The following is a 57,671-nucleotide window of genomic DNA, read 5'->3' as shown; positions in this document are numbered from 1 at the left end:
ATGTCTCGGGGGTAGGAACAGACAGTACAGAGAAGGGTAAGTACATGTGGGCAAGAGTAAAAGGCAAAACTGAAAACTACCTTTTAAATCTTGGCTTTAAGGATGCCTATGCATTTCGGCCTGGATTAATTCTACCCGAAAAAGGGATAAAATCAAAAACCGGATGGTACAATACAATGTATTCCCTCCTTAGGCCTGTTTTTCCTATGATTAAAAAAATGAAAGGTACCATCGGAAGTAGTGATTTAGGCAAAGCAATGCTATCTCTACTTAAAAGACCAATAGCGATAAAAATCATTGAACCTATACAAATTAAATATTTGGCAGAATCCGGGTTTTACTTTAATAATTAATTTTAAAAAAATGACAACAATAGATAAATCTAAACCAGTATTGGTAACAGGTGCCAATGGATACGTCGCCAGTTGGCTGGTAAAAAAACTATTAGATGAAGGAATAACAGTGCATGCAGCGGTTCGAGACCCTAATAATGACAAGAAAATTAGTCATTTAAAAGCGCTAGCTTCCAAGTCAAAGGGAGAAATAAAGTTCTTTTCCGGTGACTTAATGAAACCGGATTCTTACAAAGCAGCCATGGAAGGTTGTGCTTTGGTATACCATACGGCTTCCCCATTTACAATGGATATAAAGGATCCACAAACGGAATTGATAGCACCAGCCGTAAGTGGAACAGCCAACGTTTTAAATACTGCGAAAGAAGTAAGTAGCGTAAAACGCATTATTGTTACCAGCAGTTGTGCGGCCATATACACGGATGCCATCGACACGATCAAGGCCCCTGAAGGCAAAATTACTGAAGAAGTATGGAATACTACAGCCTCCTTAGACTACCAGCCTTATTCTTATTCAAAAACTTTGGCTGAAAAGAAGGCCTGGGAATTAGAAAAATCACAAAATCAGTGGGACTTGGTGACCATTAACATGTCCCTTGTACTGGGGCCGGCATTGAACCTTGGCAATACAACTTCAGAAAGCATAAATATACTGAAAATGCTTGGAAGCGGAGAACTCAAAATGGGGGCGCCTAAAATGGGGCTTGGTGTAGTTGACGTTCGGGATGTAGCTGAAGCTCATTATAAAGCAGGATTTACCCCTGAAGCAAAAGGGCGCTATATTACATCTGCTTATGATACAAACCTATTGGAAATGAGTGAAATTCTGCTACCTAAATTCGGTGACAAATACCTTTTGCCGAAAAGAGCAATGCCAAAATGGTTATTGATGTTGATAGGGCCAATGGCCAATAAATTGTTTACGCGAAAATACATCAAGAATAATGTAAATATTCCTTTCCATGCAGACAATTCTAAAATTAAAAAAGAGTTGGGCATCAAATTTATGCCTTTGAAACAAACGATGGAAGATTCTTTTCAAATGATGATCAATGAAGGGGTCTTTAAATCCAAATAGTTTTGGTATCACAAAGTTACCAATGACAAAAAAACATAAAAGGAGGCACAAAAGCCTCCTTTTTGTTTCAATAAAATAGAATGTTAGTATCAGTGATTTTTTCTAAAAATGCATGTCTGCAAAATCCAAGTACTGCGCCCAATCATAAGGCAATAAACCATGATCCCCGGAACGAATATGATAACCTATACTTCCCATTACAGGTTGGTTTAAAGGGGGAAGCACTTCCGCAGGCACACCTTCTTTTCCAAATAACTCATAGGCCGGAGAAGCGGCCACACAAGATAAAAACTCACCCTTTGGGTCTGCCCAGGTATCTTCCACACCACTTGCCACATACAAAGGCCTGGGTGCCATCAAAGCCAGCAATTGGTGCTGGTCTACAGGTAATTCGTTTTCTCTTTTATTATAGATTGAAAAACTATCAGAAAACCAATAGGGAATTACATTTATCATCTGTCCAATCGTTTCCCCATAAGCACGGCGGGACAAGGCGGCACCACCGCAGCCCGAATTATTAGAAATAACCAGAGCAAATCTTTCGTCCGTTGCCCCTGCCCATAAGGCTGCTTTACCGAGTCTGCTATGACCAAGTACAGCTATTTTCTTAGGATTGACCCAATCTACATCTTCCAAGTAATCCATTACCCTTGAAAGCCCCCATCCCCAAGCTGCAATACTAGCCCAGGAACTGGCATTTCTTTTTTCATCGGGATATAAAGCGTGGACACCATTTTTAAAACCATCACCATAATCAGGATCTATTTCTCCGTAATAAAGGGTCACCAAGCCATAGCCTCTGGATAAAATAGCTTCATATGGCCAATTGGCAATACGTTGGCCTCTCCCCTTTTCTGAAGCTTTATTGTTTGAACTTCCCATTTTTTCGTTATTTCTAATCCATGCCTCAGGCACAGCTACCTGATTGTCGGAAGAAATGGTATGGTTTCCATAAAAATTAAGTCCCAAAAAAGCAGGTGCTTTCTTTACTGAATTTGGATAAAACACCAATAAATCTAAATCTAATGACCTTCCTGCTCTTTCCAAGCTTAGCCTAACCACCTGTCGAGTAGCTTTCCCATTCAGATAATCTTTATTCTCAAGTATTACTTTACTTGTGATTTTACCGTCCCATTCAGGAGATTTTCCGTAAACATGTTTTTCAAAAAGGTGTAATATTTCCCCCCTTCTCTTTCTCCATTGTTTTTTGCTTTCAACCGGTTCTCCATTCTCCATTTCTAGAAGAGCGGGTAAGGTATAGGTAGGGACCTTGCTCTCTTCGTAATTTGGAACGAACTCCTGACTTAAAGCAGGATAAACAAGACTAAATAAAAGAGCAATCAAAAGAAAAGATTTCATTGTTTCGTTTTCACTTTTTAACGTTTCTTAAAGTACTGTAGTGAATGTACTTGTTTTTGTTCAATGGAAAAAGGTTTCAAGAATCAAAAAGTCACCATCCAGCCAAAGGGTCTAAAAAAACTTTTAACTACAGCGGCAGAATCGAGAATAAATTTTATTAGGCTAAATGTTCAATTTCAACTTGTTTAAACCCGACTTTTGAAATAGGATTTCCTACGTTTACGGGAAGTGATTTCAGTAGGTAATAAATTGCCTATTGGATTTTTATGGAAAAGATCATTTCACCTAGTAAGTAGAGCCAAAAATTCTGCGTTGATAAAACCTTAGTCTTTTAAAAGGCAAAATGCAATACGCCCAAATTAAGTGCTATTAGCACTTAAGGTTGATAAAATTGGGTGCAAAATTCAATGGATCGAATAACATCAATTGAATTTCGCGGAATTTTTTAAAGATGTTTTCAATAAAAGATGAAAAAATCAATCAATTCGTTAAAAAGTGAAAGTTTTAAAGAACATTAGGTTAAAATCCGTAAAAAAGTGCTTTTTTTGCACTGCCAAAGTCTATTGATATTTTAATTCCTTTTGCGTGAGAGTAAAAGTGATGATTTGATTTTGGAAACTCAACGTTTGGAATACAACAATAAAACACCATTATGATTTTAGGAATTTTAAAAGAACCTTCTCCGGAAACTAGAGTTTCTTTACATCCGGAAGCAGTAAAGGTCCTAACTGCAACAGGCAATAAAGTCCTGATTGAAAAAGGGGCCGGAGAATCCTCTTTCCTTTCTGATGCCACATATTTGGAAGTCGGTGCTGAAGTTAAAGAACGCAAAGAAGTTTTGAAAGATGCAGAAATGATTTTTCAAATAACACCATTGGACCCCATGGACTATCCTTCTTTAAAAAAGGGTAAATATTTATTTGGTGTCTATCAGCCTTTGGTTGCAAGGGAATTGATGAAAACCATCGCCGACACGGGCGTTTCATTGTTTAGTATGGATTCCATTCCAAGAATTACCCGTGCTCAAAGTATGGACGTTTTGTCTTCTATGAGTACTGTTTCAGGGTATAAAGCTGTTTTACTTGCTGCTGCCAATTTGCCAAGATTTTTCCCTATGCTAATGACTGCTGCAGGCACTATTGCACCTGCTAAGGTTTTGGTAATAGGTGCAGGAGTAGCTGGTTTACAAGCCATTGCCACCGCTAAAAGATTAGGTGCTGTGGTTGAAGCATTTGATACAAGACCATCTGTAAAAGAACAAGTAGAAAGTTTAGGAGGTAAATTTGTAGAAGTACCCGGTGCTGTTGAAGACAAAGGAGCTGGCGGATATGCAGTTGAACAGTCTGAAGAGTACAAGAAAAAACAATCTGAAATGTTGGAGCAATCCATCATTAAATCAGATGTTGTCATCACAACGGCTTTGATACCTGGAAGAAAGGCACCCATTCTAATCACAAAAGCAATGTTGGAGAAAATGAAATCCGGTGCTGTTGTAGTTGATTTAGCAGCGGCCAATGGAGGAAATTGTGAAGGAACCCAAAACAATGACACGGTAACAATTGATGGAGTCACCGTAATCGGTAATTCTGCTTTACCTTCCACCATGCCTCAGGATGCCAGTAAAATGTACAGTAAAAACGTACAAAATCTTTTAAAACTTCTTTTAAAAGAAGATCAGTTGAATCTGAATTTTGAAGATGAAATAATTAAAGGAACCTGCATCACAAATGATGGAGCAATAGTTTATGAACCCTTATTAAAATAATATGGAAGCGATTATTGAATACATATCAATTAACCAACAGGAACTCTATATTTTCATTCTGGCAATATTTGTAGGTGTTGAGGTGATTTCTAAAGTACCCACAGTACTACATACACCGCTAATGTCAGGTTCAAATGCCCTTTCGGGAGTAGTGATTGTCGGATCAATTATTGTTTTGGGAAAAACAGATCCTGCAAACTACCTGGCCTTGTCTTTAGGCTTTTTAGCAGTATTACTTGCTACCCTTAATGTAGTGGGAGGCTTTGCTGTTACCAACAGAATGTTAGAGATGTTTAAGAAAAAACCCGGTAAAAAATAAAAATTATGATTTTACAGATAATAGATATTTGCTACCTCGTAGCGGTAGTACTTTTTATTGTTGGAATCAAGATGATGAGTCATCCGGATTCTGCGAGGAAAGGTAATAGCATTGCATTATCAGGAATGATATTGGCTATTTTAGCCTCGTTTTTAACACCAGGTTTAGACAATCTGGCACTGATTCTAATTGCAATGGTTCTTGGAACAATTGGTGGTATTTATTCTGCCAAAACAGTTCAAATGACGGCCATGCCCCAATTGGTATCCTTCTTTAACGGAATGGGTGGAGCTGCTGCAGCTTTAATTGGCTTGGTTGAATACGGTGACCTTCCTGTGGATGACATTGGAAAAGGAGCTGTTTTGATGTCAAGTTTAGTGATTGGATCTGTTTCTTTTTCAGGATCTTTAATAGCCATGGGTAAGCTTCAGGGCGTATTAAAAGACATCCGAATCAATAAAATGTTAGGCTTTGCAGTACTTGCCATTGCCGTAGCATTGGCCGCTTATATCCTAACTTCAGGTGAACCACAACCAATATTAATCTATGTCTTGGTAGTGCTATCATTAATTTATGGATTAATGTTCGTTTACCCGATTGGGGGAGCAGATATGCCGGTAGTCATTTCTTTACTTAACTCACTAACCGGGGTTACTGCCGCTACCACAGGTTTACTTTATGACAATAAGGTAATGTTAATGGGTGGTATTTTGGTAGGTTCCGCAGGGATTCTGTTGACCTTATTGATGGCCAAAGCCATGAACAGATCCGTTTCTAACATTTTGTTTACCTCATTTGGTGCAGGTTCAGGAACTGCAGCTGCAGGTGCTGATGGTGATCAAGTAGCTAAAGAAATCAATGCTTATGATTCTTCCATTCTTTTGGCTTATGCCAAACGTGTAGTAATTGTCCCGGGTTACGGTCTTGCTGTGGCACAAGCTCAACATGCTGTACATGATTTAGAGAAAATTCTAGAAGAAAAAGGTGTTGAGGTATTGTATGGTATTCACCCTGTTGCAGGAAGAATGCCTGGTCATATGAACGTATTGTTGGCTGAATCAGATGTACCTTATGACAAACTTATCGAAATGGACGACATGAACGAGAAGTTGCCCAATACAGATGTAGTGATGGTCATTGGTGCCAATGATGTAGTTAATCCAGCTGCAAATGATGACCCTTCAAGTCCAATATACGGAATGCCTATTTTGGAAGTCAATAAAGCTGCCAATGTTATTGTTATCAAAAGAAGTATGAGTTCAGGCTACGCCGGAATTCAGAATGCACTCTTTTTTGATCCTAAAACCCGCATGCTTTTCGGTGATGCCAAGAAGGTCCTCAACGAACTCGTTGCAGAAGTTAAAAACATGTAACATAAAAAGGCTGCTTTTGAAAGCAGCCTTTTTTTATTGTTTAAAGGAATTACAATTTTTTAGCAGTACTTGCAAAATTTTCAATTCGTCTAGGCCAGGCTTACTTTTTCTTCCCCACAAACCTGATGACCGATCCCTTTCCGTTATGGTAAAGGCCTTCACCTAATTCAACTTCTTTTTCTTCCAATTGCAAAATTTCGTAATTGGAAAAGTCTGCTTTAATTTCCTCAATGGAGAAAAGAGAATCCAAATCCCTAGGTCCTCCAATTTTCTCATTCTTGGCTCTGTAAGTCAAATTATTCTTACTAAAAGCTTCAAAAACCACAAAGCCTCCTTTTTTTAAATAACCATCCAATATTTTATGGTATGCAGACTTAAGGTTAGCCGGAAAATGCGCATAGATAAGTCCAATCACATCAAACTCCTCTTGAGGGAAATTTACAGCCCCTAAATCTCCTACTTGATAGTCTATGGTCACTCCATTCTTTTTGGCCAATTTCATGGCTTTCTTCTTTCCTTCTTCACTTTGATCAAAAGCAAAAACAGACCATCCAAGTTTTGCCGCAAATACTGCATTTCTCCCTTCCCCTTCAGCCGGCAATAGTATTTTACCGGTTTTTAATTCTTTGATTTTTTCCTCAAAGAATACATTGGGAGTTTCTCCATAGGCATAATCTTCCTCGCCATACCTTTCATTCCATTTTTTTATCCAAATATCTTCCATCATGCTAAATTTAATTATTTACCAAAAATTATAAAAATAGAAGCTGACCCTTAACCAATTTAAATTGAAAAGTCACTGGTAATTATGTCATTACAAATACCCTTCCCCTATCAAAGGTAAATTCATAATTCTAGAAAAAGAAAACTACTTTAATTTTTAACAAAAAACATTTTTAATATTTTAAAATACATTTTTAAATATTTGAAATAAATGGCTGTATTTTTAAAAATAATATTTAGTTTTACGAAACCTTTTTTTTAAAACATGAACAAATGGAAATTAATCCACTACATTAAACTTTTTAGTTTGATTGTTTTGGGGGCATGTACTACAGAGTATGAACAACAATTGCCCACGGATGGAAGCATAAGCTTTCAGGTTATGGAGAGCTACGTAGGAAATGAAAGCAGTAGGAACTTAGCGCTTCCTATTCAAGGAGTCAACAATGTTGTCCTTACAATAGAAAGCGAAAATGGCTCACAAACTATTTTAGAACGTAAATCCTTACCTATTTTAAGTTTTGGGGATGAAATTCTAATCGAAGAAATTAACCTTTCTCAAGGTAGCTACCAAATTAGCGATTTTTATTTAACGGACAGTACAGGAAACATCCTTTATGCTACGCCAATGGAGGGATCTGAATTTGGTGACTATCTTGCTCAACCACTTCCCATCCCTTTTGAAGTGACCACAGGTGAATCTCAAAGCTTAAACCTTGAAATCATCTCTACTGCGGGAAAAAATCCTGACCCTTTCGGTTTTGAGTCCGGCATGCCGGGTTTTCGGGAGACCTTTTACTTTTTCATTTCTGCAGTACTTGAGAAGGTTGATGACTTTATGGATTTTATCCCGGCTGAATTGACAGTTAGCCAGGGGGAGCATTTGCTGAGCCAGCAACTTAATGGCAAATTGAACAAAATCGTACTACCAAAGTCGAGTGAAAATTATGATTTAACACTCACTTATAAAGCTTTCCAACCCATTGAAAAGCAAATTAGTTATGACAGTCTCCGTTTATTTAAAGACATTCCGCTAATTATTGAAATGACAAAAAAACGAGATGATGCGTTTTATATAGGGGGTGGATTTGTGGGAGATGTACTACTAAGCTCTCAAGCGGCTGTAGACTCGTTTGGGTTAAAAGGTTATGATATTATCCATGGAAATTTAACTTTGGGCCAATCTCATGAAGGTTCAACCGATCCTATACAAGATCTTTCGGCTTTAGCCTCCATAGAGCAGGTGGATGAGAACTTAATCATTTCAGGCAACCCTGATTTACAATCATTGGAAGGGCTGAAATATATACAAACAATTTCCCAGGACTTAATAATCAGAAGTAACCCCAAATTGAAGTCGTTTTCTGATTTAACATCATTAGAAAATTTAACGGGTTTGAATTTAACCAATAATCCTAGCATGCAAAATTTTGAAGGCTTGGAACACCTTACTTCCAAACTAGAAGGGTTACATATTGAGAGCATGCAACATTTTATCGACTTTTCTGGGTTTGAAAATGCTACAAACCTTCAGAAAATAACCATTCAATCCAATACCAATATCAAGCATCTGAAATTCCCCAATCAAACCGAAATAATAAATTCAAAAGTTACGGTGAAAAATAACCCATCACTAATCTCTTTTGGTGATGAAGAAGGTGGGTTTATGTTTATTGAAAAACTTCATCTGGAAGGTAATGATAATTTAGCAAATTTAGATGGACTTCTTCAATCCAACGGTGAAGGGATTAGCGAATTGATTGTCAAACTTCTCCCCAAGGTGACCACACTTTCACCTCTCTTTTTCAATAAAGAGATAGAAGGAATTCACTTATATTACAATGAATCCTTAGAAGATATTGATGCAATAGGAACAGGGGAAACCATTAATGATTTATTTGCTATCAAAGGCAATCCAAAACTAAAAAATCTTGACGGATTTAAAGGTATTTCGAAAATTTCTTTCTACATCATAGCATTACCCGGTTATCCGATTTCCCCACCTAATAAGATTATTATTGAAGATAATGAATCCCTAGTTGATTTCTGCGGATTAAAAGACGTGAAAATTACCTCAAATGAGAATTTAGAATTCGGAGTGAAAATTAATAATAATGCCTATAATCCAAGTTTAAACGATATCTCAGGAGGGATGTGTAAACCATGAGAGAAATGTTATTAAAATTCCGTTTAGCCATCTTTGTAAGTTTTATTTTGCTCGGTACAACATTGCAGTCATGTGAAGAGGCCGAAGGGCCCGACGTAAATCCCGACCCTATTGCTAATCCGGGTGAAGATCCGGAAACCGAAGAAAAATTACCCGCTGTAATTGTCAAGATCGCTAAAACATCGAATGCATCTTCAAGGCAACTTCGGGTTACAACTTACAGTAAAGCAATTATTACAATCCAAACAGCAGAAGGAGACTCAACTTCCTATGATAGCAAGCACATCCAGGTTCAGGATATGGGAGACCATTACCTGACAGAGAAAATTATTCTTCCGGAAGGCTCCTATCAGGTAGTTGCATTTTATGTACTGGATGATAACAATGACATTGTTGAAGCAAGCCCCAAGAAAAACTCAACATTGAGCAAAGATCAAGATTTGTCCTTACCCTTGTCTTTTGATTTACAATCAATAGAAACTGAAATTGGAGAGGAAGCTGAAATGGAAATTTCAATGCAAGTGGTAGCTGCTGAAGGTCAAAGCCCTGCAGATTTTGGCTATCAGTCGTTTGGTTTGAACATTGTAGAGGCCACATCTAATCAATTTTTTATAGCCATGGTTACTGATACCAGATTGATGGATTTTCTACCTGGAGAAGTGGAAATAACTGCAGATGGAGAAATCATCACCCAGGAATTGATCGCCGGTATTAACGAATCAGTGGAACTTCCCATTGCTGAAAGTTATGCTATCCTATTGAAAAGTTTCAATTTTGATGATTTCACGGATACGCTAACAATTGATCAGCTAAAGGAATTTTCAACGCATCCATTGATTGTGGAAATGAAGGAAGCGGATTTTAAATGTGTAGAAGGTGATTTTCCTCAATATCTGGTATTGTCTACCCAAACCGAATTAAACAATTGGGCATTAAGGTGTGGCAAGGGTACAATCGCAAGCCTTACCATACAGGGAGATGCAGGTGATGATCCAATCATAGACCTGTCACCATTGGAATTGATTACTGAAATTTATGACAAAATAGAGATTAAAAACACCTCCCATTTAAAAACCCTTCATGGATTACAAAACGTCACACAGGTAGGAGATTATTTTAACCTAATTATAAACAATAATACCAGTTTAGAAACACTGGAAGACTTAACCTTTTCAGAAACCCAGCCCCAACGTTTAAATTTAACTATTGCTGACAACCCCTCTTTGGTCAACCTCCTTGGCTTGGAGAAAATAAAAAAACTAGGTAGTGTTTTTATCAACAGCAATGACAAGTTAATCAATTTCAAAGGACTAGATCAGGTTCTGGAGATCAATTATATGGCGGTTTCTGATAATGATGCACAGACTACTTTCGAGGGATTGAGTAATGTAAGACAAATCGGTTCTCTTGAAATTAAAGATATAGATATAGTTAACTTTGAGGATTTTCATAATGTAGAAACAATTGGTTCGCTAAGTTTGACCTATATGGATGAGCTCCTAGATTTCACAGGATTTACAGGTACGGTGACTTCTTCTTTGAATTTTGATACTAATGATTTAATCTCATTGAAAGGCCTAAAGGTTTCAGATGAAATGCGGACTATAAGTTTATATGGCAATTTTTCATTGCGTAGTATTAAGGAATTAGGTAATCTAGAAAAGATTGAAAGAGACTTAAGTATTATAGGCAATACGACCCTTCCCACATTAGAGGGGCTTGAAAACTTGATTGCTGTAGACCTTAGTCATACTATAAAAATCGAAAACAATGATTGGCTTACCGATTACTGTGCTTTATCGAAGTTAGTAAATGAAGGAACACATCCGGATATCGCGATTACTAATAATGGTTATAACCCCACTCTGGAGCAAATTCAAGGGGAGGAATGTAAAGGAGAATTGGAATGGTAAAATTATCCCGGATAAGCAATTTACTTATCCGGGATTACTTATTAAACCCGAAATAAGCAATAGGCATTCTATTACGTATTGAACCGTCTCGGCGGATAAAATCAGTCTCTTTTTTTTCAATCCTTCCTTTCGATAGCCAGGAGCTCCATAGCGAGGCCATGTTAATATCTCCTATAAGACCAGGAAACGAACTTTTACAAAATAAAATTGTAGGCAAGGACAAACAACACCGGCCAAGGTTCTGTAAGGTCAGTAATCCGTGGATCTTGCTTAAGTTGGTCAAGATCATTTTTATAATTCATTAGTCTAACAGGCAAAATCAATCCCAAATTCAAGAAACCTCCAACGCTACGACTATTGATTTTTATCCCTGTGCCTAAAGACGGTCCAAAATAAGTTTTACTTGATTCTGGAAGACCATCAATTTTAATTGCCGCATTGGTTCCTACCATAGCAGAAAAATAAAATTGAGTAGCGCTTTTGCTGTCAAAATCTTTCATGAAGCCTACATTATAGCCAACATCAGCAATTTGGTACCCTAAACCTCCAAATAAATTAAATCCTTTGCCAATATTATTACTTATTTGCAAACCTAAACCTCCATAAGGCAAACCTCCACCAAATCCAATAAACGAATTTCCCTTTTGTGATGTTAGATGTTCTTTTTGAGCAAATCCTGATAAAGTAATTAAAAAACAAGCAAAAAATAATCCTACAATTCTTACGATTTTCATAAAACAATAATTTTTCTCTGGTAAAATTCTTATACCATTACTTCAAAAAGCAATTAAAGTAATTCGAAATACCTAAACCAATATTTAAAAAAACTAAACATATAATTGATATAAAACTATCAATATTTTGCACAAAATCTAAAAAAATTGGCTTATTAATTACTCCTTCTCAATAAATGAAAAAGTTGAATTTTACTTGTAAAATTTTCTCACCTCCTGCATTTGAGTCTTAAGCAACCCCAATTTTCCCAAGTCAAATAAAAAGGTCTACTGTTTTTGATTGAGAAAAAAAGTTATCAAACAGTCACTGTGCTACAAAGAAAAAATCTTTTCCATAAGCACCCATTTTTCACCAGGCTTGGCCCATGGAAGCGTTTGTTGGAGCGTACCCATTAACCCTTCCCATTCTTGAACTTTCTCGTTGCTTGCGTCCATTTTGGCTTTCTCTTCAAAAGAAAAAGATTCTCCTACCTCCATAATCATAAATAGCCGATTACCAGTGAGGTAAATATCCATTACCTGAACATCTGCATCTTTAATACTAGAGATAATCTCTTCAGAGACCTTTTTGTGATGGTCAACATACTTTTCAATAATTTCCGGATCATCCTTTAAATCCAGGGCAAGGCAATACCTTTTCATAGTATAAATAAAATTAAAGTTGATAGAAATTAATGGCATTGGTTCGCCAAATCTTCTGCATTGCTTCTTCACTATAGGCACTAAAATAGCCTTCCACCAGTCCTACTACTTGTTCATAGCTCCCGGCCAATTGACAAACCGGCCAATCTGATCCAAACATTACCCTATCTTCACCAAATGCCTGCATTATTACATCCATATAAGGAAAAAACTCTTTTTCATCCCAATCTTTCCAAGCTGCTTCTGTAATCATACCTGACAATTTGCAGTAAACGTTAGGCATCTTTGCCAAGACTTTGATTTTTGCTTCCCATTCCTTGATATGACCTGCTTTGATAGGGGGTTTGGCAATATGATCCAATACAAAACGTCCCTCCTCAAAATTAGAAACCGTTTGGATAGCCCCATCCAATTGATGGGGAAATACCAATAGATCATAGGTATACCCAGCCTTAAAAATTAACTTGAGTCCATTTTGAAAAGCTTGATTTAAGATAAAGTTAGGATCAGCCTCATCCTGAAGCACGTGCCTAAATCCTTTTAACTTTTTATGGCTTTTATAACTGTGCAGGGTAGATTCCAAGTTTGGTGATTTCAAATCTAACCAACCTACTACGGCCAAGATAAATGGGTGCTTCTCTGCCAGTTTCAATAGAAATTGGTTTTCTTCTTCATCTTGAACTGCTTGTACAGCTACGGTACCTTCCACCCCATTTTTTTGGAGAATAGAAAATAAATCATCCGGTAGGAAATCATGCTTCAATTGAAGCATCTCATCACCAATCCAAGCATACCTTTCACTATTATACAGCCAAAAATGCTGGTGTGCATCGATTTTATTTATCATATTTTGGGTTTCTTGACTTAAGGGTGAATGTATACAATGGCATTAATATTCATTCCGGCACCTACAGAAGCGAAAATGGAATGATCACCTGAAGCAAAGCTATGGCCTTCTTTTTCTCCTTTTGCGATTAAATCATATAAAATAGGAACGGTAGCTACAGAATTATTACCCAACTCCTGAATACTCATTGGCATAAGGCTTTCGGGGATCTCCTGTTTGTTATACAATAAAAAAAGCCGCTCTAAAATGTTGTGGTCCATTTTGGCATTTGCCTGATGAATCAACACATGTTGAATATCTTCTATACTTTTATTTGCACGATCTAGGCATTCTTTTAGCGTAGCAGGCACAGTCTTAATTGCATATTCATAAAGCTTCCTCCCATTCATCTTTAAAAATCTCGTATTGTCCGGATAATTTGGATTGTAAGAAGCATCCATATTAAGCAAGTGCGCATGGTTCAGGGTGTCCGATCTAGTGAGATGTGCGATAATCCCTTCTTTAGAGTCTCCTTCTTGGGCCTCCAAAATAACTGCCCCGGCACCATCAGAGAAAATCATGCTATCAATGTCATGTGGGTCAGATATTCTTGACAAATTTTCTGCACCTATTACCAGCACTCTTTTCGCATCTCCGGATTGAAGGTAGTAATTGGCTTGAATCATCCCTTGCACCCAACCAGGGCAACCAAAAGGCAAATCATAGGCAACAGTATATGGATTTATGATCCCCAGTTTGTGTTTTACTCTTGCTGCCAAGGTTGGGCAGGTATCAACCCGAATATTATCTTTTAATATATCTCCGAAATTATGTGCAACAATGATATAATCCAGTGTTTCTCCATCTATACCTGAGGAAGTCAAGGCATCCTTGGCAGCCAAATGAGCCATATCTGAAGTCATCAAATTGTCTTCAAGATATCTTCTCTCCCGTATTCCTGTAATTTTTTGCAGGGTGGCCACAATATCAGGATTGGGTTTAACCAATTTATGGCCACTTGCGTCGTAAAACTCTTTTGTTAAAAAAAACTGATTGGGAATAACCTGTGTTGGTAAATATTTCCCTGATCCAACAATTATGCTACTTATTATTTTCTTATCCATTAACTAATTGTTCTTTCCAAAATTCTAAGACTGCTAAAATAGGCATTAATACCATTTAATTGATGAAATTTTCGGAATGATCCGAATTCTATAAACTAAAAAATCATAGGTGACCCTTTTTGTAGTCAATCCATACATTTTTGTAGAGTGATTCCAAATGAACAAATTATTTATATTCTAACCCCTTCCTTGAAATTTAGCCGGACCTCAAATATAAATACGTTTATTTTGCTAGAGGGACTACTAAACCCCTAAAACATTATATTTTTTACTAATAATATTTGTTGAATATTTATTTTAGCAAGAGCTTTCCATTTTAGCGCAAATCAATAAAAAAAGGCTGAAATAAATCAGCCTTTTTTTATTGTTATTACAAATCAGGTTGTGGTGTTGTTCTTAAATATGGTTTAATTTCTTTAAACCCTTTAGGGAATTTTGAAGGAATGTCCTCCGTTTTAATGGCCGGGGCTACGACCACATCTTCACCTCTTTTCCAATCCGCCGGAGTGGCTACAGAATAATTTGCAGTCAATTGTAAGGAATCAATTACCCTTAATAGTTCGTTGAAGTTTCTTCCTGTACTGGCCGGGTAGGTAATTATTAATTTAATTTTTTTATCATTACCAATAATAAAGACGGACCGTACGGTAAAACTTTCGTTTGAATTGGGATGAATCATATCATATAACTCAGACACTTTTTTATCCTCATCAGCAATTATTGGAAAGTTTACAGTAGTATCTTGCGTTTCATTGATATCTTTGATCCAAGACCTGTGGCTATCAGCACCATCTACACTAAGGGCAAGCATTTTAACATTCCTTTTGTCAAACTCTTCCTTTAATTTAGAAGCTGCACCCAATTCGGTAGTACAAACTGGTGTATAATCTGCTGGGTGTGAAAATAAAATTCCCCAACTGTCTCCTAGGTATTCGTGGAAATTAATTTCTCCAACGGAAGAATCAGCGGTAAAGTCCGGAGCTACATCTCCTAATCTAAGTGCCATAATTGAATTTTTTTAGGTTTTGAATTAATTTTTAGGTTTAAATAGAAAACAGAAATGATTAAAATAAAGTTTACCGTTGGCTAAATAAATTAATTGGATAAATTTATCGCCTAATTTTCAAAGGATTGTGCATAGTTTAAGAATATTTTTTTGGTGGGTTTTGGTTTGTTCTTGAAAGGCCCTATATTTGCATCACCATTTAGGAAAAAGAGCACATCAATCACAAAATGGTCCGTTCGTCTAGGGGTTAGGACGTATCCCTTTCACGGATGAAACACGGGTTCGATTCCCGTACGGACTACATTTTAGTGCTCTTTTTTCTTTTCTTGGTCCGTTCGTCTAGGGGTTAGGACGTATCCCTTTCACGGATGAAACACGGGTTCGATTCCCGTACGGACTACAACAAATTCTGTTTGTTTGCCGCCAGGCGAGCAAATTTTATTTGTGGTTGTTAGTGGTTAAAGTGAATAAAAAAACCTGATCATTCGGTCAGGTTTTTTTGTTGCCTAATTCCGGAGCTAAGCTTCAAAACCCTACCTATTCGGAATAATCTCTTAACAATGCACGATAGTTGGTTAATATTTTTGACCGGCTAATAAAACCCATAAAATTTCTTTCCTCATTAAGCAAGGGCAGTTGCCATACATCTGCTTCATCAAACATTTTAGTCACCTCCATTACCGAATCATTGGGCGAAATAATAAACGGGGGGGCAATCCCCAATTGACTTACGCTTGTACCTTCTGCAGATTCCTTATTCAAGAGAAAAGGACGCAGTTGCTCCCTATTTAACAAACCCCAGAATTGATTATTGACGTCCACTACAGCCATGCTATTCTGATCACTGTTCCTAAATTTATGCAGTACCTCCTCCATGCTATCCGTGGTACAAATTTGCACTGAGGCGGGATTGATACAGTCTTTAAGGGATATATGGGATAAAATATTTTGATCTTGTCTGGTAGTAAAAATATCCCCTTTTTCAGCCAATTCCTTAAAGGAAGGATTTATAGGTGAGAAAGACCTGTTGATGAGGTATGAAATAACTGAGACAATCATCAAAGGGATAAATAAATCATAACCACTGCTAGATTCTGCAATTAGAAAAATAGCTGTTAAAGGGGCATACATAGCACCAGACATCACACCTGCCATCCCTACCAACATAAGATTTGTTGTGGGAACATCAGTAAATCCCATCAATTCCAAAGAGAAACCAAACACAAAGCCCAAAAGCCCTCCGGCCATAAGTGAAGGTGCAAAATTACCGCCATTACCTCCTGAATAAAGCGTAATACTAGTAGCAAAAGCCTTGAGTAAAATTGTAAGCGATAAGAACACAATTATAATAAGTTCTGAATTCCCGAAGTAACTAAAGAGACTGTCCTCTATGAGCAATTCTACATTTCCCTGATAGATGGTTCTTATATTGATATACCCCTCCCCAAAAAGTGGGGGAAACAAAACACAAAGCACAGAGAGCATAAAACCTCCTAATAAAGCTTTAAGTAACATTTGCTTTTTGAAGCCCTCAAAAAATCTATGTACATACTGCCCTACCACTAAAAAATATCTTGAATAAAACCCGGTAAGCACTCCCAATCCAAGGAAATATATTACATTGATATGGTTGAATGTTTCCCTTGCTTGAAAATTAAAGAGTATGTCTTCGTTTAAGATTATGGTGGAAAGTAGACTTCCACAAATGGAGGCAATTACCAATGGAATAAAATCCGTGAAAACCAGCCCGGTAAGAATAATTTCAAAAGCAAACATGATTCCGGCAATCGGCGCATTGAAGGCCGCGGATATTCCGGCTGCTGCCCCTGCAGCCAATAATAAGGTTCTTTCTTTAAATCCCAAACGATACCTTTGTGCATAATTGGAACCAATGGCAGAACCTGTCACAGCTATTGGCGTCTCCAAACCCACAGAACCACCAAATCCAACCGTTATTCCACTTTGGAGGATTTGGGAATACATCTTGGTTATTTTTACCTTACTCTGTTTCTTTGAAATGTCTTTCAGTATAAAAGAGATCTCCTTCTCCTCATCGCCATTAAAAAAATACTTGACTATAAATGCTGTCAAAGTAATTCCTATCAATGGAAATACACCATAAATAAGCAACCTTTCTTCAATTGGGACATCAGTACTAATGGAAGATTGGATATAATGAACAAACACTTTCAAAATCACTCCGGCAGAACCTGCACTCAACCCTACCAAAATACCGGATAGCACGAGAAACTGAGATCGGGTCATTTTTTCACTAACCCAAATTAAGAAAAGCTCAATAAAATTAAATTTCCGGTAAGGATATTGAATAAAATTCTTTTTGAATTGTAAAAAGTTGATATAAAGAATTTTTACTTTCCTGTTCATTTAATTTCTCAAATCATTAAGTTGAAATAAAAGAGCAATGGATAAGCAGAGCAAGCAGCGTGTTTAATTGGAGGATCAAATTTATTCTTACACCTCCTCATCTCAGGTTTAAGGTACCTATTTACCTTTGCATGAGTTTTTAAACCACAAATAACTCTGAATTTCACCTTTTATTGTTAGCCAAATCTAGTCAAAATGGCCAATTTATCTATTCAATTGTATCTTGGGTTTTTAGGCAAATTTTCAAGATTTAAAGTTAGCATAAATTTTATATTATTTGTAGCTAACTACCACCTAGACTAACTGTCGATTTCAAGAATAATTTTAAAAAGTCATTTTTTTCATGCGAATGGACATCTAATTGAAAATGGAAAGCCTCATAATCTGAAATAAGAAAATCAAAACTTGCAGCAAGGTATCAATATCCAATGACCTGAAAAATTATAGCATGGTCTTCGGTTCGGCTGATATGGCTATCAAGTGATGTACGTTGACTCAAGGTTTAATGCCAACTCAAACCTGTATCAAGCAATGGGTCAGCCACTTTGAATTCTTCAAAACTTCTGCCTTGATTATTCTGCCACCATTCTAAATAAGCTTGAGCCACTATGGGATGCGCATCCTCTTCCGGTACAAGATCGAAACCGCCGCTCCTTTCTTTCACCACCGGATTTTGAGAAGGAAATCTTCCTATTAAATATTCGCTATCAATCGCAACTGCACGAATCGATTCTATGGTCCATAATACATACATCCCCAAAGAACATTCCTTATTCATGTACGAAGAAATCATATTCCTAGGGAAATTGGTGATTTTTTCGGTTTTATTTCTATAAGTCAACAGTTTAGGTATATCTGCTTCAGTAAATACCGGCAAATCCATTGCTGTAAATTCACCTTTGACAAGTAGGGCAATATAATTCTCAACCTCAACATTTTGAAGAGGTTCTTCTTCATTTTTATTGCAGGCCATTAAGCCTAGGAAACAGAACGCGATCACAAAACACCTTATACTTTTCATAATACATATGTTTCGGTTAATTAAACCTAAATATAAAAAATATTAATCGTATCTATGGTTCTAAATGTCTCAACTCTAAACCTATAGAGGTTCTAGGTTTAAAACCTTTCCAAGTTTCTTCCAAAGAATCCTCAGTTAGATCAAGAAAGGATGAATAGTCTTTACCTTTTAGGTGAATCCCCAAGAAAACTGTTACAAAATGTTGATTGATATTGTTTATCCTTCTTTGGTCCCAAGCGGGTTCTGCATAACGCAAATACTCATCAAGATGCATCCCCTTTTGTAAGGATGCCGCCGGAGGTGGGTTAGGTGCTACATTGTGTCGGGCATTAATATAGGTCAACAAGTACCTATTAGCATTGACAGCGCCATCAAAAATAGCTTTGATCCCATCTTCGTAGCCAGAAATATCATCCTGATCGCCTGCTACGAAAAACACAGGGGTTTTAAGGTTGGCTAATCCTTCACTATCCCAAACTCCCCTTGCCATACCCCATGGAGCAAAAGCCACTACAGCCTTGATCCTTGGATCAACAGATGCTGCATAAGAAGGATGAGAAATACTTCGTTCCATTATTAGGTCACTGCCTCCAGTCATTTGTTTAAAAAAACCTCCAAAACCTGATGAAAAACCTGCGCCTGCTGCATTTAAGGCACCATATCCACCCATTGAATAACCTACTAAGGCTGTATTCTCCACATCAATCATCCCTGCCAATATGCCATCTGCCCCCTTCTTGCCCAATTTCTCCATTTCATTGAGTACAAATAAATCGTCTATTGGTCGATGATAAAGTGTACTAGAAAATTTACCCGGATCTTCAAAAGTGGACTCTGTATGGTGAATAGCTGCTACCACATAACCTTTAGAAGCCAGGTTTTCCGTAAGGTAAGTCATCAAATATCTGGAACCCACATAGCCATGAGAAACAATTACCAATGGGAATGCTCCTTCATCATTTTTGGGAAGAGCGTCTCGTTCTGCTCTTCCTTTGAAGGAGAATGGAGAAAGTGGACGTTTTTCATCGTTTGCAAGTCCAATAAAATCTTTGTAAATAGTTTCTGTTTGGGTATCTCCCACTGCCGGATACCATACTTCAACTTTTAAGGGTCTGTCATAATTGGGTTTTTCATTCTTATTAAAATTGGCCACGTCCGGCTGATCTTTATGTAGAAAGTTTAAAGTCTTTACGCCAACCTTATACTTTCCCCGCTCTGCCAACTCCGGAGCATCAGGCAGCATATCACCATAAATAAAATCTGAGGGATTGGTTTGACCTACGGCAGGTTTTAAAGTTAATAAACTGAATAGAATTACAGAAATAGTGTAGTAAAGCTTTGTAATTTTCATAGGGCATTTGGGTTTTTTGCTTTCTATTTAAAAAATCTAAAGATTAAAGATAAATTTTTTCTTTGAAATAAATATTTAGGAGTTAGGATAATTTTTTATTAATTCTTATTCTATTTTTGTTAAAAGGATTTTATTTGAAAGGAAAATATTTACCCTTCATTCTCCTGGGAACATTGTTGATTCATATTTTTTATTTTAACTGATATCATTCTAATTAATTAACATTCAACTAAAAACGAATGGATAAAAAGGAAAAAAATACATTAAGCCAGGGGATCTTTAAAAACCCATCGAAAGACATCCCCTCTGGGATTGTGGTTTTTTTAGTAGCCCTACCTTTGTGTTTAGGAATAGCGCTTGCGAGTGGCGCTCCTTTAATTTCAGGGCTTATCTCAGGAATGATCGGAGGATTGGTTGTAGGCTTGTTGAGTCGGTCTCATACCAGTGTTTCCGGCCCAGCCGCAAGCTTGTCAGCTGTGGTATTGGTTGCCATCCAATTGTTAGGTTCTTTTCAGGTATTCTTGTTGGCTTTGATGATAGGTGGTTTGATACAAATCGCTTTGGGATTTTTAAAGGCTGGTGGAATAGCCGATTATATCCCTACCAATATTATAAAAGGCCTTTTGGCTGCCATAGGCCTGATATTGGTTTTTTCACAATTGCCTTATGCCGTTGGGGTGGAAATCGATGATAGCAGGCTTTTGGACTACTCTCAAGATACATTCACAGGTTTAAATGAAAGAGTACTTATGGTGGTTTCTTCCATTGCTCCAGGAGCATTGGTTTTGTCTATCATATCATTGGGAATAATGATTTTTTGGGATAAAACGCCACTCAAAAAGCTTAAATTATTCCCACCTTCACTTTTTGTGGTCATCCTTGGAGTGGCGCTTAACCAGGTCTTTAAGGTATTTGTTCCGGCGTTATTTCTAGATGGAGTCCACCTTGTCAATATTCCAGAAATCAGTCACTTTAGCTCTCTCTTCACATTTCCTGATTTTTCTGCTATCTATGATGGAAAGGTTTGGACCTATGCCTTCACCATTGCCTTAATTGGCTCCATTGCCACTTTATTGAATTTGGAGGCCACAGACAACCTAGACCCCCACAAAAGAAGAAGTCCACCCAACCAAGAATTGGTCGCTCAGGGGGTTGGAAATACCTTAACGGGATTATTAGGAGGCATTCCGATTACCTCGGTAATTGTGCGCAGCTCAGTTAATATTGAGGCAGGTGCGGAATCCAAACTTTCCACACTCCTCCATGGGTTTCTTTTGATGATTAGTGTGCTATTTCTCAGCAATATCATCAATTTAATTCCTTTGGCATCCCTTGCCAGTATTCTGCTTTTAGTAGGGTACAAGCTTACATCATACCAAATGATCCGCCAAATGTACCATAAAGGCTGGCCTCAATTTTTACCTTTTGTTGTGACCATAATAGCCATTCTTCTTACGGATGTTTTATTGGGTGTATTGATTGGGTCTGCCATAAGTGTTTTTTTCCTACTTAGAAGCAATTTTCACAATCCTTACTTTATTGAGGCTACCAACCCTTCCAGCAAGAAAAAGACCATTCGATTGGAGCTTTCAAATGAAGTTTCTTTTTTAAATAAGCCTGCCATTAAAAGGACTTTATGGAATCTGCCAAAGGGCTCAAAAGTAATCGTAGATGCTTCTTTTTCCTCGTATATTGAACCTGATATTATCGAAATATTCGAAGATTATAAGCAAACCTTTGCTATAGAAAACAATATCGATTTTTCTATTCTGGGTATGGGGGAGAATTTTTCTGCCAAGAAAAAAATAATTCTAGACCGAAAAGATCCGCAAGACAGAAACGATTTAAATTCTCCTCAAAAAATATTAAACTTTCTTGAGGAAGGAAATAAACGCTATATCGATGGTGATTTGGTTTCCCGAAGGTATCAAAACAAAAAGCTAAAAGATTTTATTAAGGTTGATCCCTTGGCTGTAATGGTCAACTGCATAGATATGCGGGAACCTCTCAACATGCTTATGAACACTGGAATAGGAGATCTTATTCCTCTCAAAGTGGCAGGAAATTTATTGGACAAACATCTGATCGAAAGTATAGAAATTTCTTGTAGAAAACAGAAAGCCAAGTTGATTTTAATAATGGGAAATACTTCCAATAAGTTAATTTTAGCCTCATTAAAAAGGCTGGTGGAAGATCCTGATTCCGGCGCTAGTCCCCTCTTGATTCCTGCAATAAAGGAAAAGTTTTTTTCTCCTGAACAGCTAACCATTGCCAGCTTGGAGGAATGGTCTGAACGGTTGATGACCTGGAATCTAGGGTATTCTAAAAACCTAATTCTCACTCAAAACAGTTACTTAAACTACGAGATTTCACAAGGTAGTATTGGTTTATGTACCGCCATTTTTGACAGAAAATCAGGTAAAATAGACTTTTCTCCACTCTATGTTTCCGAAAAAGTAACCAATTATAATTCTTAACTTAGTATTTGTAACAGTTTACCCATTAATACAAGAAAAATGAAGTGGTCATTGATCAAATATCAACAAAAATACATTTCGTCCACTTTTACGTGGCTCATCCTTCTATTATTTATCTCCTCTTGTGCTAAGAGTGAATCGAAAACAACTGAGGAGACTACCGAAGAGCCATGGGAGATCATTTTCAATGGAGAAAATCTGGAAGGTTGGACCCCTAAGTTTCAGCACCATGAATCAGGAGACAATTTTGCCAATACTTTCCGAGTGGTAGATGGGGTAATTCAGGTAAATTATGATGGCTATGAAAGTTTCGATGAGCGCTATGGCCACCTTTTCTACCAAAAACCCTATGCTTCCTTCCATCTCAAATTCGATTATCGTTTCACTGACCAATGGATGGAAGATGCACCAAGCTATACCTACAGAAACAGTGGGGTGATGTTTCACTCTCAAGCCCCTGCTACCATACTAAAGGAGCAAGACTGGCCAATATCGGTAGAATATCAAATGCTTGCAGATGCCGGGGATGGTAAGCCAAGACCTACCGGAAACATGTGCTCTCCGGGTACTGAAGTTTACTTTGAAGGAGAAATGGATCCCAGGCATTGCATTAACTCAAGCTCTCCTACCTTTCCTTGGGATGAGTGGGTGCATGCAGAATTAATCGTATACAGTGATTCTCTTGTAATACATAAAGTAAATGGTGAAGAAGTGCTTCAATATACCAAACCACAAATAGGAGGTGGTGTTGCCACCCGATTTGATCCAACCTATAAAGAAGACGGGAAATTATTAAAGGAAGGTTACATTGGATTACAAGCAGAGGGTCAAGGTGTAGAATTTAAAAACATTAAAATAAAAGCCATTCACTAATTATTTTATTTGAGAAACCTTTCAGTAAAAGCTTCCTTAAAAGCCCTGCCAATTGGCAACTGCTCCCCATTGAGTAAGGTAATCATATTGCCGGAAACCTTTTCTACTTGGGAAATATTTACAATAAAGGATTTATGAATACGCACAAACTGCTGTTCATCTAATAATTCCAACCACTTTCTCATGGGTTCTGAGGACAGGTATTTTTTTTCCGGAAGAATAATGTCGCAATAATCCCCATCTGCTTGGAGGTATATGATATCCTGAAAAGGAATACGAATATGATCATAACCTAATTTAACAAAGTGTTCCTTTCTTTGCTGGTCAGGTTTATTTGGAACATATTCTTTAGGCATTGAAGAACCTGCAGAGGGGACCTTCCCTACTGCCTTTACAAACCTTAAAAAAGAAAAAGGTTTCAATAAATAGTCCAACACATCGAGCTCATAGCTTTCTAAAGCATATTCGGAATAAGCCGTTGTAAGAATAATATATGGCTTTTTATTGAGACTTTTGAGAAACTCTAAGCCTGTTAACCTTGGCAGGTGTATGTCCAAAAAAATCAAATCTATATCATTGACATTCAAAAAACTCATGGCTAAAATGGGGTCACTAAATGTACCTTTTAGTTCTAAAGTCCCCAAGTCATCTATGTATTTTTTAAGTATTCTTTGTGCAGGTGGCTGGTCTTCTATTATGATACAGTTCATATTAGTTTTTGTTCAATACCATTTCTAAAGTTACCTTATACATTGAATCCGTCTGCTGAATCTCCAACTCATGCGCATCATGATAAAGCAAGTCCAATCTTTTTATAACATTGCTTAACCCTATGCCTTTTCCGGTATTGGCATCCAAATTAGTGGGTTTATAGTTATTTTGACAAACAAAAATTAATTTCCCTTCCTCATTTATCGTCAACCTAATGTCTATCACGATTTGTTCCGATTGACCGGATTGACTGTGTTTAAATGCATTTTCTATAAAAACATTCAAAATTAAAGGGGCTATTACAATACCTGAATTTTGCTCAGGAGCCACAAAGCTAACCTTTCCTCTTTCCTCTATCTGCATTTCATACAAACGAGTAAAATTTCTCAGGTGCTCTATTTCCTTGGAAAGAGGAACTGAAGCCTCCTTGCATTCATACAGCATATACCGAAGTACTGAGCTTAATTCAAGTATAATTTCCGGAGTTTTTGCCGATTTTACAACGGCATAGGAATAAAGATTGTTAAGGTTATTAAAAAGGAAATGAGGATTTATTTGGGACTTTAAAAAAGTCAACTCACCTTCTTTTATGATGGCTTTCAACTCTTCTACTTTCCTTTGGTTTCGAAGTGCATCCCAAGCAAATTTAAAGCCTGACAGGATTACAATAACCGGCAATATTTGACCTAAACTAAACATCACACCGGGAAACCCTGCTCCCCTTGAGTCAGGAAAATACCATTTTTCTATCACGAATTCTTCCATAATAATAACCAGAGCAAGGATTATTACGGTTAAACCAAAAAAGGCTATGTATTTCTTCGTATAAAAAAACTTCGGTAATAGAAGATAACTAATACAAAGATTGGCTAGGGTATAATTGAGAAAAAACACAACATCATACCAATGGAAAGAATTGACCTTACTAGGATGATTGCTATCAATTACATAAAAACTGAAAACCAAAGCATGTAATACAAGTTGAAAAAAAAACTCTTTTTTAGATAAGTTTTGAACTATAGGCTGCCTACTCATGGTATAAATATATGGATTCGGTAAGCCAATAGACAAATTTTATGGTTGAACACCAAATATATCCCTGTAAACAACAAGCTTTTCATATAAATCAAAATTATGTCGTTTGACAGATAAATAGAGCCGTTTACCGAATACTTTATAAGTATTCGGTATTTATTATCAAATTTAAATAATAAACCGAAAATATTTAACTTCATGAAAAGACTTCTAACTTTTGTCACAGTATTGTTTGTGACATTATTTTCTTCACTGGCACAGGATATTGAAGTATCCGGTAAAGTGGTGGACTCCAAAAGCAAAAGCCCAATTGAATTTGCTACAATTAAATTACTGGATAAAGCTTCCGGGAATTTATTGGTGGGAACCACTACAAAAGCGGATGGTGGCTTGTTGCTGATAACCCAAGTAGAAGACTTTGTTCTTGAGATTAGTTTCATTGGCTTTATCTCTAAGACCATTGAGGAATATAAAATAAATAATGGCAAAGTTGATTTCGGAACAATACTGTTGGAAGAAGACAGCAAATTAATGGATGAAGTTATCATCCGTGCCGAGCGGTCATCGACAGAGTTTAGGTTAGATAAAAGAATTTTTAATGTAGGCCAGGATTTGAGTAGCACCGGGGCAAGTGCACTTGAAGTGCTTAATAATGTTCCCTCTGTCACAGTGGATATCGAAGGTCAGATTCAATTGAGAGGTGCCGGTGGTGTGCAAATCATGATTAATGGTAAACCTTCTGTTTTGACTAGTGATGGTGGAAGTGCACTAGGTACACTAACTGCTGATATGATAGAAAGTGTGGAAGTTATAACCAATCCATCGGCAAAATACGATGCGGAAGGAACATCCGGAATAATCAACATCGTATTGAAAAAAGAGGAAAAACGTGGAATAAATGGTTCTGTGTCGTTAAATACAGGGGTACCGGAAAATCATAGTTTAGGCTTTAGTTTAAATAAAAGAACAGAAAAATTTAATCTCTTTAGTCAAATCGGTTTTGGTAAACGAAAATTCCCGGAGAACTATAAGGGCTATAATAGAAATGAAACGACCAATACAGAAATAAATAATTATGGAGAAAGGGACAAGGGAGAATCATTCTTAAATATAATCTTGGGTACAGATTACCACATCAATGATCAAAATGTACTTTCCCTTACCGGTAACTTTGCCTATGAGTGGGAGTCAGAAACTTCTCTTATTAACTATAGCACTATTGGAGCAGATAATGTGGTTTCCTCTGCCTGGCAAAGGGATGAAGTGACTTCTGCTACCAATCCGAAATGGCAATTTGAGATGCAGTATAAAAAAGACTTCTCTGATAGTAAAGACCATTTTTTATTGGTAAGTGCATTGGGTAGCTCCTTTTCGAAAGACCAGGAATCCTCCTTTAACAATACTCCAGAATTTGGTGAAGAAGCTTTGAGCGACCAACAACAAACTCAAACGGACTTTGGGCAGGTAGAATACACTTTTAAAGCCGATTATACCCAACCATTTTCTGAAGAGATAACCTTTGAAGCCGGTGGTCAATACCTGATTACTGACGTTGGCAATGACTATTCAATTAATAATTGGGAAAACAATGAGTGGGTAGTTGTAACAGATTTATCCAATTCTTTTCTGTACAATCAAAAGGTTTTAGGAATCTACAGTACCGGTTCTTACGAAGGAGAGAAAGCCGGTATAAAATTAGGCTTAAGGATGGAAAACACCGATTTGTTTACCCTGCTAGAGCAAACCGACCAAGAAAACAACAGAAACTTCACCAACTTTTTCCCTACGGTTCATACCTCCTATAAAATGAGAGATAACTTTAGCCTTCAAGCCGGTTACTCCAGAAGAATTGCCAGACCAAGATTGTTTGATTTAAATCCTTACTATAATATTAGAAACAACTACAGCATCAGAACCGGAAACCCGGATTTACTTCCTGAGTTGACGGATAGCTATGAAATAACAGGGATTTTTGACCACAAAGCATTTTCTTTAAGTTCATCAGTCTATCACAGATACATTACTAGTACAGTGGAGAGAGTCACCCGATTTGAAGGGGATGTAGCCATCTCAATGCCCATGAATATTGGAACCAATAAAACCACCGGATGGGAAATAAATGGTAAATACACTCCTTTGGATTGGTTGTCATTTAACGGAGACTTTAATTACAACTATTTCCATAGAGAAGGGACTTATGAAGCTACGGAATTTGATTTTAATGCAGACCAATGGTCTTCCAGGCTAACTACAAAAATCGATTTCCCGGCAGATTTTGCACTAGAATTAGTGGGCAATTATCAGTCAAAACAACAAACTTTCCAGAGTCTAATGAGTGGTTATGCCATGGCAGATATTGGGGTTAGGAAAAAAGTACTCAAAGGAAAAGTAATCCTTAACCTAAGCGTTAGAGATGCTTTCGCAAGTCGAATATTCGAAACGACAACTATTCAGGATACCTTTTCACAATACAGCCATCGTATGCGTGGCAGGTTCGTGACTTTTGGATTAAGTTACGGATTTGGAAAAGGCGAAGCCATGGAATTTAGTGGTCAGAAAAGACGTTTTTAATACATAACCTGACATTAAAGAAATAGATTAAATATTATATTAAAATTGTTATTCAGTTGTCACAAACCTTGGTTTGTGGCAACTTTTTTTTGTCCTATTTTAAAGCTGGAACTGAATATGCTTTGAAACAAAAATAAGCAACAGACAATCTATTACCAGCTGAAATCACTTCAAGATTTGCACTTCCTGCAATGACAACGTTCCCTGAGGAAGTTCAGGAAATCTTACTACATAATTTGGGTTTCATTATAGCATTCAACCAGCATTGAGGACGCCAATTCTGAAAAATAAAGAAGCAATGCCTACAACTACTAAGCTTAAATTTTGAACATAATACCGATAGAAATTTCCTTATTCTGTTCAATAAAAATCCCTAAAGTAGCATTGAATTTACCTCCAAACTACTTTAGGGACAATAAATAATATTGATCATCAAAGGCTTTTCCGAGAATCAGCCCTCAAAATGAAACCCTGAAAACTAAGGGCAACCCTCTTCAATTCAGCACCGGGTGTATGCCATTGACTACTGCCAACCCCCACCAAGAGACCTGTACAAGTTGGTCAAGGACTCAAGTTGAGTATACTTGGTGTTGATCAATTTAATTTCAGAATTCAATGCATTTTCTCGGGCAGTAATTACCTCCAAATAATTCCCAATACCATTGTCAAGCAGTTCCTCTGAATATTCAATGGCCACTTTATAGGCATCTAACTCCTGTTGCAGGAGCCCTTCTTTTTCCTTCGCTGCATGAAAATTATACAAGGCATCAGATACTTCTTTCTCCGCATTAAGAATGGAATTTCTAAAATTTAAATACGCCTGCTCTTGTTGGGTCTTGGCCACTTCTAACTGGGTTTTTAACTTCCTTCCATTTAAAATTGGTTGTGAAATACCCGAAATAATATTGGCAAAAGCAGAATTCAAACTGAACAATTTATCCAATTCCAAACTTTGAATACCTCCGGTGCCTGTGATACTTAAGGAAGGGTATAAATTGGTCTCAGCCACATTGCTCAATTCAAAAGCATTGATCAGCCCGTATTCGGCGGCAAATACATCCGGTCGGTTTCGCAAAAGTTGCACCGGAAAACCAATGGATAGTTCTTCCGGCAAGCTTTGCTCCTCCAGACTTCCTCTAGAAATTTCTTCAGGTGACCTAGCCAATAATATTGCCAAAGCATTTTCAGTTAAATGTATGTCTCTTTGCAAATCTACTTTCAAGGCTTTGGCAGTAAACAGTTGTGCTTCTGTTTGCTTCACTCCAACCTCTGTAACTATCCCTGCAATTTTCAACGAGGCCGTTGTTTCCAAAGCCTGTTCCCTGTTGCTGATAGTAGCATTGGTCAGTTCCAATTGTTGGTCCAAAGCCAGCAATCTAAAATACAGATTGGCAATGTCATTAATCAACCTGGTTTTGACAGCCTGATGTGCGGCAACGGATTGCAAATAGGTGGCTTCAAAAGCCCTTCGCTGGCTTCTAATTTTCCCCCATATATCTGCTTCCCATGAAAAGCCAACTGAAACCTCATATTGGGTAATGCCTCCATCAAAGAAGGACCCGAATTGAGAGTTTTTTGACAATTCTTGGTGGGTTGCCTGACCTGTGCCGGATAAAGTGGGCAATTGCCCCCACTTCCCTTGTTTGTAGTAAGCCTGTGCTGCAAGAACCTTTTGTAATGCAGTCCTAATGTCAATATTGTCAGCCAGCCCTTCTTCAATATAATCAACCAAGGTAGAGTCCGTAAACACTTCTCTCCACGAATAATCAGCCATCGTCACGCTGTCCTCAGACAGCAAATCTGTTCGATAATAACTTTCATCTACCACATCATTGGCCTGCTGATAATCTTTGGCCACAAAGCAGGATGGTAATATTATCAACAAAAAAGGTATATATAGACTATTTTTAAACATAGTAATTAAGCGTTTTCTAGAGCTTTAGCTTCTTTTTTAGGACTGATTTTTTCCTGAAGCCATTGAAATAAAATAAACAAAATAGGGATGACAAAAACACCAAGTACAGTACCGATCAGCAAGCCTCCTACAGCTCCTGAGCCAATAGAGCGGTTACCCGCGGCTCCAATACCATTGGCAAAGGCCAAGGGCAACAATCCGATGATAAAAGCGAAAGAAGTCATGAGAATGGGTCTTAACCTAACCTTGGCTCCTTCAAAAGCTGCCTCGGTAATAGTGGCTCCTCCTGCCCTGCGTTGCATGGCAAATTCAATAATCAAAATCGCATTTTTTGCCAAGAGTCCAATAAGCATAACCATAGCAATCTGGAAATATATATTGGCCTCCATTCCAAGAAAATAGGTAGTTAAATACGCCCCCATTACACCAACAGGTAAGGACAATAAAACCGCCAATGGTATAAGGTAACTCTCATATTGGGCTGCTAAAATAAAGTACACAAAGAGTATGCTCAGCAGTATAATAAAAGTGGTTTGACTACTTGCATTGATTTCCTCTCTCGTCAAACCAGAATAATCCACGGCAAAATTTCTAGGCAATTCAGTAGCATTGACCTCTTGTATGGCCTTGATAGCATCACCAGTACTGTATCCGGGAGCCGCAGCACCATTGATGGCAACCGAATTAAATAAGTTGAATCGGGTAACTGCCTGGGGACCATAGACCCGCTTAAGGGAAAGGAATTCAGAAATAGGTGCCATTTCACCTTGGTTGTTTCGGACAAACAATGAATTAAGGTCATCCACTTCGGCCCGATCTTGAGGCAATGCCTGCACATAAACCCTGTATTGCTTACCAAACTTAGAGAAATCGGCAGCGTAAATACTTCCAATATACCCTTGAAGGGTGCCCAATATGCTACTTACACTTACCCCTGCTTCTTTGGCTTTGGGAATGTTAAGTACCATTTCATATTGAGGATAGCCTGTACTAAAGGCCGTTTGTGCATATAGGATTTCCGGCCTTTCCATCAACTTACCCATGTATTTCTTGACCTCAATGTCCAATTCATTAAAGCTACCTCCGGATTGATCTAAAAATTTCAATTCAAAACCCGATGAAACACCAAATCCAGGAATACTTGGGGGTGCGAAGAACAATATTTTTGCGCCGGGAATCCCCGCTGCAATGCCAAACATCTTACCTATAAGGGCGCGAGCAGACAAAGAGTCTGCGCCTCTTTCCTCCCAAGGTTTCAAGCGAATAAATCCTAACCCAAAATTACTTCCTTCTCCGGAAATTAAACTAAAACCATTAACCATTGAGCCACCTTCAACTCCCGGTAGGTTTTCAATGGATTGCATGAGTTCATCAGTAACGGCAACAGTCCTATCCAATGAAGCACCTTCAGGTAGCACAATATCCGTGAATATCAAACCCCTGTCCTCTTCAGGAACAAAACCTGTAGGCGTATTTTCAGCTGCCCAAACAATGACGCCAACCGAGCCGAGAATAATTACTCCCGTAATCCATTTGAAGCGGTACAAAAATTTTAATGCTCCTACATACCTTGTTGTAGTAATTTCAAATGCAGTATTGAAACCGTTGAAAAAGCGCTTGGCTAAACCGGGTTTCTTACCTTGATCTTCAGTATGTGGTTTTAGCAATAACGCACAAAGAGCAGGACTTAAAGTCAATGCATTCACCGCCGAAATAGCAATGGCCAACATTAAAGTAACTCCAAATTGCTCATAAAAGACACCTGTAGGCCCGGTAATAAAGGTAACAGGAATAAATACGGCTCCCATCACCAAGGTAATTGAAATAATGGCACCGGTAATTTCTTCCATTGCTTTATGAGTAGCCTTTCTGGCATTTTTTACGCCACCCTCCATTTTAGCATGGACGGCTTCCACTACCACAATCGCATCATCCACCACGATACCTATGGCTAACACCAAAGCAAATAGCGTCAATAGGTTGACCGAATAACCCAAAACATTTAGGAAAAAGAAAGTCCCAACAATGGAAACAGGAACTGAAATAGCTGGTATTAAGGTGGACCTAAAATCCTGAAGGAAAATAAAAACCACAATAAAAACCAATATAAATGCCTCGATCAAAGTGGTGGTAACTTTAGCGATAGAAGCATTAAGGAAATCATTGGTATCAAAATTAATAAAGATTGACAATCCCTTGGGAAACCTAGGTTCCATATCGTTCAAAGATGCTTTTACATTGTCTATGATTTCTTGCGCATTGGAACCGGGTGTTTGGTATACAGCCATACTTACACCGGGCTTTCCATTGGTATAGGACATCACAGAGTAGCCTTGAGCATCCATTTCAACATCCGCTACATCTTTTAACCGAAGAAATTGGCCATTCCCTAAGGCTTTAATGACTATATCCTCATATTGAGCCTCATTTTTATAACGCCCACCATATTTGATCACATATTCGAAAGCCTGTGCATTATTCTGACCAATTGAACCTGCTGCCGCTTCCAAACTTTGTTCATTAATGGCTGCCGTAACATCTGCCGGCATCAAACCATAGGCTGTAAGTTTATCAGGTTTCAGCCAAATTCTCATGGCGTAATTTTTCGAACCAAAGACCGTAACATCCCCCACTCCTTTGATCCTTTTCAGGGTAGGTATAACATTGATATTAAGGTAATTTTGAATAAAGGTAGCATCGTATTCAGGATTGTCTGACACCATGGTGAAAAACATCAAAGAACTGGTTTGCTGCTTTTGGGTAATTACTCCTGACTGGACCACTTCACTGGGTAATAAGGGATTAGCTCGGGCAACCCTATTTTGCACGTTTACCGCAGCGATATCCGGGTCTACACCTTGTCGGAAAAATACTTGAATGGTGGCTGTTCCACTATTACTTGCTGTAGATGTGATATAATCCATGTCTTCCACCCCATTTACTTGCTCTTCAATGGGTATAATCACACTTTCTAAAACTGTCTCTGCATTTGCGCCTGGATAAAAAGCCGTAATTCTCACGGTTGGTGGTGCAATGTCCGGATATTGACTGACCGGCAAGGCCAATAAACCCAAAACTCCAAGAATCAGAATTAAAATAGAAACTACAGTGGATAGTACTGGTTTGTCTATAAATTGTTTGAGCATTCTATTTTATTTAAAAGCTACTTTTAATTTTCCTGCAACGCTATCAAAGGGTACTAGACGAGGTGAAATCTTCATTTCTCCTCTTACCTTATCAATTCCCTGATAAACAATTTTATCTCCTTGGTTCAGGCCTTCTTCTACGACTAAAAATTGTCCCACTTTGGCTTCAACTTTTATCAAAACCTCTTCAACCACAGCATCTTCTCCTACTTTATATACATAAGTTTTACCTTGTTGTTCATAAATAGAAGCTTCAGGAATTACCGGCATATTTTCATAAATATTAGGTATGCGAATTTTTCCACTATTGCCGTGTGCCAGCAACCGATTTGGGTTAGGAAATGTGGCTCGGAAATTTACTGTCCCTGTCGATGGATTGACCTGACCTGTAACAGTTTTAATTTTCCCTTTGTGGGAATAAATTTGACCATTAACTAATTCGAGTTCCACCTCTGCCATATTCTCTAATTTGTCATCAAGGGATTCCCCGGGGGTGATTTGAAGCATGTTCAAGTACTCTTTTTCATTCATGGCAAAAAAAGCAAAAACATTATCTACCTGTGAGACGGTGGTCAATGGATCCGAAGGACTTACCAATGCACCTTGACGGTAGGGTATGGCACCAACATGGCCTGATACCGGACTCTTAATGGTTGCATAATCGATATTGGCAGAAATACTATTATAAGTTGCCAATGCCTGATTGTATCTTGCCTCAGCGGTTTTTAGCTGAACACTTCCTATTATCCCTTTTTCTACCAAAGGCTTCAACTTATCTACATCTACTTTTGCAGCGGCTACATTGGCCTTGGCAGCTGCAGCATCTGCATCCAAAGACTGGGTTTCAAGTTTAAACAAGCCCTGCCCTTTTTTCACTGCTTGGCCCTCGTCTACTAAAACCTGAGTAATATAACCTGAAACCTTTGCCCTAACTGAGCTACTCACTACCCCTTCCAAACTGGCCGGATAGCTATCATATCCTGTTAGTGTTTTGTTGGGAACTTCAAGTATAGGAATGCTAGGGGCCTGCTTCGTAGCCATATTTTTGGTTTCTCCTTCCGAACAGGATTGGCTCAGCACCACAAGCATGATGAGTATTACAAAAGAAAATTTGTTCATTTAAATGATTATTTATTATGCTAGTTAAAAATTTTGATTGTGCTTAAATATCTGCCATTCCGTACCACAGCTTATTGATCAATAGCTCTCGGTCTTCCTCATCCAATAAAATCGACCCAAAAACATTGATCTTTGAAGCCATTATAACGCTTCCCATGTACATGGCCACATAAATTTCAGGCTTGGCAGGCTTCAGGTAATTATTATCAACTCCCTCTTTTAGAAATGTAAAATAGGCTCCGGTAAAATGATGGGGACTCCTTTCTTGATTGTAAGGAGAATTGATAAACTGTTCAAAAAACTGCAAAACCCTAGGGTTTTGGGTATAATAAAGGTAAAGTGTCTTCCACCTCGAATAAAACCTTTGTTTGTATTCCTTTTCCCCGTCCAATTGACTAGAAACATGTGCTTCTACCTTGCTGCGGTAGTAACAATACATTTTTTTCATTAAGTCATCTTTGCTGGAGAAATAATGATAAACCGTTCCTGTGGAGACATTTGCCTCCTTGGTCAATAAACTCATTGATGTCCCATGAAATCCATATTTGGCCACAAGTTCAAGCGCACCTTCGTAGATGGCTATCTCTTTTTCCGGGAACTCTTTTATATTTTTCATAACTCTAGATCGAACGTTCATTCTAAACGCAAAACTAAGAACTAGAGTTTGGGCCACCAAAGAATAATTACCAATAATTTAAAAGAAAAAAAGTCTTTTTACCTGCCCAGAAAAGAATCACAACAAAATTCAATAGAATATTTTAATAGGAAGAAAATATAAAACATAGAAATTCACCAAACAAACAGTGAATTGTTTGATAATAATGATTATATTCAAAATAAAAAATCATCATAAAAAGTCGACGAATAAACCATAGATAAATTATTTTATCCATTGCAGAATTAAACAAAGAAAGGTTTAGAGAAAAATACCAATTAGTATTATTAAAAATAAAGGAAGCCTTGATTAAAAATGAAATACATGAACCCAAAAAAAGAACCAAAATTTCATTGGATTATTTTACTTTCCATTTACATTATTAATAATACCTATTCCCAAACCAATACCGGTGAAGCAGCATTAAGTCAGGCCTTTCATCTTAGCGCCAAACCTTGGAATAGATCTGTGGTGGATAAAGATGATTTTCTTAAGTTAATTGAAGCAACTTGTGAGGTGATGGCGAATAATCAAAATTCATCAGGTGCAATCATAGACCCCTATCTCAAACGGGAGCATCAATATTCCACCCCTTATTTTGCCTTTGGAGTAGGCGTATTATTGGAAGCAGGCCAAGGGAAACACCTAAAGGAAGCCGGAATTAAAGCCATGGAGCATAGCACCTTGGCTTTTTCTAAAGGCAGCAAAGCCATTCCGGATGAGCATGGGGAATTTTTTATTAGCCCACTCACCAATGCCCTTAGCTTTTACAAGGCTCATATCACGGAGAACCAATATAAAACTTGGACAAAAAGGATGGAAACACCATTAACAGAGGTAATGCAAAACTTTGATGGCAGAATAAACAATTGGCGTACCTATGCAATGAAAGGAGAATGGAGCAGGGTCAATCATAACTTAAGCCCCAAAAATTTTGCTACAGAATTTATTGAAACTGCCTGGAATCAATACAGCCAAAGAATAAGAATTGTCAATGACAAATGGAACATGTACCAGGATTGGAGCAGCGATCCCCAATCCCTAGCTGTAGAAGCAGTAGGTAGAGGAAACCTTATTGCATTGGCTACAGAAGGATACGACGGCCCTTCTGCCTCTGAAATAATGAAAGTCATTAGAAAGGGCACCTTTACGAGTCTATATACCCAGGCTCCGGATGGACAGGCTCCACCAAATGGCCGGACGGACAACCATATTTTCAATGATGTTTTGTACCAATTGGCATTTGAGGTAATGGCAGAAGATGCCTGGAAAAATGGGAATCAATACCTGGCTGGTCAATACAGAAGAGCTGCCAATTTAGCTTTTAACAGCATTCATCGCTGGAAGAGGGATTCAGGTGCATTTAAAGGTTCTTTTTTTATTACAAAAAACCATTTTAACCCTAATGACCGCATTGGCTACCAGCCTGCCAGTCAGTGGGGCAATTATACCGGGGCTTTAGTACAGCACTTGGCAGAAGCTTGGCTCAGCCGAAAAACTGAAATCCCTGAATTTCCTTCACCTGCAGAGATTGGTGGATATGCATTCACTACAGACGATAGCTTTGGAGCATTTTTTGCCAATGCCGGTGGTTTTCAAGTAATGGTAAATTTAAGGGGCGCCGCTGTACCCAAATACGGAAAAAGTTGGACACCATTAGGAACTGTAAGAATGGTTAAAAAAGGATGGGATGGCCGGTTAGGCCCTGCTGATGGGGAACATGATATTTCAAAAAATACCTCTTTCCAAATGAAAACCGGTGACGGGACACTCGTTGACAGCTATGGACCTCAATCAGGGATTAGCTTTGGCCCCGAATGGATGGAAAGAGGTCATTGGGTAAGAATTGCTGATGTGCCCTCCACCTATCGCGCAGAGGCAGAAATAAAGTTTGTGCACCCTTTATTGGTGAGATTTACCATACATTACAGCTATGTAACCGGAAGAGGCGGGCCCTATTTTAGCCAAGAATTTATACTAACCCCGGATCTATTGGTCACGAGATTGAGAAATGCACAAAACCAGCCTTTTGGACTAACTGTTCCTTTACTGGAAAATGATGGAAGGCCGCTAATCACGGCAATAACAAATAATATGGCCCATACGGGTTATAGCCAAAACGGTGATCGCCAATATTTTATCGGATTAAATAAGAATATCAAAACAGTTACAGACGCCCCATCCATTCAAAGTACTTATGGTTGGTTAAAACCAATCAGGTTTGAAAGTCAAGAGGAATCAATCGATCTTATGGTATATCCAAAATCAGCCTCAGGCTTAAGTGGTAAAGCGATGTATGAGAACTTTAAATGGACAACGGAAGGGTTTACCACTCCTCTCGCAGAAATTAAAGGCAACCTTTACCGTGGAAGCAATGTAGCAGGAGGTGAAAGTGATGCCATGGATCTGGATGCAGATGGAAAATCGGATGTAGTTTTCAGCAAAAAATGTGGCTTTATGTTACAATTAAAAGACAATACCATTTACCGGGTAGAAACCGATAAAGAGGTAACAATGACCTACCAAGGGCAAAGCTATTCAATAGCTGCATTTCAACCCTTCACCTTAAATTGATAAAAATCCTTTAATTTTATTCCATTCCATATAAAGCAACCAAACATTCCCACTAGTTTTGTGGTGTTATTTGATACCATTACAGTTCTCTCATGAATTTAAAACCACTGCTCCCTTACATTTACCTAGCCGTCTTGGTTATATCTGCCACTTCCTGTTCAGGAAAATTGGAAACAGGAAACATTAATATGGAAAATTGGAAAAAAGACAGGAATGGGTGTCTTGGATTACGGCTTCAGGATTTGGAGGAAATCAAGCAATTAAAAAACACATTCTTGGCAAAAAACAATCAAGAAATTATCCTGACTTTTGGTCGTCCGGACAGGGTGGAGCTTGTGGATAAAAGTCAAAGTTTTTTTATTTATTTTTTAGAACCTTCTGATCGTTGTGAGCAGCAAACAGAAAAAGAACCTTTAAAGGTTCTTTTTCGACTTAATGCTATAAATAAGGTTAGTGAAGTAACCGTTACTACGCTTAATCCATAAAACACAAGGCTGCTGCACCCAAGGTACCGGCATCATTTTCTAACGTGGCTTTTGACAAGGTCAAGTCTGTAAGGTAATAGGCACTTAAATATTGACGGATTGTTTTTTCAAGCTGGGGCTTTATAAAAGGCAGTGCTGCCGATATACCTCCACCAAAATAAATTTCGGTAACATCTAGAATCCGAATGGTAGAAACCAGTGCTTCTCCCAAAATAGTTCCCAATTCAGCAAAAGTCCTTAAGGCAATGCCGTTGTTGTTTTTTGCCGAAGCGACCAATAAGTGAATGCCAAGCTCCTTCCCTTCCATCTCACCAATTTCCTCAGGAAATTCCTCCATCATTTTTTGGGCCATATTCAATATCCCATTTCTACCGATCAATGGCTCCAACCTACTATTGCCCCTGGATAGCATATGTCCTACCTCCATGGCATTTCCTCTTACGCCTTTAAAAACTTTCCTATCCAAAATCAAAGCACTGCCAATACCTGTACCCAAAGTAATGAACAAGTAATCGTCAGAAGTATTTCCTTTACCAAAATGAAATTCCCCCAGGGCTGCCGCACTTGCATCGTTCTCTAAATGGAAAATGATAGCCGGATATTTTTCTAAAAGTGCCGCTTTAAGGTTAAACCCGTTAAGTTCAGAAATCGCAGGTATCTCCAGGGTCGTGGTCCTATCTTTGCTCACGAGGCCCGGCAAGCCAATCCCTACGTGCTTTACTTCCGGGTTTTTCTCCAGATATTTTCCAACAACTTCCACAAAGGCCTTGTTAAATCCTTGTGCACTTTTTCTCAATAAGCCTGTATCTTCTTTGCCAAATTCAATGATTTGGCCTTTGGTGTCTACGAGCCCAATTTTTACGTGAGTTCCTCCCACATCTATGCCTAAAAAAACTTCAGTTTTGTTATCCATTCTATACTCAAATCAAATTTCAAGATGTAAATACCGCTAAGTCAATCTTTTGATCAACGATCAGTAACAGCAAACCTCATGCTGACCAACAAAATACATGAATAGGGCAAAAATAGTAGATTTTCTTTCAAATCCTTTCATCAATAAAATAATTAAAAAAAAACCTTAAAGAGAAGCCTTAGGCCTTATAGATGCCATCCTCCTTAATCACAATCATTTTCTTTCGGTACAATTGACCAATGCATTGCTTGAAATGCTTCTTACTCATTCCAAAAGCTTGCTTAATTTCTTCAGGGGAAGATTTATCCGTCAATGGCAAAAAACCATTTTCATTAAGCTTGTCATAAACTTGGTCTGCGCCTTCATCAAACTTCTGACGCCCTATGGGAGTAATGATCAGATCAATTTTATTGTCTTCTCTAATTTTCTTAATAAAAGCCCTTACGGTGTCTCCTATTTCAAGAGGCTTGAATACCTCGTTGGCATAAATCAACCCCTCATAAAAACCATTGATCAGCACCTTATAACCCAAATCAGTCAGGTCAAAAATCAATGCACTCACTTCTTCGCCTACCTTGAAACCACTGGTATCCGAAAGAATAAAATCTTCATATTTACTTACCGCAATTAAACGAGAAGTTCGGTGATCTACACATACTACCACCAAAACCTTGTCCCCCGCAAATACAGGTTGCCGCATTTCAGATTTTGGGAGAAACAAATCTTTTTCCAATCCCCAATCAAGGAATGCCCCTATACTTGTCACATCTTTCACTTCCATGACAGCAAATTGATCAAGCAATGCCAATGGTTTGTCTGTAACGGCTACAGGTCTATCTTCACTATCCGTATAAATAAAAACTTCCTTTAAGTCACCTTCCTTTTCTTCTCCACTCAGGTATCGCTTTGGGATCAATAGTTCATCCCCATCACTTAAAGCAAGATAAGCACCATTGTCCGTGAATCTATTGATTGGTAAGGTGCTGATTATTCCTAATTCTTTCATATTTGTATTTCCGTATCGTTTGTAATTGCCTACAAATTGCGACAAAGGTAATGATTTTTAATAGGGATTTATCGAGGATCAAATAAGTTGATCCTAAAATATGCCATACCCCATCTATATTATCCTCAACCTACTTTAATATCCATCTTCCAGTTTTAATCTCCGATTTCTCCATCTGATTACACCATTTGGATATTAAGATTCAACCCCTATACAAACTAAATGTATGGTATATTTACATTACATTACCTTTCCACTAAAAAGGTTAATACATTATCCTTAACTACCTTTTGCTACAACCACTAATTTAAATTTGTAAAAGGATAATTCACTATTGAATAACGATTCGGATATGGAATATCAGCTGATATTTTACCCCTTGAATTAGAATTTTTTGACCTACAAACTTATATAACAGATAATTTTCAACCTTTAAGCTTCCAAAAAAAACAACGCTTGTTTTACAAGAAATGGACCATGGTAAGCAAATTCATTGATTTAAAATCGCTCAAAATGAAATTTTAATAGTAAAATTCTCAATGGTGATTAATTTTTTACCTTCAAAATTATTATTAACCCTATTTTAGGTTTTCTTTGTGTATCAAACATTCTTTTCAAGCCAAACAATCAATATGGAGTCTTTAATACACGCCCTAAACAACATCATATGGAGTAATGCATTAATTGTTCTTTGCTTGGGTGTCGGAATATACTTTTCAATTGTTACAAAATTTCTTCAGATCCGGTATTTCAGGGAAATGATCAAATTATTGTTTGGTGGAGAATCGTCTGACAAAGGGGTAACTTCATTTCAGGCCTTTGCTATCGCCATTTCGGGAAGAGTTGGAACAGGAAATATTGCAGGAGTGGCAACAGCAATAGCCATGGGAGGACCCGGAGCTATTTTCTGGATGTGGATCATTGCCTTTTTGGGAAGTGCCTCTGCATTTATAGAAGCCACCTTGGGTCAAATGTATAAGGAGGTTAAAGATGGTCAATACCGGGGGGGGCCTGCTTTCTATATTGAAAAGGGTTTAGGAATTAGATGGTATGCAGTTTTGTTTGCCTTTGCCACCATTCTTAGTACAGCTTTCTTTTTGCCGGGTGTGCAAAGCAACAGCATTGCCATCAGTGTAGAAAATGCTTTTAATGTGCCTGTCTGGATTACAGGTTTGGTGATTTGTGGTTTTCTGGCCCTTATTATTTTTGGAGGTGTAAAACGAATCGGTAAAGTAGCCCAAATAGTGGTTCCTTTTATGGCTGCAGCCTATATAATTATGGCCATTATAATAATGGCCATGAACTTCACTGAGATCCCCGGAGTAATTAAATTGATCATAACATCTGCCTTCAACGCTGATGCCACCTTTGGCGGCATATTTGGAATGGCCATTTCTTGGGGAATAAAAAGAGGGATCTATAGCAATGAGGCAGGTCAGGGAACAGCGCCTCATGCTGCCGCTGCTGCTGAAGTTAGCCATCCCGTTAAACAAGGTTTAGTGCAAGCATTTTCTGTATATGTGGATACCCTATTCATTTGTACAGCTACTGCATTTATGATACTCTTCACTGGTCAATACAATGTAATTAACCCTGAAGGGGGATTTTTGGTTGAAAATCTTCCTGGCGTAACCTATGGTCCGGAATTCACCCAATACGCGATCAGCGAACATTTCCCTAATCTTGGTGCAGGATTTATTGCCATATCCTTGGCATTCTTCGCCTTCACAACCATCATGGCCTATTATTATATCGCAGAAACTAACCTAAGTTTTCTCCAAAAGGATCAGCATCGCAATTGGCCTTTGTTTGCACTTAGGGCTTTGATTTTAATAGCTACCTTTTATGGTACTGTTAGAACTGCCGAGCTGGCTTGGACATTGGGTGACATTGGCGTAGGCATAATGGCTTGGCTCAATATGATTGCTATTATTTTGCTACGAAAACCTGCAATGGCCGCACTCAAAGACTATGTAGAACAAAGGAAAAAAGGACTGGATCCTACTTTTGACTCCAAAAGCTTAAATGTGAAAAACATCGAAGAGTGGGATAAAATCAATTGATATATCCTAATTTATTATCTCCATTGCTTCTCGCTTTAATAATTGAAAGTTAAGGTGGGGTTATTGGGCTTACCCTTCTCATCCTTTGAAAATAGACAGTAATTCTATTATCCGAAAAAACTTAAAACCATTCAGAAGCAAGTCCAAAGGCAGATCAGACAATTGACAGATTATACCCGAAATATACAATAGACCTTCAATTTCGTGCTGAAAGCGCTTCACAATCAGCCCCTTCATTGTTGTATTCAATCCTATCTGTTAGTAGACAGGTTCCCCATAGCAATGCTATGTTAAAATCTCCCAAACACATGATTTTCTTGCGAATGCAAGACTCCCTGATAAAACCTAGGGTGGGAATCACGAATCCTATTGCATACTCCTAGTTAAAAAAGTTATTCCTTCATTATTTCTTTTGTAGGGGGTAAGCCTAATCTGAGTTCTTCTTTCAGTACTTTACGATATGGATAAAAGTTTATTTATTCATAAATCATTTTTTGGTCAGATTATTGAAGTGAAAAGCAATAATTTCTTACCTTATTATTATTAAATCCTAAACCCAAATTTAGCATGGAAAAGATTCTTTCTCAACCAACCAATGGAAGTCTTGTTCTCCTTCCCACCTTGTATAAGGTATGGTCAGATGCCAATATTACTAACAGCGAACATAAGGCTTTTCAGTCTTTCTTTAAAAAAGCGGATTGGTTGAGCAAAGAAGACAGGGAATATTTAACCAATAAACTAGACCCTGAATTTCCACCGACTAGAGAAGAGTTGGAGCTGTGGTGGCAAACCATTAAATCGGCGGTTGCTGAAGACAAATCCTACCCTCACCTCTCAAGTATTGGAGTAGAAATTTTAAAAAAACATGCACCTAATGTTGCGCAAACCATTCCTTTAGAAAAGGTGGAAAATGAACTGGGTAAGCTGGAAACCCAATTGGGAATTATAGGCAAGTCCGCAACATTGACGTTTAAGTCTAAACATTCCAATATCTCTACCTCCTATGAAACACAAGCAGCCTTTGCTACTGAAAAATTAACCTTCCTCTTGGATGGCAAAAGAAAACCTTTGATAGATGAAATCAAATCTTTTATTTCTAAGAAGGAATTTGATTATGTAGACCTGGGAAATTTAAGAGAATACAGAGAGCAAGTTCTGCTTTGGTGCAAAATGTTGGCTGAGAAGGGTTATGGATCCATTGGCTATCCGGAAGAATTTGGAGGAGCCAATGACATGGAGGGATATTTTACTGTCATGGAAACCCTAAGCTATCGTGACCTAAGTACCGTAATTAAATTTGGTGTTCAATTTGGCTTATGGGGAATGAGCGTTTTTTCCTTGGGAACGAAAAAACACCATGAAAAATACTTAAGGGATATCGGAAGCTTAAAGCTACCCGGTTGTTTTGCCATGACAGAAACCAATCATGGTTCAAATGTCCGAGGGATAGAAACTACTGCCACTTACAATCACCAAGAGAAAACTTTCACTATCCATACCCCGCATATTCATGCGAGAAAAGAATACATTGGCAATGCAGCCCTCCATGGAAGGATGGCCACTGTTTTTGCTAAGCTAATCATTGAAGGAAAGGATTATGGGGTAAGTACTTTCATCGTTCCTTTAAGGGATGAAGAAGGCAATACTTTACCGGGCATATCGATTACCGATTGTGGTAGAAAGATGGGTTTGAATGGAGTAGACAACGGCTTGATATGTTTTGACTCCATTGTTATTCCCAAAGAAAACATGCTGGATAGGTTCTCATCTGTTGATGAGAATGGGGATTTTCAAAGCCCCATTGCCAGTGACAACAAAAGGTTCTTCACCATGCTGGGAACTTTGGTAGGTGGAAGGATTGGTATTCCTCGCTCAGCAATTGCCGCATCAAAATCCGGCCTTACAATAGCCATAAGGTATGCAGATAAACGAAGGCAGTTTGGACCAGATGACACAGCAGAAGTACCCATACTCAATTACCGTATGCATCAACGAAGACTGCTACCTCTTTTGGCCAAAACTTATGCCTGTCACTTTGCTATGGAATACGTTACTGACCGTTTCTTAAATAGGAAAGAAGAAGAAATGCAAGAAATCGAGGCATTGGCTGCAGGTTTAAAGGCTTATGCTACTTGGCACAATACCGATACCTTACAGGAATGTAGAGAGGCCTGTGGTGGCAAAGGTTTCCTGTCTGAAAACAGAATTGATGCACTAAAAAATGATTCGGATGTATACACCACCTTTGAGGGCGACAACACTGTTCTGTTACAACTTGTAGCAAAAAGTAGGCTTAGTGCTTACAAAGAACAGTTTGAAAACATGAACTTGTTTACCATTATTGATTATGTGGTAGCCAAAGCCAAAACAAGCTTAACTGAAAAGAATTATATTATCACTAGAAATAAGGACGAGAGCCATCTTTTGGATTCTGAATTTCATCTGAATGCCTTCCAATACAGAGAAAACAGCATTCTAAACTCTGCAGCCAATAGGTTAAAACGGTTAATGGGTGAGGGAATGGATCCTTTTGATGCGGTGAATGTTGCTCAACACCACCTTTATACATTAAGTCTGGCATTTATTGAAAGGGTTGTGCTGGAGAAATTTATTGAGAAAATTGAGCAGACAAGTGATCCTGAACTTAAGCAAGTTCTCAAGCAACTCTGCGACCTCTATGCCTTACATCAAATTGAAAAACACAATGGATGGTACTTGGAGCAAGGCTATATGGAAGGTGGTAAATCAAAGGCCATTCGAAAAATGGTCAACCAATTGTGCTGGAATATGCGTAAGGATGCCGTCCCATTGGTCAATGCATTCAATATTCCTGACGCCTGTCTTGCTGCGCCTATAGCCACCTAGGTTTTTATGGAAGAAATCCAGGTATTTGTAATTCTAGGGCTCTCCCTATTGTTTTTTATATGGGGAAAGATAAGGTATGACCTTGTTGCGCTTTCTGCGTTAATTTTGTTGGCCATACTTGGTCTCGTCCCTTATGACACTGCCTTTATGGGGTTTAGCCATCCGGCTGTAATCACTGTAGCAGCCATACTTGTGGTAAGTAAAGGACTGGAAAATTCAGGCATAGTCAATGTAATCGTAGCTTTAATGGAGAAGGTTGGAAAAAACCTTAACCTTCAGATTGCAACCATGTCCGGCGCAGTTGCCCTTGCCTCAGGGTTCATGAACAATATAGGAGCCTTAGCTATTTTTATGCCTGTTGCCATACAATTGGCTAGAAAACACAATTATTCTCCATCCGTCATTTTAATGCCCATTGCTTTTGCTTCACTATTGGGTGGGCTTACCACCCTTATTGGCACCCCTCCCAATATCATTGTATCTTCATTTCGAGCCCAAAGTGGAGAGGCAGCATTTGGAATGTTTGACTTTACCATTTTGGGAGCTATGGTGGCTATTTCCGGCGTATTTTTTATTTCTACAGTAGGTTGGCGGTTAATTCCTAAAAGAAGAGGTAGTCTTTCTGATGAAGCTTTATTTAAAATTGAAAACTACATTACAGAAATAGTCCTTAGTGAAAATTCTTCTTTGGAGAACAAGGCCATCAAACAGATAACAGCAGATAAAGAAATAGATATCAAGGTCTTAGGTGTCGTCAGAAACAAGGTTAGAATTCATGCGCCCAGTCCCTATTTTATACTTATCCCCAATGACATTCTTATCCTGGAATCCAATACCGATGACTTGGAAGAATTTATCAACAAATACCAAGTTGACCTGGTAGGAGATGAAGACTTCTTAGAAGAAATTGAAGATAAAAATGAAATCATCAATACTGAAGGAATCATACAAGAGAACTCATCATTGATTGGGCAAACAGCATCGAGTATACATATGCGCTCACGGTTTGACGTCAACCTATTGGCCTTATCCCGAGGCAACAGGACATTAATAAAGCGAATTGATCATGAAGTTTTCCGTTCTGGAGATGTATTACTGTTGCAAATGAGAAGAGATAAAGTCTCGGAAACTTTTAAAGAGATGCAATGTTACCCTCTAGCCAAGAGAAGTATTAAAATTGGTCAACCAAGACGTACTGCCTTGGCCCTGTCTCTCTTTGTTTTGTCTATTATTGCAGTGGTATTGGGTTGGCTCCCTGTGGCCATATCCTTCACCCTGGCAGCCATGGGAATGGTTTTTAGTAAAATTCTACCATTAAAAAATCTTTATTCAAGTATCGACTGGCCCGTCATTGTCTTGTTAGGCGCAATGATTCCTGTGGGACATGCCTTTGAAAGCAGTGGTGCTGCCAATACCATTACCCAATTGATATTGTCAAGTGCAGAAAATTTACCTACCTGGACCCTTCTTGGGCTTATAATGCTAACGACCATGCTTTTGTCTGCTTTGATAAATAATGCAGCAACAGTTGTATTAATGGCTCCGATAGCCTTACAAATAGCTACTGCTTTACAGTTTTCAGCTGATCCATTTTTGATGGCCATAGCCATAGGGGCCTCCTCCTCATTTCTTACCCCTATAGGACACCAGTCCAACACACTGGTTTTGGGGCCGGGTGGTTATAAGTTTGGTGATTATTGGAAACTCGGATTACCCCTTACCATCATTGTGATGGTGGTAAGTATACCCATGATATTGTGGATTTGGCCGCTCTAGCAAGAGGGAACACAACTTCCTCATCAGCCCTCTTCTACCTACAAAACCTATTAAAAACACCTCTTAGAGACTTAAAAAAAAGGGACATTGTTTCTGTTTCAGCAACAATGTCCCAGATCCGTATTAAAATCTATTCCGCAGCTTCACTTCCCCACCAATCTTCATTGGGTTGCCAGTTTTTGTCCAAGAAATCAAGTCGTTGTTTTTCAAGTCGAGGCATCAATTCATTTTCCATATTATGGAGTCTTTCTTCGAATAGTGATTGATCGAAGGCTTCATCCGGCCTAGGCATCAATACTTCCTTATCGTTCAGATACTCGGTTAGTAAAGTAGACAAAGCGGTCTTGATCTCAGGAGAAGCCTCTGAAAGCTCATTTTCCTCAAATGGGTCATCAGGAATACGATACAATTCCTCATGGCCATCTTCAAAATACCGAATCAATTTCCAATCCCCTTTTCTCACCATGGCAGAAGGAACTCCTCCTTGGTTTCCATAATGAGGATAATGCCAGAATATAGGTCGCTCGTCCAAGGCTTCACCTTCAATTAATGGTTTTAAGCTTCTGCCCTCAATCTCCTGAGAAATATTCACATCTTGTGGAAGGTAATCCAATAAAGTAGGTAAAAAATCCGCACCCACAACCGGGTAATCAACAGGTGCTTTAGGTTGTGTTCCCGGAACTTTTATTAAATAAGGTACACGTACGCCACCTTCCCAATGATGACCTTTGCCACCTTTAACAAACAAGTTGGAGGTAGCAAATGCATCTCCTGCGACTACTCCCCCATTGTCTGAGGTGAATACCACAATGGTATTTTCTGCAAGCCCCAAGGTCTCAAGTTGATTCATCACTATTCCTACAGCATCATCTACATATTCCACTAAGCCTGCATAATTTGGATTGTCCTGAACAGTTCTAAAAGGAAGTTTCTCTCCCATTTCAAACCCTTTATCAGCGATGCCCATGGCCTCAGCTTTGTCTCTATACTTAGACCATTTCTTCTTGCTGGTTTGTACCGGAGCATGTACAGCATAAAAGGACAGAAAAGCCAAAAACGGTTTATCTTTACTTCTGTCCATAAAATTGGCCACCTCATTTGCCAGACGGATGGTAAGGTTTTCACCATCGGGGCCATTTTTCAATTTGGGGTTTGTATAAGGCGCAAAAAACCCTCCTGAAGGAGATCCTTTGTCCCAACCACCAATATTTTCATCAAATCCATGGTCCTCCGGATAGCTTCCTTCATCTCCCAGATGCCATTTTCCTGCAAAAAAAGTATTGTAGCCATTGGCTTTGAAGGCTTCTGCCAAGGTGGTACTTTCTTTTGGCAGCTGATAAACATAATCTGCAGGAAGCATGGGATCATGCCTTTTGTGGGTCCTCCAATTCTCTCCTGTTTTCGCTCCAATCCAATCCGTTATACCATGACTGGCGGTAAACTGCCCGGTCATAATTGTGGCTCTGGCAGGACTACATACCCTACTTCCTGAATATCCATTGGTGAATTGCCAACTGTCTTTGGCCAGGTTGTCAATATTTGGTGTCTCATAAAATGTAGACCCTGAATATCCTAGATCTGCATATCCCATGTCATCCACCAGGATAAACAAGACATTGGGAGCCTTTTCTATGGTTTCCACTTTTTCTGAAGTACATGAAAAGTTCCCCAGGTATAGCAAACATAGGCTTGCAAAACTCAATTTGGATAATTTAATCATTGTTTAAAATCTTATTATCTTAAAAGTTTACTTATCTAATTCTGAGGCATACAATTTAAAAACCGGATTAGGTGTATGGTTTTCTTCCATCAATGCTTTGAATGATTTCACCAATTCAGGATGCTTGTCTGCGATATTGTTTTTTTCTCCCGGATCATCTTCCAAATTGTACAATTCAATTGGAGGATTATTGTCTTTTCTAAGATTAAGTCTAATGGCTTTCCATTTGCCTTTCCTAATGGCTTGTTTTCCTCCTTGCTCAATAAATTCCCAGTATAAATACTCATGTTTTTTCTGTTTTCCTGCCTCGCCAAGAAGCGTAGGTTCAAAGGAAATCCCATCTGTATTCCCTGGCAATTCGCTCCCTGTCAAAGCTGCAACTGTAGGATAAATATCCCAGAAAGCAGAAATATGATCTGTTTTGCCCGGTTTAATTTTTCCGGGCCAATTGGCAATCATTGGAACCCTGATTCCCCCTTCGTACAAATCCCTTTTGTAACCTTTCCATGGACCATTGCTATTAAAGAAGTCAGGATCTGCTCCCCCTTCTTTATGAGGACCATTGTCTGAGGTAAAAATTATAAGGGTATTGTCTCTGATCCCCAATTCCTCAAGCTTACCAACAATTTCACCTACTTGTTTATCCAGTAATTCCACCATGGCCACAAAGGCCGCTCGGGGCTCTTCCTGGGACATATATCCACCAATTTTATAGTCGGGTCCAGCATCCACTCCTTTGTAAGGGGTTTCATCAAACCTTCCCCGATAATCTTTCATCATGTCTTCCGGAACGATTAATTCAGCATGTGGGATAATGGTAGGTACATATAGGAAAAAAGGGTTTTGACTATTGTTTGATATGAAATCCAAGGTCTTTTTATGGATAAGCTCAGGACCATATTCCTCCAGTTTTGTTCCGGCATTTCCTTCCAATACCAAGGAATCTTGATTGTCCCATAGGTGAAAAGGGTAATAATTATGGCCCATTCGTTGGCAATTATACCCAAAGAAAACATCCACTCCTTGTTTATTGGGGTCTCCTTCAGAACCTGGATATCCTAACCCCCATTTACCAAAAGCTCCAGTAGTATAGCCTTCTGCCTTTAAAGACTCAAAAATGGTAAAAACAGAATCGGGCAGTGGATATTGACCTTCAGGCTGAATTTCATAATTTCCCCGTACCGGAGCATTACCGGTATGTAATCCCGAAACCAAGGTACTTCTGGAAGGCGCACACACCGTAGAACCGGAATAATGCTGATTAAAAAACAAGCCTTCCTTAGCCAGTTTATCAATATTTGGAGTAGCAATATGCGCTTGTCCATTAAAGCTTAAATCACCATAACCTAGGTCATCTGCTAAAATATAAATGATATTTGGTTTAGATAAAGTAGATTCAGGCGTTGTGCTGCTTTCCTGTTTTGAGTTACACCCAATTAAGGAAAAGGTAAACAAGCCAAGACTCAAAAAGATAGAAGGTTTGTTCATATAATTAAAAGGTATTCAAAGGTTTATTATTTTATTTAAATTCAAAACTAAAGTTTCATACTGCCAATTAAAATCAAGCTTACCACATTTAATTTCAATTCAATTTCAATCGTAAAAATTGAATGCCCGTCTTCTGATCAGTCCACGCTTGGCAATATTTTGTCTTTCAATATTATCGGCAAATTACATATTCTTTCCTTTATTTAAAATGATGCATTAGCCCTTTACTTTTTTATGTGCATCAACAAAATCCGGATCCAGTGTAACTCCCAAGCCTGCTCCGGTTGGTACGCTTACTGTTCCATCGATACTCGAAAGGTCTGAAGTAGCACAATCCAAAGGTATATCTCGGTTTAGACCTTTAAATTCATGAAATGGTCCTGCATTAGGAATTGCCGAAACAAAGTGTAACATGTATAAATAACCTAGCCCGGAGCCGGAGATATGTGGGGTGCATTCTTTTCCTTTGATTGCCGCCATTTTTGAAACCCTCATGGACCTAATCATTCCACCAAAATAAAATATATCAGGTTGAACAATATCCAAAGCATCATTTTCAATCAACCATTTAAAATTATGAATGCTAGGCTCCTGTTCACCCCCGGCAATAGGTATCTCCAATGCCCTATTTACTTCTAATGTCTCCTCATACCAATCGAATGGAACTGGTTCCTCATAAAAGTCTAACTTATATTCTTGCAATATTTTACCAATCCTGACTGCCTCCTTTACTGAATATGATCCATTTGAGTCGGCATAAATGGCCATGTCTGCGCCGAATCTTTCCCTTACTAATGGGATCAAATTTTCCGATCTTCCTGAAGGAAAATCCAGGTCATTGCTCATTCTCCCACCTATTTTAAACTTTAATGCTTTGGCGCCGGTTTCCCGGACTTGGGCTTCGATCAAGCCTATAGATTCTTCTGCTGATTTCCCTCTAAAATTATTAGCTTGATAAACAGCTATATTAGGGTTATGGATTTCACCAATGAGCTCTCCTATACTTTTGTCGCTTAATTTTCCTAACAAATCTAAAATAGCAAATTCTAAGGTAGCTAGTGGCACCCACAAGGCCAGGCTTTGCAATTTGTAATTGCTCTTGTATACATAAACCTCTTCAAGTAATGTTTCAAGATGTCTGGCATCCTTTCCAATAAAAAAAGGTTGAATCCGATGCAAAAATATAGGGTATAGGTATATTATTTGCATATTATTGCTTACAGCTATCCCTTCCGCACCATCTTTAGACCTTACCCTGCAAATAAAATTATCCTTCTTCCTCAACAATTCCACCGATGCGATCCATACGGGTTCCTTTAATTCCGAAATATTTAAAACAGGTTCTGTTAAAGCCTGTTCTATTGCCTGGATTTTAAAAAATTCAGGAGTTTCTCTCAAGTTAGCCTTTCCTCTAGCTGCGATTAATCCACCAGCAGCTCCCAAACCTGCCTTATGAATGAATTTTCTTCTTCCTGAATCCATTTTAAAACTCAACTATTTTAACCGAATGGAATACAATCCTGTCCTAGCTGTTACGAAAAGAGTTTTCATATCTTGCCCTCCAAAAGCCAGGTTGGCAGGGGTTTCGGGAAATTTTATCGTTCCTAGTAATTCCCCTTTTTCTGTAAAGACCAAAACACCTCCGGGCCCGGTAGCAAATATATTTCCTTCAGGGTCGACTTTGATACCGTCAGGGTTACCTTCTCCGGCTAATTCAGATGCGTCAAAAAACACCTTTCCCTTCCCTATTTTGCCTGATCTATTGATAGGGAATTTTATAAATTGCTTGGGTTGACCGGAATTGGCTACATATAAGCTTCGCTCATCAGGAGACAAAGCAATCCCATTGGGTCTGTAAAGGTTATCAGCTATCAATTCAAGTTCTCCATTAGAAAATTTATAGACCCCATTGAAGGATAAAGTATCAGTGGCATCTTTAGGCCTACCATAGGGAGGGTCTGTGAAATAAATAGCTCCTTGGCTATCCACAATCACATCATTGGGACTGTTCAGTTGGGTGCCCTTATATTTATCCACTAAAGTGGAATAATTCCCTTCAGGGCTTAACTTGCCTATTTTTCTTCCGCTATGTTCTGCAATTATCAAGTTCCCTTCTTTATCGTAGGTTAACCCATTGGAATTATGACTTGGTTTTCTAAAAGAGGTGATTTCACCGGTAGGCTCAAGCTTAAAGATTGTATTGGCAGGAATATCACTGAATAGTAAATACTGTCCTTCCTCATTCCAAACCGGACCTTCAGTAAATTGGAAACCATCGTGAAGTTTTAGGACTTGGCTATTCTCATCTACTAAATCCAACAGTGCCGGATTTGCTATATCTAGATGCTGCCCATATATAGAAGAGACGCAAAAGAAGGTTACAAGAATTATTACGATCCTTTTCATAATGTTTTGGGTTTAAATAAGTGAAAGGGTTTTGCTTCAGAAATATAAAACTAAACAGTTATATTTCCATACAATTCTACAGAATATCAACACCTTAAAGAATGGGGCAATCAGTAGCTGGTTTCATCTATTTTTACCTTGCCCCTAAAAGTAATGTACACAAAGGCAGTATAACCCAAAACCAAAGGGGTTCCAATGGCAGCAAAAGTGAGCATTATTCCTAAAGATTTATCTGAAGAAGCGGCATTGTAAACGGTTATGGTATATTTCGGATCAAGGGTGGAAAACAACAAGTTGGGGTACAATTCTATGGCCACCAAAATAAGTAACAGACTTATTGTTAAGGAGGAAAAAAGAAAGGCTTTCCCATACTTTTTCTTGTTGGCCAGCCTCGGTACATTGGCTATACAAAGCAAGGCTGCCAAGGGAACTACAAATAGTTCCGGATTCCCCCTAAATGTATCGGATAAATGAGGGATATAAATGAGGGTATACAAAGAGGTGATACCAAAGCTAACCATAAAGAAAATCATTCCTTTCTTTAATAAAAGGGTAAGCTTTGCATACATTCTGCCCTCAGTTTTCAATAAAAGGTAAATGGCTCCATGCGACATCATTAAGGCAAGCGTAGAGACACCAACCATTATCGCATAAGGATTGAGAAAGCTTAAAAAGCCTTCCCCTTCATACTCAAACCCTTCACCTAGCGGCATTCCTAAAAGCACATTCCCGAGAACAATGCCAAGTAAAAATGGCAACATAATGCTGGATACTGAATAGGAAATGTCCCACATTTTTCTCCACCATAACATGGGTTCTTTGCTTCGAAACTCTATAGAAACAGCCCGCATGATGATCACCAACAAAAATAACATAAAAGGAACATACATGCCTGAAAATAAGGTGGCATACATTACAGGAAAACCTGCAAACAGCGCTCCACCTCCAATGACTAACCAAACCTCGTTTCCATCCCATACCGGACCAATGGCATTGAGGGCCAATCTTCTGCTTTTTTCTTTTTTAAAAAACAGATGCCAAGCGCCAGCACCAAAATCAAAACCATCCAGAATGGCATATCCTGAAAACAAACCTCCCACAACTAAAAACCAAAGTGTGGGGTAATCGATTCCAAATAAGGTCTCCATATTTTATTATTTATCCGGTGAAAAAGAGGCTGCTACGTCATGCTGAAAAGGGCGGTCAAGTTCTTCCTCTTCATCATAAGGGCCATGCTTAATTTTTTTATTGAGCAGGTAAAGAAACAAGAGCAAGAGTATGGTATAGACGATAAAAAATAGGATTAACGAAAACAATACCTGATTGGCTGTTACTGTTTTGCTTAAAGCATCACTGGTTCTAAGTAAACCATATACTACCCAAGGCTGCCTTCCCATTTCAGCGGCAAACCAACCCACTTGATTGGCAATTTGAGGCAAAATGACGGCAAAAGAAAACACCCAGAGAAGCCCTTTGCTTTCAAAAAGCTCTCCCCTATACCATTGAAAACAAGCAACAAGGGTGAGTACAATCAAAAACATCCCTATGCTTATCATAATATGGTAAAACTGAAATACTGCATTTACCTGTGAAGGTCGGTCCTCCTCGGGAAAGGCATTTAAACCTGTAACAGGTGCACCAAATTCATAATGTAACAAATAGGATAAACCTCCGGGAATACTTAAGCCCGTAACTGTTTGTGATGATTTATCTACCCAACCAAACAAATACATGGGAGCGGCAGCATTTTCTTCAAAATGCCCTTCAAAAGCAGCCAATTTAGCCTGTTGATTTACAGCTACCCCATTGGCAGAACTATGCCCTGAGATCAATTGGGCCAAGGAAAAAACGGTGGCCACTACCAATGCAATTTTAAAAGCTTTCTTTGAAATTGCTATGTATCTTCCTTTTCTTAGGTAATAAGCATGAACACTCAAAACCAAAAATGCTCCGGCCAAAAAGGCACCTTGCCAAGTATGCACCAAGCGGTCCATGCTGGAAGGATTAAATACCATTTCCCAAAAATCTATAATCTCCGCCCTCGCTTGCATACCTTCCCCCACGATATGAAAACCTGCCGGTGTTTGTTGCCAACTATTTGCAATGACTATCCATACTGCTGAAAACATGGAACCTAAAAAAACGCCCAAAGTAGCTACCCAATGAACCCAAGGTTTAACACGATTCCAACCAAAAAGCAAAACCCCTAAAAAACCACTTTCCAAGGCAAAAGCAAAAATCCCCTCGGCAGCCAAGGCACTTCCAAAAACATCCCCAACATATCGTGAATAAGTAGCCCAATTGGTACCAAATTCAAACTCCATTACAATGCCGGTAGCTACGCCTATCCCAAAGGTTAAGGCAAATATTTTGGTCCAAAACTTTGCCAATATCTCATAATCTTTATTTCCTGTTCGCAAATAAAGACTTTCCATTATGACCATAATCAGTCCCAGCCCAATACTTAAAGGAGGATAGATATAATGAAAGGCAATGGTAAAGGCAAATTGTATTCTGGAGAGAATTTCTACATCCATTTTTTTTAATTTAATTTATTTCATACCAAATTTTAACCAAACTTACAAACTTGGATTACCCTTCTTGAAAAATTAAAATGGCGAATCTCTCAATCATAAAAAGGCCTAATCACACCTTAAATTTTGATCTGAATACCAAGGTATAAAGTTAAAAAATCAGGTGAATTGATCAAATTAATAAAGGTTTAATTAATTTAATCTTATATTATACAATTGCTTCTAATCGCTGCTATCAATCATGGATTAAAAGCCATTGGAATATCAACATTTAAAGCCATGGAAAAAATTAACCAAACGCCCAAGCCTCCCTATTATGCCGTAATTTTTACAAGCATAAAAAGTGATCATTTAGAAAATTATGCTGAGGAGGCATTACGCATGGAAAATTTGGTTAAATCTCAACCCGGATACCTAGGCCATGAATCAGCTAGCTCCGAAATAGGGATTACGGTGAGCTACTGGAAGGACTTGGAATCCATAAAAGCCTGGAAAAACCATAAGGATCACAGCTTGGCCCAAACCCGAGGAAAATCCACTTGGTACAGTCATTACAAAGTTCGTATTTGTAAAGTAGAAAAGGAATATGGAATATAATAGCTCCAAGCATACTTGTCATTTGAAAATTTCGCTATGAAATGTTTACCAAAAAAATCTTTAAAGCATATAAAATTTAACTTACTGTTTTTTGTTTTATGGACTTGCCTCATCACAGCCTGTACCCCGTCCAAAAATATAGAAGAGGCCACAATTGTATTCAAAGGGGGCACCATCTATACCCAAGAAGCAGAAAACCCAATTGCAGAAGCCCTTGCCATTAAAGATTCCCTTATCCTATTTGTAGGTTCAGATGAGGAAGTTGAGGCCTATATAGGACCACTGACCCAAATGATTGACTTTTCCGGTAAAATAATGACTCCGGGATGGATAGAAGGACATGGCCATTTTATGGGGTTGGGGTATAACCTATTGAACCTTGATCTTTCAGCAGCTAAAAACTATGATGAGATTGTAGAAAAAGTGAGATTAACTGCTGCCAATACAAAATCCGGACAATGGATTATTGGCAATGGCTGGCACCAAAGTAAATGGGAGGAACCGGCAAAAAATTCTTTTAATGGCTTTCCTTTACATGATTTATTAAGTGCAGTTACACCCGACCATCCCGTAGTTTTGTTTCATGCAAGCGGACATGCACTGCTTGCAAATGCCAAGGCAATGGAAATTGCGAAAATAGGCCCACTAAATAGAGAGCTAAATGGTTATAGAAAAATTAGCGGTGGAGAAATTATTAGGGATGAAAAAGGACATCCAACGGGTATATTTAATGAAAATGCAATGGGGCTTATCAGCCAATACATCCCTGAAAGGAGTGAAGAAAGAAACCTTCAAGCATTTAATTTAGCCCAAGCCACTTGCCATAAAAATGGCATCACGAGCTTTCATGATGCCGGTATAGGCAAATCAAACATGGCTTTTTATCAAAAAATGAAGTCCGATGGCAGTTTAAAAACAAGGATATATGCTATGCTGGACGGTAGCGATAAAGAATTATTGCAGGACTGGTACCAAAAAGGCCCTTTGATTGACCCATGGCTCACTGTTCGCTCCATTAAATTAATGGCTGATGGAGCCCTAGGTTCAAAAGGAGCTTGGCTATTGGAAGAATACTCAGATCAAGCCGGTCATTATGGTCATGAAACCATGCCAATGGAGGAAATCTATCAAACAGTTGAAGACGGCTTACAATTTGGCTTTCAGATAGCCACTCATGCCATAGGAGACAAGGCAAACCAAGAAGTCCTGAACCAATATCAAAAAGCCTTGGAGAAAATTAACACCCCATCTGTTGATCCGAGATTCAGGATAGAGCATGTGCAGCATCTTCACCCCAAAGATATCCCAAGGTTTGCCCAACTTGGAGTAATCCCTTCCATGCAAGCCATTCACCTGTCCTCAGACAGGCCTTGGGCTATGGATCGTTTAGGTAAAAAAAGGATAATTGAAGGAGCTTATATGTGGCAAAGTCTCTTAGCAACAGGAATTCCTGTCATAAATGGCACAGATGTACCCGTAGAACCTCTTTCACCCATAGCTAATTTCTATGCAAGTGTGACCCGAAAAACATTGGATGGAAAACCCGAGACAGGCTATGAGCCTGCACAGAAAATGACGCGAGACCAAGCGCTAAAATCCTATACGCTCTCTCCTGCCTTTGGTGCCTTTGAAGAAAAAATCAAAGGAAGTATTACATCCGGAAAATTAGCCGACCTGGTTATACTCAATCAAGACCTTATGAAAATTGATGAAAATCAAATTTTAAATACAAAAGTATTGATGACCATTATTGGAGGTGACATTGTTTATCAAATTGAGGAGTAAGTTAGAAAATAGAAAGCATCCGATTTGAATGATTTTTCACTGTTCTAAATATTCCTCACCCGTCATTATAGGGTTAAGCCGGAGAAGTTCCTCGGAGGTAAACAATCTAGAACGGATCATAAATCTTATACCCAAAGGAATTTCAATAGAAAAGCTACTACCCCTACCCTGCACTATATCAAGAGTCAATTGTGTATGTTTCCAATAGTCAAATTGATCTTCATTCATAAAGAAATCACAACCATATACCTTCCCCATCCATACGTCACTAGCTCCTACTATAAAATCACCTTTTTCGAAGCACATTGGAGATGATCCATCACAACAGCCACCACTTTGATGAAACATTAAGTCGTTGTCATTGGAATTTTTTAATTGATCAATGATTGTTTTGGCATCTTCCGTAATCAAAACCCTCGGTGTATATTCATTCATGGTAATTCCGCAATTAAATGAGAATAAAAAAATGCCGGAGTCACAAGACATCCGGCACTTTATCGATTAAAAGAAACCCAACTTATTCTTATCGTACGAAATTAACATATTCTTTGTTTGCCTGTAGTGGTCTAGCATCATCAGGTGGTTTTCCCTTCCAAAACCTGATTTTTTGTATCCACCAAAAGGTGCGTGAGCTGGGTATGCATGGTAACAATTAACCCAAACCCTCCCGGCTTTGATTGCTCTAGGCACCTGATACAATTCATGGGCATCTCTTGACCATAAACCTGCACCTAATCCATACATGGTATCATTGGCAATCTCAATGGCTTCTTCAGTAGTTTTAAATGTAGTTACTGAAGTTACGGGCCCGAATATTT

General features: G+C 38.4%; 43 protein-coding genes and 2 tRNA genes (2 of these 45 only partly in view). 19 read left to right on the top strand and 26 right to left on the bottom strand.

The window, feature by feature from the left end:
• A protein-coding gene (locus Q4534_RS16810) for an NAD-dependent epimerase/dehydratase family protein (RefSeq protein WP_303614308.1) crosses the window boundary here: on the top strand, positions 1 to 353 show its 3' portion. 328 nt of this gene lie to the left of the window's left edge; only the last 353 of its 681 coding nucleotides appear in the window; the start codon falls outside the window, past its left edge; the stop codon is at positions 351 to 353.
• Between the two features lie 10 nt (positions 354 to 363).
• Positions 364 to 1,431, top strand: coding sequence for an NAD-dependent epimerase/dehydratase family protein (locus Q4534_RS16805; protein ID WP_303614307.1), 1,068 nt, complete (start codon positions 364 to 366; stop codon positions 1,429 to 1,431).
• 102 nt (positions 1,432 to 1,533) lie between these two features.
• Here Q4534_RS16805 and Q4534_RS16800 read toward each other — a convergent pair whose 3' ends face one another.
• Entirely contained in the window at positions 1,534 to 2,790 is a 1,257-nt protein-coding gene (locus tag Q4534_RS16800) for an acetylxylan esterase (protein ID WP_303614306.1), read from the bottom strand.
• 652 nt (positions 2,791 to 3,442) lie between these two features.
• On the opposite strand from Q4534_RS16800, the gene Q4534_RS16795 reads away from it, so the two are divergent.
• Genes Q4534_RS16795 through Q4534_RS16785 form a run of 3 tightly spaced genes read left to right on the top strand, consistent with a single transcriptional unit; the run spans position 3,443 to position 6,247 of the window.
• Complete coding sequence (locus Q4534_RS16795; protein ID WP_303614305.1) at positions 3,443 to 4,555, top strand: Re/Si-specific NAD(P)(+) transhydrogenase subunit alpha; 1,113 nt, start codon at positions 3,443 to 3,445, stop codon at positions 4,553 to 4,555.
• A gap of 1 nt (position 4,556) precedes the next feature.
• Positions 4,557 to 4,874, top strand: coding sequence for an NAD(P) transhydrogenase subunit alpha (locus tag Q4534_RS16790; RefSeq protein WP_303614304.1), 318 nt, complete (start codon positions 4,557 to 4,559; stop codon positions 4,872 to 4,874).
• Positions 4,875 to 4,879: 5 nt separating this feature from the next.
• A complete protein-coding gene (locus Q4534_RS16785; RefSeq protein WP_303614303.1) occupies positions 4,880 to 6,247 on the top strand; it encodes an NAD(P)(+) transhydrogenase (Re/Si-specific) subunit beta in 1,368 nt (455 codons plus the stop codon).
• Positions 6,248 to 6,347: 100 nt separating this feature from the next.
• Here Q4534_RS16785 and Q4534_RS16780 read toward each other — a convergent pair whose 3' ends face one another.
• Entirely contained in the window at positions 6,348 to 6,971 is a 624-nt protein-coding gene (locus Q4534_RS16780) for a bifunctional 2-polyprenyl-6-hydroxyphenol methylase/3-demethylubiquinol 3-O-methyltransferase UbiG (protein ID WP_303614336.1), read from the bottom strand.
• A 264-nt stretch (positions 6,972 to 7,235) separates the two neighbouring features.
• Between Q4534_RS16780 and Q4534_RS16775 the strand changes: the two genes are divergently transcribed.
• Both Q4534_RS16775 and Q4534_RS16770 read left to right on the top strand, forming a co-directional pair.
• A complete protein-coding gene (locus Q4534_RS16775; protein ID WP_303614302.1) occupies positions 7,236 to 9,137 on the top strand; it encodes a hypothetical protein in 1,902 nt (633 codons plus the stop codon).
• Between the two features lie 5 nt (positions 9,138 to 9,142).
• A complete protein-coding gene (locus tag Q4534_RS16770) occupies positions 9,143 to 11,050 on the top strand; it encodes a hypothetical protein (RefSeq protein ID WP_303614301.1) in 1,908 nt (635 codons plus the stop codon).
• 194 nt (positions 11,051 to 11,244) lie between these two features.
• Here the strand turns inward: Q4534_RS16770 and Q4534_RS16765 are convergent, their stop codons facing one another.
• The 5 genes from Q4534_RS16765 to Q4534_RS16745 all read right to left on the bottom strand — a co-directional run bounded on the left by Q4534_RS16765 (position 11,245) and on the right by Q4534_RS16745 (position 15,382).
• On the bottom strand, positions 11,245 to 11,784 hold the full coding sequence (locus Q4534_RS16765) for a hypothetical protein (protein ID WP_303614300.1): 540 nt from the start codon (positions 11,782 to 11,784) through the stop codon (positions 11,245 to 11,247).
• A 312-nt stretch (positions 11,785 to 12,096) separates the two neighbouring features.
• Positions 12,097 to 12,426 carry an L-rhamnose mutarotase gene (locus Q4534_RS16760; RefSeq protein WP_303614299.1) on the bottom strand — a complete coding sequence of 110 codons (330 nt, stop codon included), beginning with the start codon at positions 12,424 to 12,426 and terminating at the stop codon, positions 12,097 to 12,099.
• Between the two features lie 13 nt (positions 12,427 to 12,439).
• Entirely contained in the window at positions 12,440 to 13,273 is an 834-nt protein-coding gene (locus Q4534_RS16755) for an amidohydrolase (protein WP_303614298.1), read from the bottom strand.
• Positions 13,274 to 13,290: 17 nt separating this feature from the next.
• Entirely contained in the window at positions 13,291 to 14,376 is a 1,086-nt protein-coding gene (locus tag Q4534_RS16750; RefSeq protein WP_303614297.1) for a 3-oxoacyl-ACP synthase III family protein, read from the bottom strand.
• 370 nt (positions 14,377 to 14,746) lie between these two features.
• Positions 14,747 to 15,382, bottom strand: coding sequence for a peroxiredoxin (locus Q4534_RS16745; protein WP_303614296.1), 636 nt, complete (start codon positions 15,380 to 15,382; stop codon positions 14,747 to 14,749).
• 229 nt (positions 15,383 to 15,611) lie between these two features.
• Here Q4534_RS16745 and Q4534_RS16740 point away from each other — a divergent pair.
• Both Q4534_RS16740 and Q4534_RS16735 read left to right on the top strand, forming a co-directional pair.
• Positions 15,612 to 15,683: transfer RNA gene (locus Q4534_RS16740), tRNA-Glu, on the top strand.
• A gap of 27 nt (positions 15,684 to 15,710) precedes the next feature.
• Positions 15,711 to 15,782: transfer RNA gene (locus tag Q4534_RS16735), tRNA-Glu, on the top strand.
• 137 nt (positions 15,783 to 15,919) lie between these two features.
• On the opposite strand, the gene Q4534_RS16730 is transcribed toward Q4534_RS16735, so the two are convergent.
• The 3 genes from Q4534_RS16730 to Q4534_RS16720 all read right to left on the bottom strand — a co-directional run bounded on the left by Q4534_RS16730 (position 15,920) and on the right by Q4534_RS16720 (position 20,139).
• Entirely contained in the window at positions 15,920 to 17,767 is a 1,848-nt protein-coding gene (locus Q4534_RS16730) for a chloride channel protein (protein ID WP_303614295.1), read from the bottom strand.
• A 502-nt stretch (positions 17,768 to 18,269) separates the two neighbouring features.
• Positions 18,270 to 18,788, bottom strand: coding sequence for a DUF4943 family protein (locus Q4534_RS16725; RefSeq protein ID WP_303614294.1), 519 nt, complete (start codon positions 18,786 to 18,788; stop codon positions 18,270 to 18,272).
• A 52-nt stretch (positions 18,789 to 18,840) separates the two neighbouring features.
• Positions 18,841 to 20,139 carry a dienelactone hydrolase gene (locus tag Q4534_RS16720; RefSeq protein ID WP_303614293.1) on the bottom strand — a complete coding sequence of 433 codons (1,299 nt, stop codon included), beginning with the start codon at positions 20,137 to 20,139 and terminating at the stop codon, positions 18,841 to 18,843.
• Positions 20,140 to 20,378: 239 nt separating this feature from the next.
• Between Q4534_RS16720 and Q4534_RS16715 the strand changes: the two genes are divergently transcribed.
• Complete coding sequence (locus Q4534_RS16715) at positions 20,379 to 22,616, top strand: bifunctional SulP family inorganic anion transporter/carbonic anhydrase (protein ID WP_303614292.1); 2,238 nt, start codon at positions 20,379 to 20,381, stop codon at positions 22,614 to 22,616.
• 39 nt (positions 22,617 to 22,655) lie between these two features.
• A complete protein-coding gene (locus tag Q4534_RS16710; RefSeq protein ID WP_303614291.1) occupies positions 22,656 to 23,489 on the top strand; it encodes a DUF1080 domain-containing protein in 834 nt (277 codons plus the stop codon).
• A 5-nt stretch (positions 23,490 to 23,494) separates the two neighbouring features.
• Here Q4534_RS16710 and Q4534_RS16705 read toward each other — a convergent pair whose 3' ends face one another.
• Together Q4534_RS16705 and Q4534_RS16700 are read right to left on the bottom strand one after the other, a co-directional pair.
• The gene (locus tag Q4534_RS16705; protein WP_303614290.1) at positions 23,495 to 24,199 is read right to left on the bottom strand and encodes a LytTR family DNA-binding domain-containing protein; all 705 of its coding nucleotides are present in this window, start codon (positions 24,197 to 24,199) and stop codon (positions 23,495 to 23,497) included.
• A 1-nt stretch (position 24,200) separates the two neighbouring features.
• Positions 24,201 to 24,965 carry a sensor histidine kinase gene (locus tag Q4534_RS16700; protein ID WP_303614289.1) on the bottom strand — a complete coding sequence of 255 codons (765 nt, stop codon included), beginning with the start codon at positions 24,963 to 24,965 and terminating at the stop codon, positions 24,201 to 24,203.
• Between the two features lie 468 nt (positions 24,966 to 25,433).
• Between Q4534_RS16700 and Q4534_RS16695 the strand changes: the two genes are divergently transcribed.
• Complete coding sequence (locus Q4534_RS16695) at positions 25,434 to 27,806, top strand: outer membrane beta-barrel family protein (protein WP_303614288.1); 2,373 nt, start codon at positions 25,434 to 25,436, stop codon at positions 27,804 to 27,806.
• 523 nt (positions 27,807 to 28,329) lie between these two features.
• On the opposite strand, the gene Q4534_RS16690 is transcribed toward Q4534_RS16695, so the two are convergent.
• From Q4534_RS16690 to Q4534_RS16675, 4 genes are read right to left on the bottom strand one after another with little or no spacing between them, the layout of a single operon-like run.
• Positions 28,330 to 29,688, bottom strand: a complete 1,359-nt coding sequence (locus Q4534_RS16690) for an efflux transporter outer membrane subunit (protein WP_303614287.1) — start codon at positions 29,686 to 29,688, stop codon at positions 28,330 to 28,332.
• A 38-nt stretch (positions 29,689 to 29,726) separates the two neighbouring features.
• Complete coding sequence (locus tag Q4534_RS16685; RefSeq protein ID WP_303614286.1) at positions 29,727 to 32,867, bottom strand: efflux RND transporter permease subunit; 3,141 nt, start codon at positions 32,865 to 32,867, stop codon at positions 29,727 to 29,729.
• A 6-nt stretch (positions 32,868 to 32,873) separates the two neighbouring features.
• Positions 32,874 to 33,986, bottom strand: coding sequence for an efflux RND transporter periplasmic adaptor subunit (locus tag Q4534_RS16680; RefSeq protein ID WP_303614285.1), 1,113 nt, complete (start codon positions 33,984 to 33,986; stop codon positions 32,874 to 32,876).
• Positions 33,987 to 34,029: 43 nt separating this feature from the next.
• The gene (locus Q4534_RS16675) at positions 34,030 to 34,602 is read right to left on the bottom strand and encodes a TetR/AcrR family transcriptional regulator (RefSeq protein WP_303614284.1); all 573 of its coding nucleotides are present in this window, start codon (positions 34,600 to 34,602) and stop codon (positions 34,030 to 34,032) included.
• Between the two features lie 363 nt (positions 34,603 to 34,965).
• Between Q4534_RS16675 and Q4534_RS16670 the strand changes: the two genes are divergently transcribed.
• Positions 34,966 to 37,215, top strand: coding sequence for a hypothetical protein (locus Q4534_RS16670; RefSeq protein WP_303614283.1), 2,250 nt, complete (start codon positions 34,966 to 34,968; stop codon positions 37,213 to 37,215).
• Between the two features lie 92 nt (positions 37,216 to 37,307).
• Positions 37,308 to 37,700 (top strand): hypothetical protein, encoded by a 393-nt coding sequence (locus tag Q4534_RS16665; protein WP_303614282.1) that lies wholly within the window; start codon positions 37,308 to 37,310, stop codon positions 37,698 to 37,700.
• Here Q4534_RS16665 and Q4534_RS16660 read toward each other — a convergent pair.
• Both Q4534_RS16660 and Q4534_RS16655 read right to left on the bottom strand, forming a co-directional pair.
• Positions 37,690 to 38,613, bottom strand: a complete 924-nt coding sequence (locus tag Q4534_RS16660) for an ROK family protein (RefSeq protein WP_303614281.1) — start codon at positions 38,611 to 38,613, stop codon at positions 37,690 to 37,692. The two genes, Q4534_RS16665 and Q4534_RS16660, sit on opposite strands and share 11 nt — an antisense overlap.
• A 178-nt stretch (positions 38,614 to 38,791) precedes the next feature.
• A complete protein-coding gene (locus Q4534_RS16655) occupies positions 38,792 to 39,619 on the bottom strand; it encodes a S1 RNA-binding domain-containing protein (RefSeq protein ID WP_303614280.1) in 828 nt (275 codons plus the stop codon).
• 632 nt (positions 39,620 to 40,251) lie between these two features.
• Between Q4534_RS16655 and Q4534_RS16650 the strand changes: the two genes are divergently transcribed.
• From Q4534_RS16650 to Q4534_RS16640, 3 genes are all read left to right on the top strand, one after another.
• Entirely contained in the window at positions 40,252 to 41,682 is a 1,431-nt protein-coding gene (locus Q4534_RS16650; protein WP_303614279.1) for a sodium:alanine symporter family protein, read from the top strand.
• Positions 41,683 to 42,249: 567 nt separating this feature from the next.
• Positions 42,250 to 44,547, top strand: coding sequence for an acyl-CoA dehydrogenase (locus Q4534_RS16645; protein WP_303614278.1), 2,298 nt, complete (start codon positions 42,250 to 42,252; stop codon positions 44,545 to 44,547).
• A gap of 6 nt (positions 44,548 to 44,553) precedes the next feature.
• On the top strand, positions 44,554 to 46,323 hold the full coding sequence (locus tag Q4534_RS16640; RefSeq protein WP_303614277.1) for an SLC13 family permease: 1,770 nt from the start codon (positions 44,554 to 44,556) through the stop codon (positions 46,321 to 46,323).
• Between the two features lie 130 nt (positions 46,324 to 46,453).
• Here Q4534_RS16640 and Q4534_RS16635 read toward each other — a convergent pair whose 3' ends face one another.
• The 6 genes from Q4534_RS16635 to Q4534_RS16610 form a co-directional block, all read right to left on the bottom strand.
• Positions 46,454 to 48,043 (bottom strand): sulfatase, encoded by a 1,590-nt coding sequence (locus Q4534_RS16635; protein ID WP_303614276.1) that lies wholly within the window; start codon positions 48,041 to 48,043, stop codon positions 46,454 to 46,456.
• A gap of 27 nt (positions 48,044 to 48,070) precedes the next feature.
• Positions 48,071 to 49,531 carry an arylsulfatase gene (locus tag Q4534_RS16630; protein WP_303614275.1) on the bottom strand — a complete coding sequence of 487 codons (1,461 nt, stop codon included), beginning with the start codon at positions 49,529 to 49,531 and terminating at the stop codon, positions 48,071 to 48,073.
• Positions 49,532 to 49,747: 216 nt separating this feature from the next.
• The gene (locus tag Q4534_RS16625) at positions 49,748 to 51,013 is read right to left on the bottom strand and encodes a mandelate racemase/muconate lactonizing enzyme family protein (RefSeq protein WP_303614274.1); all 1,266 of its coding nucleotides are present in this window, start codon (positions 51,011 to 51,013) and stop codon (positions 49,748 to 49,750) included.
• A 12-nt stretch (positions 51,014 to 51,025) separates the two neighbouring features.
• Complete coding sequence (locus tag Q4534_RS16620; RefSeq protein ID WP_303614273.1) at positions 51,026 to 51,937, bottom strand: SMP-30/gluconolactonase/LRE family protein; 912 nt, start codon at positions 51,935 to 51,937, stop codon at positions 51,026 to 51,028.
• Positions 51,938 to 52,047: 110 nt separating this feature from the next.
• Positions 52,048 to 53,085, bottom strand: a complete 1,038-nt coding sequence (gene cydB / locus Q4534_RS16615; protein WP_303614272.1) for a cytochrome d ubiquinol oxidase subunit II — start codon at positions 53,083 to 53,085, stop codon at positions 52,048 to 52,050.
• Positions 53,086 to 53,091: 6 nt separating this feature from the next.
• Positions 53,092 to 54,474, bottom strand: coding sequence for a cytochrome ubiquinol oxidase subunit I (locus Q4534_RS16610; protein ID WP_303614271.1), 1,383 nt, complete (start codon positions 54,472 to 54,474; stop codon positions 53,092 to 53,094).
• Between the two features lie 276 nt (positions 54,475 to 54,750).
• Between Q4534_RS16610 and Q4534_RS16605 the strand changes: the two genes are divergently transcribed.
• Together Q4534_RS16605 and Q4534_RS16600 are read left to right on the top strand one after the other, a co-directional pair.
• Positions 54,751 to 55,068, top strand: coding sequence for an antibiotic biosynthesis monooxygenase (locus Q4534_RS16605; RefSeq protein ID WP_303614270.1), 318 nt, complete (start codon positions 54,751 to 54,753; stop codon positions 55,066 to 55,068).
• Between the two features lie 36 nt (positions 55,069 to 55,104).
• Entirely contained in the window at positions 55,105 to 56,853 is a 1,749-nt protein-coding gene (locus Q4534_RS16600; protein ID WP_303614269.1) for an amidohydrolase, read from the top strand.
• 36 nt (positions 56,854 to 56,889) lie between these two features.
• Here the strand turns inward: Q4534_RS16600 and Q4534_RS16595 are convergent, their stop codons facing one another.
• Positions 56,890 to 57,288, bottom strand: a complete 399-nt coding sequence (locus Q4534_RS16595; RefSeq protein ID WP_303614268.1) for a DUF779 domain-containing protein — start codon at positions 57,286 to 57,288, stop codon at positions 56,890 to 56,892.
• Positions 57,289 to 57,354: 66 nt separating this feature from the next.
• Positions 57,355 to 57,671, bottom strand: the final stretch of a protein-coding gene (locus Q4534_RS16590; protein WP_303614267.1) for an aldehyde dehydrogenase family protein. 1,210 nt of this gene lie beyond the right edge of the window; only the last 317 of its 1,527 coding nucleotides appear in the window; its start codon lies off the right edge, out of view — the gene reads right to left on this strand; its stop codon occupies positions 57,355 to 57,357.

The organism is Cyclobacterium sp. 1_MG-2023 (assembly GCF_030546805.1).
Lineage (GTDB): Bacteria > Bacteroidota > Bacteroidia > Cytophagales > Cyclobacteriaceae > Cyclobacterium.
Note: the sequence above shows the minus strand (reverse complement) of the source record. Positions and strands in the feature narration are given on the sequence as shown.

Coding starts and splice junctions, on each gene's coding strand:
- Q4534_RS16805 (WP_303614307.1), top strand. CDS start 364: ATGACAACAATAGATAAATCTAAACCAGTATTGGTAACAGGTGCCAAT.
- Q4534_RS16800 (WP_303614306.1), bottom strand. CDS start 2,790: ATGAAATCTTTTCTTTTGATTGCTCTTTTATTTAGTCTTGTTTATCCT.
- Q4534_RS16795 (WP_303614305.1), top strand. CDS start 3,443: ATGATTTTAGGAATTTTAAAAGAACCTTCTCCGGAAACTAGAGTTTCT.
- Q4534_RS16790 (WP_303614304.1), top strand. CDS start 4,557: ATGGAAGCGATTATTGAATACATATCAATTAACCAACAGGAACTCTAT.
- Q4534_RS16785 (WP_303614303.1), top strand. CDS start 4,880: ATGATTTTACAGATAATAGATATTTGCTACCTCGTAGCGGTAGTACTT.
- Q4534_RS16780 (WP_303614336.1), bottom strand. CDS start 6,971: ATGGAAGATATTTGGATAAAAAAATGGAATGAAAGGTATGGCGAGGAA.
- Q4534_RS16775 (WP_303614302.1), top strand. CDS start 7,236: ATGAACAAATGGAAATTAATCCACTACATTAAACTTTTTAGTTTGATT.
- Q4534_RS16770 (WP_303614301.1), top strand. CDS start 9,143: ATGTTATTAAAATTCCGTTTAGCCATCTTTGTAAGTTTTATTTTGCTC.
- Q4534_RS16765 (WP_303614300.1), bottom strand. CDS start 11,784: ATGAAAATCGTAAGAATTGTAGGATTATTTTTTGCTTGTTTTTTAATT.
- Q4534_RS16760 (WP_303614299.1), bottom strand. CDS start 12,426: ATGAAAAGGTATTGCCTTGCCCTGGATTTAAAGGATGATCCGGAAATT.
- Q4534_RS16755 (WP_303614298.1), bottom strand. CDS start 13,273: ATGATAAATAAAATCGATGCACACCAGCATTTTTGGCTGTATAATAGT.
- Q4534_RS16750 (WP_303614297.1), bottom strand. CDS start 14,376: ATGGATAAGAAAATAATAAGTAGCATAATTGTTGGATCAGGGAAATAT.
- Q4534_RS16745 (WP_303614296.1), bottom strand. CDS start 15,382: ATGGCACTTAGATTAGGAGATGTAGCTCCGGACTTTACCGCTGATTCT.
- Q4534_RS16730 (WP_303614295.1), bottom strand. CDS start 17,767: ATGAACAGGAAAGTAAAAATTCTTTATATCAACTTTTTACAATTCAAA.
- Q4534_RS16725 (WP_303614294.1), bottom strand. CDS start 18,788: ATGAAAAGTATAAGGTGTTTTGTGATCGCGTTCTGTTTCCTAGGCTTA.
- Q4534_RS16720 (WP_303614293.1), bottom strand. CDS start 20,139: ATGAAAATTACAAAGCTTTACTACACTATTTCTGTAATTCTATTCAGT.
- Q4534_RS16715 (WP_303614292.1), top strand. CDS start 20,379: ATGGATAAAAAGGAAAAAAATACATTAAGCCAGGGGATCTTTAAAAAC.
- Q4534_RS16710 (WP_303614291.1), top strand. CDS start 22,656: ATGAAGTGGTCATTGATCAAATATCAACAAAAATACATTTCGTCCACT.
- Q4534_RS16705 (WP_303614290.1), bottom strand. CDS start 24,199: ATGAACTGTATCATAATAGAAGACCAGCCACCTGCACAAAGAATACTT.
- Q4534_RS16700 (WP_303614289.1), bottom strand. CDS start 24,965: ATGGAAGAATTCGTGATAGAAAAATGGTATTTTCCTGACTCAAGGGGA.
- Q4534_RS16695 (WP_303614288.1), top strand. CDS start 25,434: ATGAAAAGACTTCTAACTTTTGTCACAGTATTGTTTGTGACATTATTT.
- Q4534_RS16685 (WP_303614286.1), bottom strand. CDS start 32,867: ATGCTCAAACAATTTATAGACAAACCAGTACTATCCACTGTAGTTTCT.
- Q4534_RS16680 (WP_303614285.1), bottom strand. CDS start 33,986: ATGAACAAATTTTCTTTTGTAATACTCATCATGCTTGTGGTGCTGAGC.
- Q4534_RS16675 (WP_303614284.1), bottom strand. CDS start 34,602: ATGAAAAATATAAAAGAGTTCCCGGAAAAAGAGATAGCCATCTACGAA.
- Q4534_RS16670 (WP_303614283.1), top strand. CDS start 34,966: ATGAACCCAAAAAAAGAACCAAAATTTCATTGGATTATTTTACTTTCC.
- Q4534_RS16665 (WP_303614282.1), top strand. CDS start 37,308: ATGAATTTAAAACCACTGCTCCCTTACATTTACCTAGCCGTCTTGGTT.
- Q4534_RS16660 (WP_303614281.1), bottom strand. CDS start 38,613: ATGGATAACAAAACTGAAGTTTTTTTAGGCATAGATGTGGGAGGAACT.
- Q4534_RS16655 (WP_303614280.1), bottom strand. CDS start 39,619: ATGAAAGAATTAGGAATAATCAGCACCTTACCAATCAATAGATTCACG.
- Q4534_RS16650 (WP_303614279.1), top strand. CDS start 40,252: ATGGAGTCTTTAATACACGCCCTAAACAACATCATATGGAGTAATGCA.
- Q4534_RS16645 (WP_303614278.1), top strand. CDS start 42,250: ATGGAAAAGATTCTTTCTCAACCAACCAATGGAAGTCTTGTTCTCCTT.
- Q4534_RS16640 (WP_303614277.1), top strand. CDS start 44,554: ATGGAAGAAATCCAGGTATTTGTAATTCTAGGGCTCTCCCTATTGTTT.
- Q4534_RS16635 (WP_303614276.1), bottom strand. CDS start 48,043: ATGATTAAATTATCCAAATTGAGTTTTGCAAGCCTATGTTTGCTATAC.
- Q4534_RS16630 (WP_303614275.1), bottom strand. CDS start 49,531: ATGAACAAACCTTCTATCTTTTTGAGTCTTGGCTTGTTTACCTTTTCC.
- Q4534_RS16625 (WP_303614274.1), bottom strand. CDS start 51,013: ATGGATTCAGGAAGAAGAAAATTCATTCATAAGGCAGGTTTGGGAGCT.
- Q4534_RS16620 (WP_303614273.1), bottom strand. CDS start 51,937: ATGAAAAGGATCGTAATAATTCTTGTAACCTTCTTTTGCGTCTCTTCT.
- cydB (WP_303614272.1), bottom strand. CDS start 53,085: ATGGAGACCTTATTTGGAATCGATTACCCCACACTTTGGTTTTTAGTT.
- Q4534_RS16610 (WP_303614271.1), bottom strand. CDS start 54,474: ATGGATGTAGAAATTCTCTCCAGAATACAATTTGCCTTTACCATTGCC.
- Q4534_RS16605 (WP_303614270.1), top strand. CDS start 54,751: ATGGAAAAAATTAACCAAACGCCCAAGCCTCCCTATTATGCCGTAATT.
- Q4534_RS16600 (WP_303614269.1), top strand. CDS start 55,105: ATGAAATGTTTACCAAAAAAATCTTTAAAGCATATAAAATTTAACTTA.
- Q4534_RS16595 (WP_303614268.1), bottom strand. CDS start 57,288: ATGAATGAATATACACCGAGGGTTTTGATTACGGAAGATGCCAAAACA.